Genomic DNA, 57671 nt, shown 5'->3' on the forward strand with positions numbered 1-57671 from the left:
ACATTTACTGTTTTGACAATAACTGTCTATAATGATTTAAAAGTGATTAGCAAATGGATTGACATGATTGATATGCAATACCTCCTATTAGCCCTGGCCAATAAACCAAAACGTGTTAAAAAAGGCTAAAAAATAAACGCGAATGGAAGTAAAGTACCCTAACTGAGAAGTCACAGGAGATAAAGATGTTTGCTGAACTGCCCAAAATTCAAGAACAATTTCATAACATTTTTGAATATTCCCAATCCATGACTTCTCTTTGGTTGCAATCAATTGATAAAAGCCTTGAACAAACAAATAAGGTAACACAATCTTTAATCAACTTAAATCCGCAACAGGTTTACCCTTATCCCAATATACTAAATGATGCCATTGAATATACCGTCGACTTCATGCAGAGAAGCATTCTGTTTTGGGACATCATGCGTAAACGTGGCAATCAATATCTCAAGCATGAACAAGAGGGACAACCTCCTGTTCTCATTTTTTCTTATAATATGCTCATGGATGGTAGACATTTTGAGAGACCAGTCAATTATGCATTGGTTGAAATAATTCCCTCTGAAGGCATTCAGATTGATCCTGCAAAAAGACCTTATGTAATTGTAGATCCTCGGGCTGGTCATGGTGCAGGAATCAGTGGTTTTAAAGATGAATCGCAAGTAGGACTTGCCTTAAGAGCAGGACACCCTGTTTACGTTATTATCTTTTTTCCCACTCCTGAACCCAATCAAACTCTGGTTGATGTCACGGCTGCCCACGAAAAATTTTTAAGCGAAGTAGCCTTGCGTCACCCTCAAAGCCCTAAACCTTGCTTAATTGGTAATTGTCAGGGAGGATGGGCTATTTTAACGCTTATGGCTGCTAACCAAGATGTAGCAGGTGTTGCTGTAGTCAACGGCGCTCCTCTTTCCTATTGGGGTGGAAAAAATGGAAAAAATCCCATGCGTTACATTGGAGGAATTTTGGGTGGAAGCTGGATCGCCCAAATGGCTGGTGATTTAGGTAATGGCAAATTTGACGGAGCCAACCTGGTGATGAACTTTGAAACTGCCAATCCCAAAGTGACTTACTGGAGCAAATATTACAATCTCTTTGCCAATGTTGATAAAGAAGAAACCCGATTTTTAAATTTTGAACGATGGTGGGGAGGCTTTTCTCTTTTGAATGTAAACGAAATGAGGGGGATAGTTGATAATTTGTTTATTGGTAACAAACTGGTTCATGGCAAAATCCCCTTAGGTCAATCAGGTAATAACCTGGATTTAAGAAACATTAATGTGCCTGTTATTATTTTCTGCTCAGAAGGTGACAACATTACACCACCCCAACAAGCCCTAAATTGGATCTCTGATCTTTATTCAAATACTCTGGAAATCAAATTAGATGGGCAGGTCATTGTTTATCTCATTCATAAAAGTGTTGGCCATTTAGGAATTTTCGTCTCAAGTGAAGTAGCTAAAAAAGAACATAATCAGATTATTGATTTATTAAATTACATAGAGCATTTGGCTCCGGGCTTATATGAATTAAAATTGCAAGAAATAAAGGAAACCCCCAAATCTCCCCCTCATTACATTGCTTATATTGAAGAGCGTTCTATCAACGATATCAGGAAAGGGCAGGAGAACAATATAGCGATATTCAACCTTGTTCGTATGGTATCCGAATACAATGCTATGAGTTATGACTTGTTTATGGCTCCGATAATCCGCAATATGAGTAACGAATACACAGCAGAACTGATTCGAAAATTACACCCGCTAAGACAGAACCAGTATTTACTGAGTGATATAAACCCTTTAGTGCACCCAGTATCATGGATATCACCCTTTGTTCGTCAAAATCGCATTAAAATTTCTGAAAATAATCCCTTTTTAACTCAGCAATTAAATTTTTCAAAGCTCATAAACTCACTATGGGATTTCCTCAGCTCATCTCGCGATAGTTGTGTGGAGATAATGTTTTATGCTGTTTATGGCTACATTCAATTATTAGCTCCATTTGATCCCAGAAGGGATATGATTGTTCATTCTCCTGAAAAAGATAATCAAGAAAAAATAACTCAGTCGATTATTGCTCATATTAGTGATGGAGGCGTACCAGAAGCCATTTTGCGCATATTACTATTATTAGTGAAAGTTCAGGGCTATATTATTGGCGCTAACTTACCTGATATCATACAAAAACTACGCGAATGCAATGCGCTTAAACATTTGGATAGAAATGGATTCAAACAAATTATCCATTCACAAACCATAATGATAGAGCATGATCCCGAACTTGCTTTTAATACAATACCTCACTTACTAAAATCACAAGAAGAACGCTCAATGGTAATTCAATTCATTGAAGATATATTAAAATCTTTAAAAATATCTCCTTCCGAAGAATATAAAAAGAAATTTCAAAGAATTAAAGAACTTGTACAAAACCACGTTTGATATGCGATTTCAGATTGGGCCATATTGATTCTTAATCAAGCACAAACCTAAAGATATCCTATTGAAAAATTAATCCTTTATTTTTCAGGCAAATGAAATCACCTCATCCATATCAATTGTTTATTTTGTTGACATTCTGAATATATTGTTATAAAAGCCATTTTTTCTAATTGTAGGTCAATACAATATGTCTAAAGAAATTAATATTATTTGGGTAGGACCACAACGCCTTCCCTACAAATATTTACAGCATTTAAAAAAATGGCATAATTTAAACCCAGATTATCAAATCAATTTCATCACTGATGAACATTCTTCTTCTATCCAGCTTTCAGGAATAAATACTATTCACTGGAAACAATGTTTTGACCTGACAGATGTACGACAAAAGTTTTTGCTGAAAGAAGCGGAGCGTGCTCTCCAGGAAAAAGCCTATGCCACTTTATCGAATATCGTTCGCAAAGTTAAAATTTTTAATGATGGCGGGTATTATTTTGATACTGATATCGTTCCTATAGAAAAATTACCTACAGTCACTGAAAACACTCCTTTCTTATCACAACCTAAAGCAAGTTATGGCGAAGAATTTGCCAAGCACCGTTTTGTTGTTTCCGCACTTTATGGAAGCAAGCACTCTCCTGTATTCAATGAAGCATTGACAGTCATGCATGAAACTTACCAGGTGAAATCATTGCAAGATGCCATTAAAGAAAACCCGGAGGAAGCAGACTACCTTCGCTCCTATTATTCAGCCTCCCTTATGTTATCCCGTTCTGTTAAACGACTTTATACAAATGAACAGGATTATCAAAAAATGATAGAAGATTGCCAAAATGAGTTTGGAAACTCTACTGCGTTTCAAATTATACAAGATGGTTCATGGGGAGAGGGATTAAATGCTGTTTTGATGGAAAGTAAACACCTGGCAGCAACTGCCATCCAGAGATTTTTTCGGGCGGCGCAAGCTCTGGATCAAGTGAATGCCAATCAGTCAACAACCAACACTAAACCCTCTGAAAAACCAAGACTCTTTTGAAGATAAATTGAGTAACTGGATTTAATGTATAGTTACTTGAGTTTTAAAGGACGGATTTTCTGCATACCACTGCTTGTCAGTAGCATCTACAAAATGTGTTATGAATGCCTCATAGACAAGCTGAGGCACATAGGTTGTTTGACAAGTTATTTAGAACTACAACTTAAAAAGACGCAGGTTATGCCCGGCCTATTGTTACCAGCTATTCCGACTGGCGTATAAAGCGGATTATTTTAACAAAAGCCAACATTCCGTTAAAAGTTCCGTTTCAGCTACTTCATGATCAAAATTGTAATAACAGAAGATACAGGGTAAATCTCCTAATTGTTCTGAGGTATTAGGTAACCAATCTCGATAAAGATAATAAACCACATCACCAATATTATTACGAGAACCTTTGTGTACTGTTACTGCATAACGGCCTGATGGCAGAAACTTTTCAATCACACCATCCAGTTTCAAATTTTCGGGGATCTTGATGCCAAGATCGATACGAAATTCAGATGGTGGTGTTATTTTAGGGTCATCATAAGCCAGAGCAAACGCTTCTCCGGGTCGTGGTTTAAGATTAATCGATTGAGATTTTGCCCAGGACACTAACTTGTTAATGCTTTCACCTAACAATTTAGGATCACCTTTGTGCTCAATTACAGCTAATCGTATCTTATCAATACTTTTAATATCTACTTTCATATCAATTCTACCTTGTCTAGGCAAACAATACGGTGGCTGCTCCCAATATGACCTCCCAAAACCTTGCCTAAACTGACTTGGGCTAAATCCACAAGCTTTCTTAAAAGCCCTGGAAAACGCTTCATGGGATTCAAAACCCGCATTGATTGCAATGTTAATGACGGACTGGTCTTTCTCGACAACAAGCTGATGAGCAGCGCGTTTTAAGCGTAGCCATTTAATATACTGCTGCAAAGACAAACCGGTAAATGCAGTAAATAAGCGATGAAAGTGAAATTTTGATATACAAAAAATTTCACTTAAGCTTTCGAGAGAAAGCTCTTCATCGAGATGCTTTCCAATGAAATCAATCATATTCTCCAATTTTTGTTGATATTTCACTTTCTTGTTTCCGATTATTAACTTGATTTACAGAATAAGAATATTGCTTTCTTACTGAAAATATTTGACCATTTTTGCTGATTTAATTGAGAAAAATAAACTACACTTGATTGTGATGTATGCAATTCTTTTTGCTAAATTGAGGTGGCGATTGCCATAAAAAACAATCACCATCTTTTGATGTCATTATATCTTTAATAAAATCAATTTGTTACGCATGAAAAATGCAGTCACTTATTCCTGCGCTTGAAAGCATAATAAGTAACACCCAATATCAACCCATACACAAGATGCCCAACCAATGGGGGTATGTTTTGTCTAATTCCTTCCATAGTCCATTTGGCAAACAAAGGCACCCCTGAAGCGAAATAGGGTAACACGGTCATTGGGCCGCCGACCCACATTGCAAAACCGAACAATAATCCAAGGAGAATGGCTGAGAGCCAGGAGTGCATCAACCAGTCGAGAACCAGGGCAAATGCGATCCCACTGCCAATGCTCATTGCAGCATGCACCAAAAGACCCCCTCCTTTTGTTGGCATATTAATCATACTTCCCAATGTTTCAAGCATGCCCCCCATAACTAAAAAAAAGGTAAAAACAATCCCTGCTATAATTCCTGCAATAGCGCCATGCGAAATACATCTTGAAAGATACATACCAATCTCCTTATAAAATAGATCCCCAGTTTACCATTCAAAATCATCAGTTTACTTAATAATCAACAATTAAGGTAGAAAAAAATTGATGAAGATGCCTCAAAATATTTTTGCCAACCACATCATCAACATCCTATTGTTAATCAAGACTTTTATATAATATATCGATTCAAATGTTCTTTAAATATTAGCCATTTTGAGATTAAATAAAGAAATAGATCAACCTGTTTTGAGAGCCCATCTTGGTCAATAGAAAAAAAATAATAACTACCATTTTAGGAGTTTCATGCCTTTGCTCGATACAGTGGGCAAACTCTGCGCCTGACTTGTCAAATAAGCCACACGTGAGGGAAAAAAACAAAAATCTCCTTGGCGTTTTTGTGGGTGGAAATCATGCTCAAAACGATGAGGCTTTTACCTATGGCCTGGAGTACCACCGAGTCCTTTCCATGCCTTTTGGGTTTAGTGCGGTTATTGAGCATACCCCCGTCAATGTGGAACATAATAATCAAGTGGAATTGATAGGCCTTGGAACATTAAACGTATTCAGGAACCTAACTTTTGGCATAGGCCCTGGAATTAGATATGAAAAAGATGAACCCAGCCGAATGGTTGGTCGGTTGGGGATTGGATATATCATACATTTTCCTCCGGATATAGAAATCACCCCGAATATAGACCTTGATTTTATTGAAGGTGGCGAAAAAGAGCTGGTCTTTGGTATTACTTTTGGTAAACAATTTTAGAGTAGTTTTTTTCCCGAATACCAACTATCTCTTCCGCTTTCTCTCTCTTTAAAAATTTTCTACTTGATAATCACGACTAAATAATAGCTTTTTTTAAAAGACCGGTGTAAATTTATGACTCTTTTTTCTTAAATAATGATTGATATGATTTCAATAACAACTTATTGGCAACAATTTAAAGATTGCATTGATCACCTTAGTCCATCTGTAGACAACAAAGAATACTCCAGCCAAATAGCCATCGCGAACCTTATGATTGAGATTGGCTTGACAATTGAGCAAATGTGGATTAATCAAATCCAGCAGGTAGGAGATCGATTGCACGAAAAAGCCAAATTGTTTGGGTATCAAGTCCCATTTAATACTCCAGAAAAAAAATATCAGTTTTGCTTACCCAAAATAACAAATGGTGAAACCCTGATTTTTGCTATTGTCTACTATCAACATCTTAATAACTATGAAAATGTGGAGTATCAAGGATCTATTAGTTTTTTAAGATCAAAGGTAATCCATGGTGTTAATGAAAAGAAAATTTCAACCCGTGCTCAAGCCGAAGCAATGTTGAGAGAAATTAGACAATATTGCCAAAGTCAAAATATTGACTTTAATGAATCTGAATTCATAAAGAAAAATGACGAGTCAGCAAAAGAATATACAACAAGATTATTCAAGATGTTTCGTTCTGAGAAAACCGCAAAGAGTGAACCAATCGAGTTAAAACAGCTTAACGAATCAAAAGAATTCAAGCCGTCTGATGAGCTAGCAAAACTTGAAAAATCCCTTGAAGATTCAAGAAATAAAAGAAATCAATTAATTATCAAAATAGATGCTCTTTCAAAGAAACTTGCAGACTATCATCTCCTGTCGCAAAACCACCATAAATTAAACAATGAATGGAATAACAAATGGTTTTTTACAAAATTCTTCAACTGGATCATGTCCTGGTTTTCTAATGATTCGCTTATCAAAAATTTAAAAACCAGCTATGAACAGGTCATTAAAGCTGAAAGTGAGCTGAAGCAAGAATTTCATCCCTTCGACAACGCAGATGCTTATCGGGCAGAATTAAAAAAGCAACTGGAAGAAACACACATTGAATGCGATAAAAATCAAAAGCAAATTAACGAATACCAATTGAAACAGTTAGAACAAAAACTGGAACAGAGGTTAGAACAAAAACTGCAAGAAAAACTACAAAAGGACATTGCTGCTGAACAAAAAGAACCTTCCGTTACAAAAATGCTATCAGAAATCAAACATGAAACTAATGGCAGTGACTTCTCTTCAAATTTAAATCATTATTATGGTTTCTTTAAAGAATATTTACCAAATCGAGAAACATTGGGAGCAATTGCTGTCGGTGTCGCAGCCATTGCCATTCAAAATTTGATGTAAAACCATATAGAAAATACAAGGTTCTCTCATTCAGGGATAGAGAGAACTCCCCACCTAATGCGCATAAGAAGAGGTATTATCCGGGAAGAAAATAATATTTGATTCCCGGTATTACCTTTTACCTGTTCAAGCTGCCGCGCAAGAAACATCCTGTTGTCATCAGCCCGGGATATTATTTTGCTTTCGCCAATCATGAAGTAACACCGAGCGTCGCCTTGCATAGCAGACTCCCAGGTTTTGAACATCTACAATTCTATCGGCTCTAAAATGACGAAAATCCTTTTTTAATTCGCACCAGGCAATCAAAATTCTTACCTGATCAAAATACCCAAGTCCAATTGGCCAAATCGTACGCGTTGAAACATGTCCTTTTAAGTCATGGTATTGAATAAACAATTTCAGTTCTTTTCGTATTGCCTTTCTGACTAAGGCCAGGGATTCATCTTCTCCTGAAATCACTTCGCCAGGCCCTATCAATAGACTGGATAGCTCCAATTGCTGGCGCAAATCGGCAGGAAGCACAGAAGCAATTTTAGCCAAAGCATTATGGGCAGCCTTTTGCAAGTGAGTATCCGTTTTTTTAACTACCCATCTGGAGCCTAAAACAAGAGCCTCAATTTCCTCTTCATTAAACATCAAAGGCGGTAACATAAAGCCTGGCTTTAATACATAACCTAATCCTGGTTCCCCCTCAATGTCAGCACCTTGAGCCTGTAAAGCAGCAATATCTCGATAGATGGTACGAGTACTTACACCAAGTTCGTTAGCAAGAAATCGTCCACTAAGCGGATAACGATAACGCCGCAAAATTTGTAACAGATGAAAAAGTCTCTCAGTTTTGCTCATATTGGTATTGCTCTTCATAATAAAGATTTTTGAACAGTTCACGAAAACCAATCTTTTTATAAATATTCAAACCATCTGCGGATGCTTCTAAAAAACACCAGGAAATATTGGTGTCTTTCAAAATCTGAAGTACTGATAAAATCAATTGTGTTGCATACCCTTTTTTCTGATGTTTGGGAAAAGTAGCTACGTCATCAATCCGTGCGCTGTCTCCCATAACAGTCAGCGTTAATGAGCAGACAATTTGCTCTTGAACAAACCCGGAAAAATGATAAATATCAGAAGACTTCTCAATAGCCTCCTGATGTCTTACTCTGTAAATCTGTGCAATCTCTTCAGTTGATTCAAATGCAGGGACAGTAGGTAAAATCCAAGTCTGCATCTCATTATCCATGCGCTTTATTAACAAGTCAGATTCAAGCCCGGGCATTCCAAGATCAAGAATTGACAAGTACATGGCAACTCCTTGATCAATAGATAAAAATCCTGATTGAGCAAGTACATTATCTGTTTTTGTATCAGATAAATAGTCAGGAACCATCAGCGCCCAAGGTACTGAATGAGACTCATAAAAGCGTTTGCATTGATAAATCTCTGTCCCAAGTAAATGCGATTTACCTGAATAAAACACAGGATTTAAAGTAGAAGTTGGCACTCCACTGCTACAAGCTTGCAAACCCTCCAATGATAAAAGCGTCGTACTAATCAGTGAAAAAAAATGCCGTTCTATTTTATGGAAAGATTCAATACGGCTGTTCATAAAATAAACTCATCAAAATTTCTGAGCCCGGATAAACTAAATTTTGTTCTCATAATAACACCAAAACTTGGTTTAGTGTGTTTTTACTCTCAAGAAGGTCAATATTGGGTACTTAAAACACTACTGACACAATCTGTCATAAACCCTGTTTATACTTGCAATGATTAATAAAAAATAAGGAAAATAACATGTTCAGTGATCCTAATCTGGTTTTATTTTACGTGAAAAACCCGGCAAAAAGTGAAGAATTTTATAAGAATCTGTTAGACACTCAACCTACCGAATCTTCACCAACATTCTCTATGTTTGTCCTGAAAACAGGGCTTCGTCTTGGATTATGGGCTAAAGAAGATATTGAGCCTCAAGCCTACCAAACAGGAGGAGGTATGGAGCTGTCCTTTCAGGTTAACAGTAATGAAATGGTCGATGAGATACACAAGCAATGGTCTGATAAAGAAATTTCTATTATTCAACCTCCCACACAAATGGATTTTGGATACACATTTGTTGGTGTTGATCCCGATGAGCATCGTCTTCGTATTTTTTGTCTAAAACGAACGTAAGCAATTGGAGTAATAACCAATCATAGCTTGTAGTATGGCTTTTAAGTGAGTGATATCACACAACCCAAGCTGCTACAAGCTACAATTACTATTAGCAAATGAACAAACATCGGGACATCGACCCCTGATAGCTGTATTTTTTAAAAAGGAGATACAGAATGGTATGGGACGCAACGACAACAAACGCCATCTCTAATGCCGCCCATGCGCTTTTCCTGTTATTGTACTTAATTGGTGCCTGCATCCACTACTTAAAAAAAGATCATACTTTTTCACTTTTGATTGTGTTTTTTTTCTTAAATATCCTTGTTCTGAAGGTATTGGGAGTTTATGTCCATTACTACCCTTCTCATTCGCATTTACCGCCAGCCTGGATTGCGATTAGTTTGCTTGTTATCATGCTTAATTATTTGCTTGTCCAATCAATGCAAATGCCCGATATGTGCAGAGTTATAGTAGTATTTCTATCCATCGTATTTACTTATCTTTTCCTGACCCACGATGGAAATTACACCTACATTGCCTTTCCTGTCATCCTTGTATATTTGATTGCGGCTTATTATTCGCAAGCAAAAGTCAGGATTGGCTTTGTCATGGTCGTTATATCAAACGTGATATGGATAGTCACAAGGCATATTCAAAATTACATTGCTGGCCATGAAATTCCTGTGGAATATCGCTATGATAATGATGTCTATCATATCTTTTTAATTCTATCGACTTATGTAATCTATAGGGGTATTGCTGAGGGGCAATGGAGACATCCTCGTTAAAAATATCATTGAGAAACCTATAATTATCAAAAGCAATGTCAAGATATGAGTGAATAATTTAATCACTTTGAAATGAAACATTTCTTGAGCATGAATTCATACATTCATGGAATTCTTTTAGTTATTCCAGACAGCCTACCAAAATAGCTGATTAATTATGCGATTAACAACAATCACTCTATAAAACCACAGAACATTTTGATACCTTATCCAAATAATTAAGAAAATCTCTCGAGAATAAATATTCATGAGCACTGATAATTTATTACAGCCCAAGTTAATTGAGGCAACACTTGGTGACTATCCAGTTATTCAAAATATGGCGCGATTTTATGTTTATGATATGTCACGTTATTGCGGTTTTATTTCGGAAGAATGGGCATGCCCACCAGATGGACTTTATGAAAGTTATGATTTCAAAATTTATTTTACCGACCCCGAACGAAAAGCCTTCCTTATTCAAATCAACAATGAACTGGCCGGTTTTGCTTTATTAAATAAATTCGGAATCCAAGCTGTTGATTGGAGTATGGGGGAGTTTTTCATCCTGGCTAAATTCCAAGGGAAAGGCATTGGCCAATCAGTAGCTCATCAACTATGGCGCACTCATCCAGGTGAATGGGAAATATCGGTCATTCCGGAAAACATACCGGCTTTATCGTTTTGGCGCCAGGCAGTAATGACCTATACCCTTGAACGGTACAAAGAACAGATAAGGACAGTGAATTATGATATCCATCAAACCCAACGCATTATTTTAAGTTTTAATACACAAAAGCAGAACAAATCTGGTCATTCCATTCCAAAAAAACCTATTACAATAGATTTCGTGGATAATATCCCCAAATCTCTGGAAAAAAAGATGACAAAAGATCTGATAGCCTATGAAAGAACTCATGGTATTGATGTGAACTACAAGCGTTTTTCGATAGTACTATCTGAAGAAGGGGTGACTTGTGGCGTTATTAATGCCTTTACTGCTTTTGCGGAAATATACATCGATGACATATGGGTAGATAAAGCATATCGTGGTAAAGGATATGGCAAAAAATTACTGCAAACTCTTGAGAATCATTTTAAAGGGCAAGGATTTAATAATATCAATTTATGTACCAGCGCCTTTCAAGCACCGGAATTTTACAGAAAATGCGGATATACGGCTGAATTTACACGAATCAATCAAGCTAATCCCAAGCTTTCCAAAACCTTCTTTGTGAAATTTTTTGATGAAGAAAATCAAACACAAGGACTATTTTGAAAAACAGAACTTCTAAATAACTCCTCACATCTTATTGATATTCAGAGGTCCTGAAAAAGTAATTTTCAATTAAAGAGACTAATTAAAGTACCTGTAAACCGTCTTATTCCAACTGATTACATTAGTTTATTTTAAGAGAAAAATCCCGGGAAGTCAGAAACCAACGTCGAATATTTTTTTCGGAGTATTTATGATACTGGCACCAATCTCTAATAATAGAGGAATCGATATCTTCCGGGATGTCATGCATGCCCCGAGAAAAATTTCCCTGTAAAAGCAATAAACATCCCAGATTATGTAAATAAAACTCAGGGTCTATAAAAATCATTGAAGTAGGATCATATAAGCAAAAATTAATAGGTTTTTTATTGTATAATACATCCTGAGCGTTGAAATTGGGGCCAAACTCATCATGAAGCCCTAAATTCCCCAGGATTTTGCCATCAAACCAGGCTCTGGGATATTTGCTCATAATATTTTTACCACCAGTTGCAGTTAAAATAATATCTGCTTTAGCCACTGCTTTTTCAAGCTTATCATGATCCTCGGGTAGAATAGCGTCTATACCAAGCCTGGAAGCTAAATCACATTGGTGGGCCGAACTGTCCACTACAGTAACCGGTACTCGATGTTCTACACAAAAATAAGCGAGCCCTCGCCCTATTTTACCAAATCCAAAGATTAACCAATTCTTGTTTGTGGGATCGACGCCTGTGAGTTTTTGAATCGCTTGGTGAGAACTTTCAGCACAACCAAATACGGTCTCCAATTGTTTCGTCATTGTGTGATCAATGCTTATAACCGGAAAATCAAGTGTTTTCAGACTACGATAATACTGATCCCCTGAACCTGTTAACTCTATAGCTCCCGTCAAAGGTCTTCCGAGACGCTGATGAAGCTGCCCGCCACAATCCATATAAACATCGAACGTTTCATCTCTTAAAAGGTCAAGATTTTCAACATAAGCAATTCCAGAATTATGAAGACAAGTAATCGCATCAGGGTGTGCCTTACAAAAAGAGGCTGGATTGGTTACGGTCACTTCAGCTTTTGCAGCAACAAGAGCTGCAATTTTTAGCAGTGTATTGGGAACCAAAGGCACATGATGCAGTATTTTCACCCCTTGCAGGGGTCTGTCTTTGCCCCATTCATTAATCTGAAGATGCATAAATGGCGCAATTTGCGGGTGATACATTTCTAAATACTTTAATAACTCTTGGTGCATTGTTTACATCATATGAGAAAGAATGACATTACTATAATCGAACTCATTAGCAATAACACGAATTAATAAAACATATTTTAGTTTGTGAGGATTGGGCGATTAAAAATTGATTGGGCCGTATAGGATTCGAACCTATGACCCTGAGATTAAGAGTCTCCTGCTCTACCAACTGAGCTAACGGCCCACAATAAAAAACAACTTAAACATACAATTTAATAGCAACAAGTATTCTATCTGTCAACTAACCCAAAAGTCAGGATATCAAGTCCTTGCAATCAGAAACCTTATCAGAGAACATTTTTATATTTTTTACCCGGGTTTTAATGAACCAATCCTCCATACCAGAATAAAATCTTTGTATGATAGTATGATTTTAATCTCAAAATAAGTTAACTCAAAAATGCTGAAACTATTTGATGCTCATTTTCATATTATTGATTATCGTTTTCCTCTAATAACTAATCAATCCTATCTTCCTCCCGAATTTACTGTCGAAGATTACCTCCAACGGGCAAAGCCCCTGAATATTTGCGGAGGAGCCGTTGTTTCAGGCTCATTCCAAGCCTTTGACCAAAGTTATCTTCTAGCTGCTCTGTCTATTTTAGGCCCCGATTTTGTAGGAGTTACTCAATTACCTGCGACTGTAAGTGATGAAGAAATTATTCAATTAAATCAAAAAGGTATTCGTGCAGTCCGCTTCAATGTCCAGCGTGGCGGCTCAGAAAACATCCATCGGTTAAAATATTTTGCTCACCGCATTTATGAGATAGCTGGATGGCATATAGAGATTTATGTTGACTCAAAGGAGCTTGGCGATTTGACTAATCTGTTATTGGAATTACCTGCTGTCAGTATTGATCATTTAGGATTATCACAATCAGGGTTTTCTGAATTACTCCATCTGGTGGAACATGGCATCAAAATAAAAGCCTCAGGTTTTGGGAGAGTCGATTTTGATGTTAAAAATGCACTACGAACCATCGCTCAAATTAATCCAGACGCCTTGTTATTTGGTACTGATTTACCCTCCACGCGTGCCCCCCGCCCTTTTCTGGATAGTGACATTCAAATAATCCAGGATCTATTTGATAAGGAGCTGACAGAAAAAATTCTGTACAGGAATGCGCGTAATTTTTACAGTAAAAATAGTTCAGAGTAAGGTTTACACTTTATATTCCCCTGTTTTTCTATTTCTAAGTCCTTCATCTTCTTCTGCAGGCACATTTGTAAATATCCTCAAACTCCCTTTACTGGCAGAAGTGTAATCAAGACGGGCTTTTTGATATTGTTTACAAATTTCTCGCTGAAGCTCAATCGGCATCATACCAACAGCACCATACACTTTGACATTGCCGCTTGGTTTCTTTTCAGGGGGATAATTTTTAACATCAATCACCGCCTCTCTCAAATCATTGATAAATTGATTTTCGAAACCTTTTACCAAAGTGTGCACATGAGTCAGGCATAAATGAAAACCATCCGGATTTTGGAGCAAATTAAGCTTCCACCCCCTCTTCTCCAATTCATCGGCAATGAAATGAGCATTGCAAGTGTTACTTCTAAAACCCAGGATGGACCATTGAGGGTTACCATAAATATAAATGTCTTCACTGGTCAATCCCTTACCTTCCTCCAGTAATTCCGTCAATTCTTTTTGAATAGCATTGCGTAATGTAATAATGCTTTTGGCGATTTCCTGATATTTATTTTTCCCATAGTAAGACAAAGTAGCATAGACTTCCGCAACCCGAGCGCCACTGGTTGAACCATCGAGAATTCCTGGCGTAGCATACAATCCACCTGACCAGTTTAATGCGGCATAAACCGACAAAGCAGGCGAATCCTCACTAAAAAGACAAACAGAGGTGCCTTTAGGACAACACCCATATTTATGCAAATCGGCTGAAATGGAAGTCACTCCAGGTACTCTAAAATCCATAGGTTCTGATGAAGTATCTAAAAAAGCCGTTAAAAATCCACCCAAACAGGCATCCACATGAAAAGGAACATTTTTTTTCTTTGCCAATTGACCTAACTCAGAGACAGGATCATGAATTCCATTCATAAAAGAGGGAGCCGATCCAACGATTACAGCAGTGTTTCGGGAAATATAGGAACTCATGACATTGGGATTTACCGCACCCGTTTTTTTGTCAACAGGCACTGTAATTAATATTGCTCCCGTTAATTCGGCTGCTTTTTTAAATGCAGCATGCGCAGTTTCAGGTACGACAATTTCCGGATAGTCAATCCCTTTTGCTCTTGCATGAATGACATAAGCGGCCATCGCCTCAATAATGCTGGTCGTCCCCCCATGAGTTAATAATCCATAACCTTCTTTTGAACCATGAAACAGATTTTGACACCAACGAATCACCTCCGCTTGCATTGCGTTAATTCGAGGCCATTTATCGTGCAAAGGATTAGTGAGAGCGGTTGCCCCATAAACTTCTTTAAGAAGTTCAGTAAGTTCCTTGGGGTGAATAGCGTATAAAGCTCCTGAGTCTTTACCATCTCCTCTTCCAACAAGAAACGCCCTCTCAGGACTGTCATTGGTTATGGATAAGAAATCAAAATGACATTTTTTTACATCCACATCAAATGCGCTCAAAATATCTTCGGGAGAAAGCCCTTCCTCCGGTATTTCATCTCTGAGGGTCATACCGGAACGCTGAATTCTCAATTTTTCTCTTGTTGAAGCAAGTTCTTTATTGAGCTCTTTCTCAATGATCTGATTCACACCAGGTAAATTTTTTGCCAAGGCGTAAGCGCTATCAATAATGCGCTGCTTCATACTGGCGTTATTACGGCTACGATACCATCTGGAAATCCATGGGTCATGGTATTGATTATAAAGAAAATAAAGAGCGGCTGTACCTAATATGATTTGATGCGCTGGAGTATCTTGTAATAATTCATCTAAAGAACTAACCGCTGCAGTTAATAAATCTGAAACAAAACCAAGCATTGCACATATCCTTACGAACAAAATGATGGATAATAGTCACTTTGCGTAAAAAAATAAAGGCCGTTCGATACGTGTCAGTATAACAAAAACGCGTTGGTATTTTGCTTGGCCCGGATGATCTCCAAATGCAAGATATAATAATCACAGCATTACGCATAATCCGTCTTTATAAGCTAAACTAAGCTTATTCACTGGATCATAACTTACCAATGAATTGGATATCAGGGATAGATAACAATGAAAAAAATACTGGCATTGGTCATGCAATTATTGGCAATCATTCTTATTCCCGCCCTCATTTCCTGTAGTTCAGAATCCAGTAAGCCAGCAGGGCAAATTTTGGCGGAAGTTGATGTCGCGCTTCCAGTAAAAAAGAAAATTGTAGAATGGGATGAATACACTGGACGATTTCAAGCAGTAGAGGAAGTCGATGTTCGTGCCCGGGTCACTGGATATCTTGAGGCGATCAAGTTCAAAGATGGCCAAATGGTAAAAAAAGGAGACGTTTTATTCGTTATTGATCAACGCCCCTTCAAATATGCTCTGGCAAGAGCAGAAGCTCAATACGCATTAGCCAAAGCACAATATGAACGTGCCATAAAACTTCAAAAAGAGAAATTTATTTCAGCTGAAGTGATAGATCAACGATTTCAAGACGTACAAGTTGCTGAAACCAGAGTGCAGGAAGCAAAATTGAATCTGGAATTTACTGAAATCAAAGCCCCCATCAGTGGCAAAATAAGTCGCGATTTTGTGAGCGTAGGTAATTTAATCCGCATGAACGACACAGTCTTGACTAAAGTAGTTTCTGTTGATCCCATTTATTTTTATTTTGAAACCAGTCAAAATGATTTGCTTAAATATATCCGTCTTGAACGAGCAGGAAAAAGACTTAGTTCTGAGAAAGAACCCACTCCTGTCTTAATTAAATTACCTGATGAAAAGGATTATCTTCATCAAGGGGTAATAGATTTTTTAGATAATGTGATTGACTCAGGCACAGGAACCATTCTTGCCAGAGCACTTGTGCCTAATCCTGATAACGTCATTTATCCTGGCCTGTTTGCGCGCGTAAAATTAGTTGGAAGTGGGGAATATGAAGCAATTTTACTCCCCGATAAAGCAATCAATACGGACCAAGCCCGTAAATTTGTGTATGTGGTTGATAATGAAAATAAAGTGAAGCGAGTATATGTGGAATTAGGGCCACTGCGCGAAAGTGGGTTTTACATTATCCGAAGTGGATTGAAAGGGGATGAAAAAGTTGTCATTCATGGAATTCAACGTATTCATGGCCCAAACCAGGAAGTGAAGCCTGTGATGATTGAGGTGATGGAAAATTAAACCAGTTGTCTATTGGAATCATGTTCATTCGATAGAATTTTAATACTGCATAAAGCATACAAGGTTTTATAGTGTAGCCAATGCAAAAAGGATTTTCTGGATGAAAATTGCTCTTTTCTTTATTGATAGGCCAGTATTTGCAACAGTAATCTCCATTATCATCGTTATGGTGGGGGTATTGTCCTATTTCAACTTACCAATAGAACAATACCCGCAAGTGGTTCCGCCTACGATTCAGGTATACGCCTCTTATCCTGGAGCCAATGCAAAAACAGTAGCTGAAACTGTTGCAACACCAATTGAACAGGAAGTTAACGGGGTGGAAAACATGTTGTATATGGATTCCCAATCCACTGACGACGGACAAATGCGTCTGACTATTACCTTTAAGCTTGGAACAGATCTGGATCAGGCACAGGTACTGGTGCAAAACAGAGTAGCTGTTGTGGAACCCAAATTACCGGAAGAAGTCCGCCGCTTAGGGATCACTACTAATAAAAACTCGCCTGATTTGATGTTGGTAGTTAATCTGTACTCCCCTAACGGCCAATATGATCAAACCTATATCGGCAATTACGCTATTTTGCATATACGAGATAAAATCAGACGCATCGAAGGCGTAGGCAATGTACTTGTATTTGGAGCCAGTGAATACGCCATGCGCATTTGGCTCAATCCCGATTTAATGAATACTTTTAATTTAACCGCGAATGATGTTTTAGCGGCTGTTCGTGCTCAAAACGTGCAAGTCGCCAGCGGTAAGCTTAATTTGCAACCCCAGAAAAACCAATACGGCTTCGAGTACCATATTGAAACCAAAGGACGCCTGGTTAAAAAAGAGGAGTTTGAGAATATTATTGTCAAATCAGGCGAAGGCGGGCGTATTGTTCGCCTGAAAGACATTGGTCGCGTCGAGTTAGGTACACAAAATTATCTGACGAAAGGTTATTTAGACAAATACCCTGCTGTTGCATTACCTATTTATCAACGCCCGGGTACCAATGCATTAGCCACCGCGCAAGAAATCATTACAACCATGAAAACAATTGCCAAGGATTTTCCACCCGGGATTACCTATGACATTGTCTATAATCCTACTCTCTTTGTTAAACAATCGATTGATGCTGTATTTCATACCATTTATGAGGCGATTGCCCTTGTTGTACTTGTCATTTTGATTTTTCTACAGACCTGGAGAGCCTCTGTCATTCCAGTAGTAGCTATTCCTGTATCATTGATAGGAACTTTTGCTGTAATGCAGGCTATTGGATTTTCGTTGAATTACTTGACCTTGTTTGGGCTTGTTCTTGCTATAGGTATTGTGGTTGATGATGCTATTGTCGTTGTTGAAAATATGGAGCGCAATATCCAGGCGGGCATGAATCCCCGCGATGCCGCCAGAAAAACCATGACAGAAGTAGGATCAGCATTGGTCGCCATGGGTTTGGTATTGATTGCCGTGTTTTTACCTACTGTTTTTCTGGAAGGAATTTCCGGGCGTTTTTATCAACAATTCGGTACAACGCTTGCAGTCGCGACTGCCATTTCTGTTTTTGTCTCATTAACCCTGACCCCAACCATGGCGGTATTATTGCTTCGCGCTCATCGCGAAACTATGAAACAAGAAGGTTTAGCCTGGTGGAAAAAACCAATCTATGGATTTTTGCATGGATTTAACCGACTAATGGAAGGATTTTCCCGGCAATATGGGAAATTGGTTGCTACCCTCACACGTAAAACGGTTTTGATGATTATTGCTTATGGTATTTTTATTTCCATCACATTACTTCTTTTTGTTTACGTTCCGCGCGGCTTTATCCCAAGACAAGACCAAGGCTATTTTATCGTTGCGGTTCAATTACCACCCGGAGCCTCTCTGAGCCGTACTGATGCTGTCATCAACAAAGCGGTCAAAAAAATATTGGCAATTCCTGGTATTGCCCATACCGTTAGTTTTACAGGCTTTTCTGGTGCCACATTTACTAATTCATCGAATGCCGGGGCAATTTTTACTCCTCTACTGTCATTTGAAGAGAGACAACGTATGGGGATAAATTATAACGACATTCTTAAGCACCTAAGACAGGAGTTAAGCACAATCAAAGAAGCCCTCATCGTGGTTATTCCTCCTCCACCAGTCCGAGGTATTGGAAATGCGGGTGGTTTTAAAATGATGCTTCAAGACAGAGGCGGTCGAGGTCTTGATGTATTAATGGAAGCTGCAGCAACTATGGTTAATGCAGCGAATCAGGAAAAAGCCACCACATCAGTATTTACTTTTTTTGAAAATTCAACACCACGACTCCACTTGAAACTTGACAGAGAAAAGGTGGAACGGCTTAACGTGCCTTACGCCAATGTCGTAGAGGCACTGGAAGTTTACCTTGGCTCCGTTTTTATTAATGAATTCAATTATCTGGGACGTACTTTCCGTGTTATTGCGCAAGCTGATTCAGAATATCGCCACACTGAAGACGATATTTTGCGAATCAAAGTCAAAAGCAACAACGGAGACATGGTTCCTATAGGCTCGGTTGCGCAAATAGAAAATACTGTTGCTCCCTCGCGTATGCCTCGTTTCAATCTGTATCCCGCTATTGATTTGCAAGGAGATGTTTCTCCCGGGTACAGTTCTGACGAAGCGTTGGCGACTATGGAAAAACTAGCTCAGAACAATCTTCCAGATGGGATTGGTTATGAGTGGACGGAAATAGCCTATCAACAGAAAATGGTGGGTAATACTGCAGTGATGGCCTTTACTCTGGGTGTTATTTTCATTTTCCTTGTCCTTGCCGCTCAATATGAAAGCTGGTCTTTACCTTTAGCTGTCATATTAATTGTACCGATGTGTCTCTTTTCTTCCATGCTGGGAGTTAAAATTCTCGGAATGGAAAATAATATTATGACCCAGATTGGTTTTCTGGTGCTGATTGGGCTTGCTTCGAAAAATGCCATACTGATTGTGGAATTTGCAAGACAACTTGAAAACCGGGGTTATAATCTCTGGAAAGCTGCCATTCAGGCGGCAAAACTTCGTCTTCGCCCAATTTTGATGACGTCATTTGCATTTATTCTCGGTGTTTTTCCTTTGATTATCGCAACAGGGGCAGGCGCTGAAATGCGCCGCGCGCTCGGTGTCGCTGTATTCAGTGGCATGTTGGGAGTGACTTTTTTTGGTTTGGTGTTTACGCCTTTATTTTATGTTTTGATTAGTCGCTTGAGCAAGTATAAAAGGAAACTGACCAAGTCTTAACTAAATATTGGCTATGAGATACTTCATATATTTTACCGTCTACTCTTCTAGGCAATCTTTTATTTTTCAGATTTGGGCAAAATAACTGCAGCTCCTGAAAAAACATTGTTTTCTGATTTCCATAAATAAACTACAACATTCTTTTATATGATGTTCTGAGTAAAAATTTAGCCAAACTTGACTAAAAAAGATCATTTAAATTAAAATGTGGCTTTTATTAATCTATCCAGCCTGACAGCATGGAGCACTATGGTTAAAAGCAAGACATTTAGTTGCTATATTATCGGTGAGGCTAACATAACTCTTCAATGTGCAGATATCCTGTTAGCAGGAGGCCATAAATTACTTGGCATAATCTCTCCATCAGACACAATAAAAAAATGGTGTACTGCCAATTCCATTTCTTATCTCAAGAATATCAAGGAATTTGAAAAAAATCAGATGGACGAAGAATTTGATTTTCTGTTTAGCATAGTGAATAGTGAAATCATTCCTCAAAAAATTTTAAGACTCCCTCGTTATTACGCTATAAATTATCACAACTCCCCATTACCCAAGTATGCAGGATTATATGCCACTTCGTGGGCGATTCTTAATGGCGAGACCCAGCATGGTATTAGTTGGCACATTATGAATGAAGTGATCGATGCGGGTGATATTCTAAAACAACCAACTTTTCCAATAGATGATCAGGACACAGCGTTTAGTTTAAATCTAAAATGTTATGAACAAGGGATCTACTCCTTTCGCGAACTTATTGAAGAACTTTCAGCTCATACTACGACTCCGGTTAAACAAGATTTGTCATGCCGTTCTTACTATGGCCTAAAAAATAAGCCAGCAAATTTTGGATTTATTTCATGGGAAGAATCTTCAGAAAATATTGATCGGCTATGCAGGGCTTTAACATTTGGAAATTACACCAATCAATTAGAAGTACCCAAAATAATGATTAATAAGGAAATTTTTGTCGTAAAGTCTTATGAAAGATTAAATATATCCTCAGGAATACAACCGGGCACCGTTGTGAATAACTCGAATGGGTGCTTACAAATAGCTACCGGAACATCAGATATATTGATACTAGAACTTACTGATCTTGAGGGAAGAAAATGCCCAATAGAACACTTAGTCAGCTTATTTAAAATAACTCGCAACTCACAACTTGACACAATTGAACCTGCGTTTTTTGAAAAGCTATCCATTTGTTCCGCTAAAAAGCCTAAAACGGAGAAGTTTTGGGTCAATGAGTTTTTAAAATGCGCTCAAGAAAAGAATTCATTTTTATCTCCACTGTCCCAACTCGATGCACCAGCATGTCCCCTTCACGAGAGAAAAACAGCAACACAACTACCTGGTGAGTTACTCGCAAAATTGAAAAAGCTATCCACTGAGTATTGGCAAATAAAGAATATTTTATTAACTGCCCTCTTGATTTATCTATATAGATTAAATAATTACAGTAACATCTCAATTGAATTCATTAATTCACAATTGGATAGTAATGATCCTGATTTAAATAAGCTTTTATCAGACTATGCGCCTTTAACAACGCAATTTGATAGCACTATGACATTTATGGAGGCATTGATATTTGTCTCAAAAGAACAAGGCAAGTTATATGAAAATAACACTTACACTAGAGATATTTTCATACGTTACCCTGAACTACATAACGCTTTCAGTCATGTTGAAGTCAGTATCACCTTTACTGACTCAAAAGCAGTGACATCTTGTGTCAGCAATAAAAAGTTGAACTTCTGTATTGCAGAAGATTGTTCCTGGTTTTATGTTGATAATAAAACAAATTATAGATCCCATTCAGAATCTTATGCTTTTTTTGAAAATATGAATGAGCATTTGCTGACTTTATTGGAAGATATAGCAAGCAATCCTGATAAAAAGATATTCGAACTTTCAATAATCAGTAAAAAAGAAAAAAATGATTTATTGGTAGTCTGGAATAACACTCACTGTGATTATGATTATGAAAAACCGATTCACCAGTATTTTGAAGAGCAAGTTTGCAAAACACCCGACGAAATAGCTGCTGTCTTTGAAGACAAATCAATAACTTATGAAGAGCTTAACCGAAAAGCCAATCAATTAGCACACTATTTAAGATCTCAAGGTGTAAAACAAGATCACTTTGTAGGGATTTCTTTAAATCGCAGCTTGGAAATGGTTATATGTATTTTAGGCATTTTAAAGTCTGGAGGGGCTTACCTCCCATTAGATCCTAATTATCCTGATGAACGAATTTCATACATGTTAATGGATAGTAAAACTAACCTGCTGATAACGGATCAAGAATTCATAAAGAAGAAACCGCATGGATTCACTGGTCAAAGTATTGAGATAAATTCCTTTTTAAACTTAAAAAGTCTATCTTCTGAAAATCTTCAAACAATTAATAAACCATCAGACTTAGCCTACATTATTTATACTTCTGGGACTACAGGAAAACCTAAAGGTGTAGCAATATCTCATCGTTCTATTTGCAATCACATGCTGTGGATGAAGAAAGAATACGCTTTTAAAGGTAAGGATGTATTTTTGCAGAAAACCCCTTTCTCGTTCGATGCCTCTGTTTGGGAGTTTTTTATGCCGCTTTTGGTCGGTGGTAAATTGGTTGTCGCTCCAAATGATGCACATACCAGCCCCAATCAAATGATACGTCTAATCAGAGAAAATCAAGTCAGCGTATTGCAGATCGTCCCTTCTATGTTAAAAGAATTAGTATCTAACGAAGAATTTGGTTTCTGTAAATCACTCATGCATGTATTTTGTGGTGGTGAAGCCCTGTTATCAGAAACAATTAATGCTTTTTTTAAACACAACTTCTCAGATGCAAAACTACATAATCTTTATGGCCCAACCGAAGTAACCATTGATACAACTGCCTATACGTGTACCGCAGGAGATACAAAAGGAGATGTCAGCCGTATAGGCAAACCCATACTGAACACAAAGGTGTATGTATTAGACACAAAAATGCAGCCTGTTCCTGTCGGGATAATGGGGGAACTCTATATTTCTGGGGATGGTGTAGCGCGTGGTTATTTAAACAACCCTGAATTTACCACACAGAAATTTCTATCCAACCCATTCAGCAACAATAAAAATGATCGGTTATACAGAACAGGAGATCTCGTCAAATGGGATTCCAACGGAATTCTGGAATATCATGGCCGATGTGATAATCAGGTAAAAATTAGAGGATACAGGATAGAAATCAATGAAATTGAATCTTATTTGGAAAAAATCCCTTCAATCCATCAATGCATTGTAAAACCGGAAAAAAACCAGGACGACTCCATGTCCTTATCAGCTTATTTGGTTTTGGAAAAAAATTCTCAAATATCCGCTGTAGATATTCGGACTATATTAAAACAGGACCTTCCCGAATACATGATCCCGGCTCGATTTTATGTAGTTGACAAATTTTTTAGCACACCAAGCGGTAAAATAGATAGAAAAATGTTACCAATTCCATCCAAACGATTACGTTCAGGTACTAATTATGCTTCCCCCAATAATCCTACCGAACAAGTATTACAAAATATCTGGTGTTCTGTTTTAAAAACAGATAACTTGGGAATTTACGATGATTTTTTCGAACTTGGTGGTAATTCTCTATCAGCAATGAACATAATATCACACATCCAGGAACAATTTTCACTGACATTAAGCGTTAGAACATTATTTGATTTTCCCACAATATCTTTTTTAGCTAAAGAAATAGAGAGCAAAAGCCATAAGAAGACTGATTGTATAAAAAATCAGTCTTCTGAAAATAATATCATCCCTCTTAAAACAGAAGGAGAAAAAACACCTCTGTTTTTAGTACATCCAATTGGTGGAAGTGTTTTTTGGTACAAACTTCTTGGACAATATTTTGATAAAGAAAGACCATTGTATGGAATACAGGATCCTGGGCTTGATAGAAATGAATTGATATTTAGCAACTTGGAAGAAATGGCAAGTGCATATGTCAATTCAATTCAGGCTATTCAACCAAATGGCCCATACATACTTGGTGGCGCATCATTTGGTTGTACTGTCGCTATTGAAATGGCGAAACAATTAGAGGAAAAAGGAGAAGTAGTGATTTCTATTATCTCCCTTGATGGTTGGGCATTTTACCCCTCCCTACAAAACAATGAAGCTTATTTTCAAGAAGTTATGAAAGAACAAAACTCAAGAATTCTTAAGAAATATGTTGAAAATAACGTGAATAATTCCAAGTTTTTATTAGAACTGCAATGGCATAGAGAAAACATGTTGACTCAATATAAAATGCCAATTATTAAATCCAAATTTATTTTATTTAAGGCCAAAATACTGACAGAAATGTTTCAATATAATGCGACTTTAAATTGGTGGGAAAATTATACGAGTCAACCGATTGAACTTCACTTAATTCCTGGTGATCATGAAAGCATGTTTTATGAACCGAATATCAAGATCCTGGCCAGTAAGCTCAATGATAGCTTAAGTGAGAAGGATATTAAGTCTTACCAATTTAATGATACACTGAAGGATTCATTTATCGATCAGCTTTAAACCAGGAACATGAAAACTGTAGAGATAGTTGATTGATTTGTTTCTTCTCTCTCCTTGACCTATCATTTAAATGGAATAAATAAAATCCATATGAATGAAATTGAATTAGGTCACTCTCTATGCCTAAAAAAACGGATCTGACATTGCTCCTCATCAATACCGTTGAAGAACCAATATTTTATCTTTCCTCAGATTTTATTATTTTAGAACTCAACGCTTCCGCCAAGAAAATATTCAAAATTACAAAGAATTCAATTATTGGAAAACCTTTTTCAGTTTTATGTTCTGATCAGGATTTAAAATCACTTGAACATCCTTTTGACAGAAATTTAAAGACATGTATTAGAAAAAAAATAGTTTTATGGGATTCATTATGTTTAAAAAAGCCTATAAATGGAATTCAATATATTGCTATAGGGACTATTAAAAATCAAACCAATAAACCCGCATTGAATAGCAATCTCAAAACAAACACAGATGGCACCAACCCTATAGACATCACAAGTCAATTTCTAACGGAACAAATAAATAATAAAAATAAAAATACTTCAGATTATGTAAATGCTATTTATCGTTATATGGAAAATATTATTGCACAAATTCCAGTAAGTGTTTACTGGATGAATAAAGATCATGTGTACATGGGATGTAGCAATAATATGGTTAAATTATTAAATCTCAACTCAAGATACGATATTGTTGGTAAAACCTATGAGGATTTATACCACGAGAAATCAACATCTTACTATAAAAAAGCAGATAAAGCCGTTATGGATAAAGGTATCTCGTTAAGTCTTGAAGAACCATTCTATTACCCTGACGGAACCGAAGAGATTTATTTGTCAAATAAAGTGCCTCTTCGTGACCTGGAAGGGAAAATTATAGGTATGCTTGGGGTATCCGTCAACATTACCGATAGAAAAAAAATGGAGTTGGAACTAAATAAAGCCAAAGAAACTGCTGAGGCAGCAAATACGGTAAAAACTGAGTTCATAGCCAATATGAGTCATGATCTCAGAACTCCTCTGAGCGGTGTTGTCGGTATGGCTGAACTTATGAAAGAGCAAGCGAGTGATCCTGTACAAGTACAATATGCGGAGTGGATTTTTGATTGCAGCCAACAATTGTTGAGTTTACTAGATAGTATACTTGACATCGTATCCCTGGGTAATGTCAAAGAAGATGAATTAAAAATAACAAGCTTTGACATCAACGAATGCATTACAGAATTAGTTCATCTTGAAATGCCATCCATTAAACTGAAACAACTTGATTTGATCGTTAATATTGATAAAGCAATTCCTCGATTAATAAAAACCGACCGCATAAAACTTCATAGAATTATTCTCAATCTTTTAGGTAATGCCATTAAATTTACCGAGTCTGGTTATATCGCAGTTGATGTGAAATTACTTGAACTAAATAATCAGGCAGGATTAATTTATTTTGCAATATCTGATACTGGCATTGGTATCCCTGAAAATCAACAAACGAAAATATTTGACAGATTTCATCGGATTATCCCTTCCAGCATAGGAAAATATAAAGGTCATGGCGTTGGTTTACATATTGTTCAATCCTATGTAAACCTGCTAGGCGGAGAAATACAGGTAAACAGTGAACCAGGAGTAGGAACTACCTTTTATTTTGAACTTCCTATTCAAATTGGAAAAGAAAATGAAGTAGCAAAGAATCATTATAAACCTGAAAAAAAAAATATAACTCCTATATCTAAAAAAGAAAAAATTTTAGATAAACACTCAAAAAATGAGTTTTTGCATAGCTCACCTAATATTCTCATTCTGGAAGATAATCTGGTCGCCCGACGTACAATAGAAAGCTTGGCAACTCAGGAAAAATGCCGTTTTGTTTCTGTAGCAAAAGGTAAAGAAGCGATACGGCTTGCTAAAACCAATGAATTTGATCTGATAATCACAGATATTGGGCTCCCAGACATTGAAGGGCATGTGGTAGCAAAGTTAATTAGGGAATGGGAATTATCTAAATCAAAGCAACCGACACCAATAATAGGGTTAACCGCTCATGTCAAAGAAAAATCCAAAGAAATATGCTTGAAATCAGGTATGAATGACGTATTCAACAAACCAATCAGTCGGCAGCTTTTACAATATATACTGAATCGATTCATACCATCAAAAAATAAAAATCCAGCTTTATTTTCTTCTCAAAAAACAAAATCATCAGAGCAAATAATAGAGTCAGATTTGCCAGAAAGCGAAAGTAATTTTTTTAACTTGGATGCTTATCCTTTACTCGATATTCACAATGCTGTTTCCATCATGGGTAGTCTCAAATTGGTTCGTGAAATATTGCCACTTATGATAGGTGAAGAAACCCAAAAAGATGTTGAATCGATTGAAAAGGCATTTCATATAAAAGATTGGGAAACGGTTGAAAAGATCGCTCATAAAATGAAGGGAGGCGCAGCGAATTGCGGTGCTGTACGTATGAAATATGCCTGTCAATATTTAGAGCGCTATCAAAAAATGGGATACACCAAGCTTCTTGAACCTCTTTACCAACAATTTATAAAGGTTGTCGCAGATACCCAAAAAAATATTCATGAATGGCTAAAGCATTGCTCTTCATAAGAAGCATCAAGGTTAATCACTAATTAAAATCACCCCGAAAAAACCTCGGTACATTATTTTTGATCAATTTGAATATTAAAAATATATATTAATTAACTTTGCTATAATTAATCTAAATAACACTAAATCGGATTCGGTCTAACCTTCGGGAGGAAGCAGTAAATGGCTGAACAAATGAGTAAAGAATTCATTGAGGAAACTCTCAGTATCCATCAGGAATACATAGGTATACTAAATTGCGTTCCAGAAATAATCTATTGGGTAGATAAAGATTGTTTATTGAAGGGTTGTAATCAAAATTTCATCAAATTACTGGGTTTAAAAAAAATAAAAGATTTAAAAGGAACTCCTTATGAACAAATGGCCAAATACACTGGATGGCCGGAAAAAAACATCGAGGCATTCAAGCTGGATGACATGAAAGTGCTCTTTTCAGGAGAACCACAATGGGATGTAGAAGAAGGCCCTGTACCTAACAAAGATAAGGAAGTAAGTTATTACCGATGTCGTCGCGTACCATTATTTGATAAAAACAATAAAGTGTGTGGTTTGGTAGTTGTACTATCTGACATCACCAAGTATAAAAAAATGGAAGAGCAATTAAACAAAATAACTACAAAAAATAATACAAAACTTCCTCAAGCCAAACGAATAGAAGAACCCAAAATATTAATGGTGGAAGATAATTTCGTTGCTCAAAAAGTTGAAGAAGCATTGCTTAAGGAACTGCAATGCCAGGTTGATATCGCAGACACTGGAGATAAAGCGTTAAACCTTTTCGACCCAGGGAAATACGATATGGTCTTTATGGATATTGGTCTCGAAGACACCTCTGGTTATTTGGTAGCAAAAAAAATTCGCCAAAAGGAACAAAACACCAATTATCATGTACCAATTATTGCATTAACTTCATACCAGGCTGATGTGGTGAAATACGATGTTGAGGATTATTTTATGGATGGCGTATTAACTAAACCTTTAACAAGCGAGCAAGCAGAACAATTAATCAAACATTTTGTTCATAAAGAAGACATCATGGTTTCAGGCTTAAAATCAGCAAGGGAAAATTAAGAATTAAGATTAATTTGCTTACCAGACAATAGCTGTTTTTTTTTTGTTCGCGCAAAACCAAATAAAGGATTGTAAGCGCCTGATAAATAGAGAAACTGTTAAATTGATGCATCTGTGCATGATAGGATTACAGCATAATCTCGCCTGCGAGGGCAGTATCATCGTAAAAACAAGACACATCCTGCATAATATGTGAGAATAGATTTCAACCATAGCAAAGATATTTGTAATCGCTGGTTTATGGGGTATATCTTCCCTTACAATCATTATTGATACTGGAGAATGAAGTGATATGGGATCCTGAACGTTATGTGCTTGGAAACTATATTCAAAATGAAATCAACGAAGAATTTCTAAAAACAATTCACATCGATCTGTCTGGAAATATTTTAGATATTGGTTGTGGAGATGGGCACTATACCAGCTTGTTGGCGAGCAAGATAAAGCATGGACAAATTCTGGGAATTGATAGCTCTGCGCAAATGATAAAACACGCCAATCAACAATGGGCGAGAAAGGGGCTTATGTTTGAAGTTCATAACATTGAGGAATTTCACCAACCGCAATCTTTTGATTTGGCACTCTCATTTTGGTGCTTGCATTGGACCAATATCCATATTACTTTTCCAAATATTTTTCATCTGCTAAAAAAAGAAGGGAAATTGTATGTAGTCATGTCTTCTTTTTCCGACCACAGTATTTTGCAAACATGGAAAGAATTGGCCAAACAAAACCTGTATAGGGATTTAACAGAACAATACATCTCCCCAATCAATGAACAATATTTTTACGGCGTGATTAACCTTCTCAACAGATTACCTTTTAAGCGAGTTAAACTTGATTTGAAAACTTGCCGTGTGCATTTGCCACACATTGATTATTATAAAAATTTACTTCTAACCATGCCTTTTATAAAAAGGATTCCTTCTGAAAGGGCTGAAGCTCTTGTTGAAGACATGTTAAAAGCATTTCAAACTATTTGTGAAAGGAGATATGGTGGCCAATTATATTATGAAACTCGACCCATATTTTTAGAGGCTATCAAATAACCCAAAGCGTCAGGAGGCAAGACTGTGCATTTAAAATTTAATATGGCTCCCGGCATAAACATACCTATGGTCATTGCAACTCAGGATAATTTAAAAGCAAGTCCCAACCCTCTGTTACATTTTATTTCTGAGTATCATGAGGAGGTAATCAAAAAACTCAATCAGTATGGGGCAATAGTATTTAGAGGATTCTCCTGCCAAGATGAGGACTGCTTTTCAAAAGCAATAGACTTATGTGCTTTGGGCACACGATGTTCGACAAGCGATTATGATTTGCCAAGAACTGTACTGGCGAATGACATTTACACATCAAGTGACCTGCCGGCTCATATTCCCTTACCGCTGCATCACGAAAAACCCCGATCACCAAAACCACCCAATCACATCTATTTTTGCTGCATCATCCCGCCTCAGGAAGGCGGTGGAACACTCTTTGCCAACGCTGAAGAAATATGGATAGATATGCCCCAAGGCATTCAGAACAAGATCCTTGAATGTGGTGTCCAATACAAGCAATTTTTTCATGGGCAATCTGTAAAATATCGTGTATTAAGAAAAATTCTGGGAAACCATTGTGCTCGAAGTTGGGTTGATTATTTTGGCACAGAAGACAAAACTCAAATAGAACAAAATTTAACTCAAAAGCAGGTAGTATGGGATTGGATAAATCATGGGATTGATTTGATAATACTAAATTATTTGCCCGGAGCATTAAAGCATCCTTTAACTGATAAAATAGCCTGGTTTAATTCATCAGCTTATTTGAATTATTATTCCAATTTGAATTATGGTGAATTAAAAAACCTGCGTTCATTCAAATATTGGGCAAGCCGGTATCTTATCCTGAAAGATATGCTTCCCATGATCTGTCATTACGGCAATGGTCAGGCGTTTTCCGCAAAAGAAATAGCAGAAATTAACCAGATTATTCAGCGTCAAACTCGTGTTTTTCATTGGCAAAAAGGAGATTTCATGATTGTTGATAATTTTACTTACATGCATGGCAAACAAGCTCATGTCGGAGAGAGATTATTATATTCATGCATGACGGCTTTTTAATTCTGGTTTATTTTTATCCGCTCCCTGACGGTCGCGGCTCAGTTTTTGAACCATAGTCCGAGCCGCGACTGTGAGGGAGCGGATATGGTATCCCCATACAAAATCTTGGCAAAATCTGACTATACTTAAGGTAAATAGACCTTCCAGGTTAATTTGTTTATACTCAAATTCTCTCTCTGTTATGGTTGTTTTTATTATAACTCTTTGCCAGACAAATAATTTTTGTGCGTAGCCAGGCACTTTCAGGAGCATTGTAAGTGGTAAACGTAACTATGAAAAACAAAACCAAAAACCTTTTGAATGAACCCATTGCCATCATTGGGATGAATTGTCAATTTCCTGGGATTGATTCTGATATAGAAGATGTTAGTGCCTTTTATGACATGCTGATGAAAGGGCAAACACCAATCAAAGATGTGCCTGAAAATCGCTGGAATATTGAAGAATACTATAGTGCTGACAGAAAAAAAGCAGATAAAATTATTAGCAAAAAAGGCGGTTTTTTAGATAACACCCATTTATTCGATGCTGCTTATTTTAAAATATCTTCTGCCGAAGCGAAGCAAATAGATCCCCAACAACGCCTTTTTCTCGAAGTGGCCATTCGAGCTTTAAATGATGCCAATATCCCGCTAGACTCTTTAAAAGACTCTAACAGCGGAGTTTATTGCGGCATTTCCACACACGAATACAGCCAACTAAACTATAAAGACCATATCAAATTTAATGCCTACACACCCATTGGAATAGCGAACAGTGCTGCTGCTGGCAGGCTCTGCCATTTTTTGAATTTAAAAGGACCCAGCATGGCTGTTGATACAGCATGCTCTTCTTCGTTCACTGCACTCTATCTAGCGGCCACCGCATTGAGAAACCAGCAATGTGATATGGCAATTGTAGGAGGCGTCCATTTGAGTCTCTGTCCTGAAAGTTTTGTCGGATTAACCAAAGCCAATATGCTGTCAGCGACAGGCCAATGCAGCAGCTTTGACAGCAAAGCGGACGGCTTTGTTCGTAGCGAAGGTTGCGGAGTGGTTATTGTTAAACGCTTAAGTGACGCCATACGAGACAATAACAAAATCTATGCACTCATCAAAAGCATGGTTATTAATCAAAATGGCGATGGAACAGGCCTTGCAGCCCCCAGTACTAATGCCCAAATTGCCATGCACCAAGCCGCATTGGAACATGCCCATTTAACTGCAGGTGACATTGATTATATTGAAACCCACGGAACAGGCACGACAGTAGGTGATCCCGTCGAATTTAATGCGATCCAAAGCATTCACCAGGGGCATCACTCTCCTCAAAAACCCTTGATAGTAGGGGCACTGAAAAGTAATATAGGCCATACTATTTCATCATCAGGCATTGCTTCTTTAATTAAAGTACTTTGCTCTTTGCAAAATGAAGCGATTCCCCCCAATTTACATTATTCAAACCCGAACAGCTTGATTGATCCCGAAAGTATCCCTGCGCTTCTACCCGTTGAAACAGTTCCTTTTCTCAAACTCAAAAATAAAAAAAGATATGTCCAGGTATCTAATTTCAGCTTTACAGGCACGAATGTAAGTGTCATTTTGGAAGAAGCGCCTGAGTTGGAATCACACGAGTCAAAGCAAGACGACAATGAACCAAAATGTTTTGTTGCCTCAGCCAATAGTGAACTCTCATTGAAACAATTGATGTCACGCTACGAACACTATTTGAAAAATTCTTCCTCAACCTTGGGCGACATATGCCATACCTTGATCAATTGTAGAGACCATTACAAATTTCGCTGCGCCATCATTGTAAACGATAAAAAAGAACTCATTAAAAAAATGGAATCGAAAGACTATGAAATAACAAAAGTCACTCTACAAAATAACCCCAGAACGGTATTGAATGATGCCAAACTCATTTACGAAGCTTATTTATCCGGCATTAATATCAGCACTGATAACAAAAATACCGTTTACAATAAAGTGGATTTACCGCTCTACTGTTTTGACAGAAAACCCTACTGGCATGAAGTCAGAAAACAAGTCAAGAATGATCATTGGCTGGATTCTTTATATCAACAACCGATGGAACAACAAGTTGAAACCATCAAAGCAGAGCTCACCTCTCAAATCAAAGATCTTTTAAAGAAAGATAATATAGATCCGCATCAGGATTTGGAAACCCTTGGTCTAACTACACCCTTATTGGAATCCCTGGATCAAATTCTTCAGGATATGCTTTCCCCTCGATATCAAGTGCCTTCTCTCTTATCTTTACGCTACCTAACCGTAGATAAGCTGGCAAGACATTTACAAAAAATAATCATGCCGCCTGTCGTTTACCGGCAACCGTCAATTAATGTACTCAATGTTGAACCTATCGCAATTGTAGGCATGAGTTGCCGCTTCCCCAAGGCAGCCAATGTGGATGAATTCCTGTCTTTGCTGGAAAAAGGCGAAAGTGGCATGATCGATATCCCTTTAGAGCGTTGGGATAACGAGAAATTTTACGACCCGGATGTCGATGCCTTAGGGAAATTATACATCAAACAACTAGGCTTCATTGATCATGTCAACCATTTTGATGCGGAATTTTTCAATATCAGCCCGCGTGAGGCCAAGCTCATGTCGCCTCAATTGCGCGTTTTTATGGAAACCAGTTACCATGCGCTTGAAGATGCCAATTTGCCCCTTGATGCGGTCAAAGACACCAATACAGGAGTTTTTGTCGGAGTAGGCACTAATGAATATCCCAGAGTTTTAGCTTATCAAGGTGTTACCTTGGAAGATTTGAATATTTATTTTGCGACAGGGAATGTTTTAAATGCCCTGGCCGGTCGAGTAGCCTATTCTTTTGACTTTCATGGTCCAATACAAGCAATAGATACCGCATGCTCGTCCTCTATGACTGCCATACACAATGCCTGCCTTAGTCTGCAATCCGGTGACTGTAATATGGCTCTTGCTGGTGGAGTAAACGTTATACTAAGTCCTGATTCTAACATTACCCTTTCAAAAGCTAGAATGCTCTCGCCCGATAGTCGCTGCAAAACCTTCAGTGAAGACGCTGATGGCTACGGTCGCAGCGAAGGGTGTGGTGTGGTAGTTTTAAAACGCTTAAGTGACGCTGTGAAAGATAATGATAATATTCTGGCGGTAATCAAAGGCACTTCAATCAACAGCGACGGTAAAAGTGGTGGTTTCACTGTGCCTAACGGCGCGGCTCAAGAAGAAGTCATTCTAAGCGCGTTGGCAAAAGCCAAGCTGTCACCTGGTGATATTGATTTTATCGAAGCACATGGAACTGGCACGCCATTAGCTGATCCTATCGAAGTGAGTACGCTTACTAAGATTTTTAGTGAACATCACAACAAAGAAAACCCGCTTTATATTAGTTCAGTAAAAACCAATATAGGACACTCGGAAAGCGCATCCGGTGTAGCCAGCGTTATCAAAACCGTTTTAAGCCTGAAAACCAAAACAATATTTAAGCATCTGAACTTCAAAAAGCTTAACCCCGCCATTCAATTAATTAATACAGTCATCCCTCTGGAAAAAACCGATTGGGACAAGAAACAAGGGCTAAGGTGTGCCGGGGTTAGTTCTTTTGGTTTTAGTGGGGCTAATGCCCATGCCATCATCCAGGAAGCTCCTGAAGACCAAAAGGAAGCGCGCACCCTTCCCGAAGAATCTCTTCTTGTTTTATCAGCAAAAAGTAAAACCTCTCTGGAGTTATTACTGGCCAGTTACCAAAATTATTTATCCAATACCTGGGAAGAATTTGCCGATATCTGCTACACCGCCGCAACCTGCCGCACTCATTTTATGTATCGTGTGGCAATGAGAGCGAAAAATGCTGCTCAAGCGGCCAAAATTATAAAAAACAATGAATACACTATTTGCCATATTACGAAAGAAAAGGAATGGACTCAACAACCAGACACACTTGCCGAATTACAAACGGCCTACCAGGATGGATTTCCTGTCAATTGGTCTGAGTTTTATCATTCCCTTGGTCATCATTTTGCAAAAGTAAAATTGCCTTTATACGAATTTGAACGCATAGAACATTGGTTTGGTGACAAAAACAAGTTGAAAGACGCGCCTCTACCCAAGAACTGGTGTTTCCAAATCCAGTGGCAAAGCGAACCATGTGATAAAAATAATCGAAAGCTGCGAGGAAATAGATGGCTTTTAGTTGGTCCAAGGCATCTGGCTGATGGTTTCAAAAATCAAGGCCTGGAAATTATCCACGAAGAGGAAGAGCATTCTCAAGACAAACTGGAAGGCATCATTTTTGCTGAGGGTTTATACCCGGCAGCGTCTGATATAGATGCCAACATTGACTTTCAAAAAAACACATTAAAAAAGTTGCTGAACTTAATTAAAGAACTCAATCGCAAGTCTATTGATTTGCAATTGATTGTTCTTACCAGCAATGGAATTGCTGAACTGGCGAATGACAAACACCCTGTCAATATAAGCAATAGCCCGCTCATCGGTTTCTGCAAGACTCTCGTTTTAGAGTTGCCACAATTCAAAACCATTCTCATCGATCTGGATAAAGTCGAAGAAGACAATTACCCGGAACAAGTGATAGCAGAAATCAATTATAATCATGGAACTCGCTATGAGCACATAGTAGCTTACCGTGATGGGGAAAGGCTGGCTTCCCGTTTAAAAAAGACCCCGCTGGAAGATAGACGGCGATTATTGCATGGAGTGAAAGGACGCTACCTCATTACTGGTGGTTGCGGTGGTTTGGGATTGGTAACTGCCCAATCCCTGCTTTCCTCTGGAGCAAGAGAATTAATTCTCACCTCAAGAAATATCGATAAACCAAGGATAAAGGAAGCCATTTATAAAATTAAATCCCATTACCCTGGCGCTAACATCCGAACTGTCAGTCTGGATGTTACCGATCAAGATAAGTTAAAAGAATTATTATCAGAGCTTAATACCGATGGTTTGTTAAAAGGCATCATCCATGCCGCTGGTGCTGCTATTAAAGCCCCTTTGCTTGAACATCAGGATGAAGATGTTGATTATTTATTTTCAGCCAAAGTGAAAGGCGGATGGTATTTGCATGAACTAAGTCTGGATTGCAACCTGGATTTCTTTGTTGTCTATTCTTCGGTTTCCTCTGTATTTGGAAGCAACAAAGAATCCGTTTATAGTGGAACGAACAGTTTCCTCGATGCCTTAATCGCCGAGCGACAACGTATGGGGTTACCTGGCACTGCTGTTCAATGGGGGCCTTGGGGTGAAGTAGGAATGGCCCAAAAACGCTCGCGTGATGAAGGACTAAAACAAGCGCTAATCAGCAATGCACAAGGCCATGTAATCATTAAAAGCCTCATCAACGATGAATTCAAACATGCCACTATCATATCGCCAGAATATCTCAAGTTCATGTTGGATTTTGCACCCAAGCCCCTACCAGCCTTTTATGAACACCTTGATGAGGAACTTGAAAAAATACCACAACAGCATCAAAACCCGGCAAAAAATCTGTCTCCCTGGCTTAATCAATATCTGGAAATCAGTGAAGATGAGCGATTTAAAGCCTGTAAAGCAATGGTTTCTGATATTTGCACAGGAATCCTTGAACTGACAGAAAATGAAGACTTAAACGAAGACGAAGGCTTTTTCGAGTTGGGTTTTGACTCACTCATGATTACTGAGTTGGCAAGTGAGCTAAAGAAAAAGCTGGAACCATTCCTGAAAGTGACAGTGACCATTGGTTTTAACTACCCATCCATCAGTAAGCTGGCTAAATACATTGAGTCAGAACTTGATAAGAACCTGGTCAAGATACAAAGTCCAAAATCAACCCCCAAAACGATTGATGACGGCGTAGCGATTATAGGCATGAGTTGTTCATTGCCTAATGCCCCCGATATCGCTGCCTTTGAAAAACTGTTGGAAGAAGGATTAAGCGGTATCAAAGACATTCCGAATGAACGCTGGGATAATAGCCAGTATTACGACCCAAATATGGATGCGCCAGGTAAATCCTACGTCAACAAACTGGGATTAATCGAAAATATTAAATATTTTGACGCCGCATTTTTTGGCATTAGTCCCCGAGAAGCCAAATTAATGGAACCTCAACAAAGAGTATTCCTCGAGTGTTGTTACAAAGCATTGGAAAATGCCAACTACCCTTCGGAATCCTTGCGTGGCAGCTTAACAGGCGTATTTGCGGGTGTAGGTCCCAATGAATATTATGCACAACTGGAAAAATCGGGATTTTCCAACGCAGAGCTCAGCGCTTACTCCATCACAGGTAATGTGCTCAATCTCATCCCCGGCCGAGTAGCCTACACTTTTGATTTTAAAGGCCCATCAATCAGTGTTGACACGGCATGCTCTTCATCGTTGGTTGCAGTCCATTACGCCTGCCAAAGTTTAAAAAACAAGGAAATTGACTACGCTCTTGCAGGCGGTGTAAATATTCTACTCATGCCGGAATCCAATGTAACTTTATGCAAGGCAAAGGCATTATCGCCTGATGGTCAATGCAAAACCTTTGATGAAAAGGCTGATGGATACGTCAGGGGCGAAGGTTGCGGCGTAATATTCCTTAAAAGACTCTCTGATGCCTTACGGGACAACGATCACATCCTCGCCGTTATTAAAGGCTCAGCCGTTAATAACGATGGTAAAACGGCTGGATTAACCGTGCCTAATGGTAAAAGCCAGGAAGAAGTCATGAAAAAAGCGCTTGGTCAGACTGAATTATCGAGCACTGACATCAGCTATATCGAAGCTCATGGCACAGGAACTCCGTTAGGAGATCCCATTGAGGTGGATGCCATCAATAAAGTCTATGGGCATCAACGCAACAAAGAGAATCCCCTTTACCTGGGTACCGTTAAAACAAATATTGGACATCTTGAAAGCGCATCAGGTGTGGCTGGCGTTATAAAAACCGTTATCAGCCTGCAACGGAAAACTATTTATAAGAACTTGAATTTTAAAAAATTAAATCCCAATATCAAACTGGATGGGACTCAACTTGCTTTAGAAAAAACAAACTGGAATACGAATACAAAACTCAAATACGCAGCGGTCAATGCGTTTGGTTTTAGCGGTACGAATGCACATGTTATCCTTGCGGAGTTTCCTAAAGAAGAAAAGCCAAAAACGTCAAAACCTTCTCAAAAACATTTGCTAGTTATTTCAGCCCATTCCAAAACGGCTTTAGATAATTTAACTCAGCGATACCAACAGTATTTAGAGGCGACTGAACATCATTTTGGTGACATATGCTTTACCGCGGCAACTTGCCGAGAACATTATCATTACCGTTTGGCGTTAATCGCTGAGAATGCGGTTGAAGCCAGCCGTTTACTCAGTACAGGGCAATTTGCCTTATCTTACAATGAAAATATTACAATGGACTTACAAAATGACAGAGCGCTTAATTCTCTGTTAATGGATTATCTGCAAGGGAAACCAGTTGATTGGAAATCCTATTATCAATCCCTCAAAGGAGAATTTACAAAAGTCCTGTTACCTAATTATACCTTTGACCGCAGCGAGTATTGGCTAGATAAAAAAAACAAAGACAGCATGGCCACCCATAAAGGCGAGCAACACCCGCTTTTAGGACAAATGCTTGCCATGCCAGGAAATGAATATCTGTTTCATCAGAAACTGGATTTGGAGAATTTGGCTTATATCAAACAGCACCGTGTTTTTGAAAAAGTGATTTTTCCAGCAACAGCCTACATTGAGTCGGGTTTGGCAGCAGCAAAATCCATATTTCAATGCAGCGCTTTTCAAATTGAAAAATTCAATATCGAACGTCCTTTATATCCTAAACAAGGCCAGGAATTTCAATTACAAGTTAAACCTAAAATGGACGGACAATACAAAATCAATCTGTTCGCAAAACAAGAGAACGACTGGCAAACTTTCTGCGAAATGGAAATTCATGCCAAGCCCACAGCAGCCAGGGAATCAATCTCTATTGATATGCTAAAATCATCTTTTGGCAATAAAGTGGAGCTCACAGACATATATGAGCAATTTCAGAAAAGCTCATTATTTTACGGCGATGAATTTCATGTCCTGCAAGAAGGCTATGTTCAGGCGAACAGTGTTCTGGCTAAAGTCACATTGACTAAGGCAAGCCAAGGCCAGGACTATTATTATCATCCTGTTTTGCTTGATGGCGCCATGCAAAGTATCTTGTTATTCAGTGTTAAAAATGACGAAAATAAAAATTTTAATGCCGACAATGTGACCTACATACCCTATGCTTTCATCCGTATGACCGTTTTTCAAGAAGCACCACGAAGCCTATGGGTGCACTTAACTAAACAAGATACTCAAGATAACAGCGATCTTTGCGTTAATATGAATTTATATGAACAATCTGGTTTATTAGTTGCCCAAATTACAGGCCTTAAATTAAGAAAAGTGGCACGAAGTCATTTTGTTTCTTATGACTCCGCTTTAAATCATCTTTATTACACAGAATGGTGTCCTATCTCTTTAAAAACCATACCTAAACAAGAAATCCCCGAACTCCTGGTCATTACAAAAAACCCTGGAAAAGCTAAAAAAATATTGGATGGCCTTAATTATCATCAGGTTGAAAGCATTAGTGACTGCGGAAATATTGAGAACAGCAATATCTTATTTCTCTATGAACAAGAACAATTTAATGATCTTTTTCATTGCTGCCAAACTTTATTCCGATTGCGTCCCAAGCGCTTTATACTGGTTACGGAGCATGCTTATGCCATTCAAGACCATGATCAGGTCAATCCTTACCATACCATGGCCTGTTCTTTTTGGAAAAGCTTTAGAAATGAATATGAGCTCAATAAGAATTATGCCATTGATTTAGGCTCCAAGAGTCACTTGGCCACAGCGTTAATGTATTTATTTAATACAGATACCCATGACACCCAAATAGCAGTCAGAGATTTGCTTTACCTACCCAGGTTAAAGAAAAAGCAATTGGCCAGTAGCGATGACCCAGAGAGATTAATCGACGGCAATGCCACTTATCTTATCACAGGCGGTACTGGAGGATTAGCCAAACCCTTGATGGAATACCTCATGAAGCGAGGTGCTAAACACATTGCCATTACCAGCCGCACCCACTGTCCGGATGACATTAAGGCATTAATAGAAAACGCCAGACAAAATCAGATTGAAATCAAACATTACATGGTTGATGCCGGAAATTATCAGAAAATGGAGCAGGTGATTGGAGAAATACAGCAGAGCCCAAACCCATTGAAGGGTTTATTTCATTTGGCCGGTTTGATACAAGATGGGCTCATCGTCAATTTGAATGATGAAGCAATGCAAAAAGTAATCAGCGCGAAGATGGATGGCGCTTTAATTTTACATCAATTAACCCAAAATATCCCATTAGAATGGTTTGTCCTGTTTTCTTCATCCGCTTCCTTGTTAGGTGCCAGAGGGCAGGCAAACTATGCTGCAGCTAATGGGTTTTTAGATGGTTTAGCCCATTTAAGGCACCAGCAGAGTTTACCAGCAATTTCTATCAACTGGGGACCTTTCCATACCACAGGAATGGCAGCCAATTTGACTCATACTCTACAGCACTATGGTTTTTTACCATTAGATAAGGACAACATTGATATTCTTGATGTGCTTCTGAATAGCCAATTGCCTCAAATTTCACCCTGCCCTATGAATTGGGATGTATATTTCAAACATACACCGAAACAAACGGAATTATCTGAGCTGGTTAAGGCGAAACCACTACCTGATCAGTCCTTTTTAAATACTCTTCGACAACATTCCAAAGAAGAATGCATCTCAATACTGTCACAAGCTTTACGTGAAATTGCGGCAGATGTCCTGGCTTTGGATGACAGCGAACACATTTCGATCCACCATGATTTGTTTTCAATGGGCATGGACTCCCTGATGTCCATGGATATCAGAAATCGTATTTATGACAAATTACAATGCCAAACGCTAAGCTTACCGATTGAGTATTTTATTAATACTCCTACCATTAATAAAATCGCCAGACATATTTCTGATGAATTAGATCATGTTTTTGATAATCACTCTGACTACCACCCTACTGAAAATCCACCAGAAAGAGAAATTGCATTATGTGATTTTCAATATGTATTCTGGGTGCTTAACAAACTGGATTATCATTTTAATATCGGCACACAAATACAATTACACGGCAAACTCAACAAAGATTATGTCCAACGGGCTTTTGAATTTGTTGTGAATCAAAACAGTGTTTTCTGGATTCATTTTAATAAGGATAAACCAACCCAAAAATTGCATAAAGTTGGACGATTTGAATTAATTTACCAGGATATTTCTCTGAATCATGAAACAAAGGCTCTGAACAAGGAATTCCAAAACAATATATTGCGCGCTATCCCACTCACCAAACAACCCTTGATTAGAGTGTATTTGTATAAGATTAATAATGACTTGCATGAATTACACATCGTAATTCCCCATATTATTGTCGATGACGCATCATGTGAAATGGTTTTTTGCCAATTTAGAAACAATTATGAAAAACTCACTCTTGGGAAAGAGTTAGTATCTACTCCAGAAAAAGGCTCTTATTTTAATTATGTGAAACAAAATAATAACCACTATCAAAAAAACCTGAAAAATAAAATTGACTTTTGGCAGCACTATAATAAAGGCTTTAAAATGCTGAGTTTCAGTAATAGATATCATTTATCCGATACCTCAAAACAAACAAAGCACTTATTTCACTACCCTATTGATCCTCAACATGCCGAACAATTTATAAATTGGCACAAAGCCAAAAATATCAATGTCAGTACTGGATTGATTGCAGCATGCCAAATAGTTTTTTACAAACTAAGCCTGCAAAATAAAATACCGATCATATTAATTCATAGTGGTAGAGAGGGTGGAGAATATAAATCAACCCTGGGCTTGTTCTCGGAATACAAAAGGATAAATCTTACTTTAAATGAGAATGGCCAATTTATTGATTGTATTCATGCGATTGAAGAGCAACTCTTAAAAACAGCTCCCTATCAAAAATGTTCTCATCTCATCAAAGACAGTGGCTTGAAAGGTTCAAGCTTATCCTTTGGTCAATATTTGACTTTAGCGTTAAATAAGATGTTTATGCTGAAACACTTTAAAGAAAGTAAGCTCCATTCCATTATCATTGACTATTACCTGAAATATTTAAGTCGTCTGGTGTCCTTCAAAAAAAACATTTCAATGAAACAACGACTAAATCAACTATTTAAATTGGATATGTCATTGCAAAAACCGGAAAGATTAAGAGTTCTTGTTAGCGTGACCCCCAGCTTTTTTACCAAAGAACGCCCTGATATGAGTTTTGCTAATATTGATTACAGCTATCCCAATCATTTTGCATGTATGGATAGGCCGATAGGAAATCGAACGCTTTGGATTTATTTCTCCAAAAATCAGGATGGTGAATATCAAATTTCCATTAATGCGCCATTAACAATAGAATGTAAAAATAAAATCGGAAGCAGTCTTAGCCAGTTTATTACAACTTTTGTAGAGAATAATAATTGCAATATAGCTGAATTAATTCAAGCAATGGAAGAAGATCATATTAGAACCAGTTGAGAAGAAAAATTATAGAAAAAATGTCGGGTCTTGGCCCATAGCCGTCAGGCTAAGGGCCCCCCCTACACTACTGAGCTTGATTAATCGTAGTGTTGTTATTTTTTATTTGTTTAGGGTTTGATGATGAAGGCTGTGTTGAAACTTTGGGTACCACAATATCCATTCCAAATTTGCCTTTTATCTTGACCTCACCTGGCTGCAATACAGCGGATTGGCCATTGGCTCTACGACAACGCTGGGTATGGCATTTCATCTTGCAAACTCCCTGGACACATCCATAGCATCCCCAGTTATCCCAACAGCAAGCCCAATTGCCTTCGATTGTTGAGGTAAAAGTTCCCCCTGCCAACTGACAAACATCTTTCATTTCAGCATTCGTTGCGCCCGTATTCGGCGCAGCATAAACATGAATTGATATAAGGCTAAATAGAAAGAGGAAAAGCGCCCCTGCCATCCTTAAAGATTTCATGATTCACCTCCTTGGAATCGTACTATCAGGACTTACGAAAAACCCCCATCTCTTTGTTAAAAACATTTTTTGCCTTGACCTTGAGATTTTTCATAAGCCCTGACTATTTAATTATGGCAAAATCCAGCAGTTGTTCAAGTTTCATACATAAAAAGCCTTGAAACACTGAAAAGCATCCACATCAGCTTACTTCATTTTTTCTATGCCAAATACTGAATAGGATACAAAAAACCAGGGTTGCGATAACAATGCCTAAAGCAATGAAAATCGGTATCTTGAACCAAGGTGCGATAAGCATCTTAAAGCCCACAAATACTAAAATAAAGGCAAGCCCATATTTGAGAAAATAAAAGCGTTTGTGCATATTCACAAGCAGAAAATATAAAGCGCGTAACCCTAAGATTGCAAATATATTAGAAGTAAATACGATAAAAGGATCATTGGTTATGGCAAAGATTGCTGGAATGCTATCCACAGCAAAAATCAGATCACTGACTTCAATAAGAACCAGTACCATAAAAAGAGGGGTTACATAGACAAGTTGATTTTTCTTGAGAAAAAATCGCTCACCATGTAATTCCTCTGTAATTCGCAAATGGTTTCGCATCCATTGCAGTATAGGATTTTTTGCAAGCTCCGGTTTATTATCAGCAAAAATAAACATCTTGATTCCCGTTATCATCAGGAAAAAACCAAAAATATAAAGAATCCAATGAAATTGATTCACTATCCATATTCCTAACAAAATAAGAATCAGGCGCATAACGATAGCACCAATTACACCATAGATTAGAACACGATGTTGATATTTAGCTGGTATTGCAAAATACTCAAAGAGAATAAGAAAAACAAAAATATTATCAAACGATAAAGATTTCTCTATTAGATAACCCGTAAAAAATTCAAGGGCTTTTTCATTGGCTATTGAGAAAGTGAAATTCTCAACAAGATACCACCAGAGAAGAAAGTTAAAAATAATAGCCAGAGTGAACCATAATATGGTCCAGGATAAAGCCTCTTGTGTGGAAACACGATGTGCTTTTCTCCCTCCAAATACAAACAAATCAACAAACAGCATAATGAGCACAAATGCTAAAAAACCTAACCACATCCACCATTCACTGATTGAAGTCATTAATCCCTACCATGTCTTTTCTATGGTTTTATATTACATCAATATGTTTTCATTATAGTCATAGTATTAGAAATTATGTGTTCAAAAAATATTTATATTCATTTGAAACAAACCTAAGGAGGAGAAGAAGCAGGATCCAGAGTAGCGATCAATTGAATAACCCCCAACTCACCATTGATTTTCTTGCCCACAGTTAATTGAATATTCAGCAATTGGGAAACGCGCGTGGTATCGTTTTTATAAGTGACTTTTAAGGGCAATGCTATAATCCATTGGTTCTCTCTGCTTTCAAGGAACTCTGCTACCCCATTGATTTCACTAGTCATAGTGAGTCTTTGCATCTTAATTGCCTCGATATTCCCTGATTTCATCATGGCGGAATTAAACTCAACCCATCCGTTTTCTGTATAACATGATTGCAGTTTGCTCATTTGAGATTCAATGGCAGTAAAATCAAAAGCAAAAGATTGTGTTGCAGCATACTCAGCCCATTGTAAAATAACATTTTTATCCGTTTTTATAGTTTCTTCAGGGATTTTATAGCGACAAGAAACACTTTCTTTTGACTTTGATTGCTCAGGTTGTTTGAGTTGAATGTTTTGAGAATCGAGGAACAATTGAGGCGATAGCTGAAGATAGGAAGAGGCCAGAATCGATTTTAAAGATTGTAACACCCTATTAGAATCAACGCTCCTATTCTTAACCATCAAGTTATTTATCATCTCTTGATCTAAAGCTAAATTCACATCAAGGCGTTGAGCTATTCTCTCATTGTCTTTTTGATAAACAACTTTTATAGGTAATTTAATACCCCATTGATTTTCTTTCACTTCTATAAACTGGGGTTCTCCTTCTATCTGAGCACTTAAAATTGGCTTTTGGTTGTTAATTGCCTCAATATTAAATGATTTATCTCTTATGGATTGCTGATATTGATAAAAAGCACGCCAGAAAGGCAAACGGTTAATTTGAGAAATCAATGAATTCAGTGATAATTTAGAGGAATGCAAACCGATCTGGTTTAACCAGTTTAGATAGGGTTTTCGACTTTTGTCACTAAAATCATTCAGTGTGATTTTGTTAGAGTCAGCATCATTAACAAGTTGTCTCCCTTGAGATAAAGCAAGATATGGAATTTTTGCAGATTCAGGTATATCAAATGATTGCCTTCTCACAAGATTTTGGGCAGGATTTAACAACATCAGGTTTGGCATTGGCTGAATAATAGTCATTCTTTGTGCAGCCCTGTTACTCAAGGTAAGATTTCTTTGAGAACGCTCTCCATAATTTGAAAATAAAGGCACAAAAAAAGAAGCTGTTATTTTTCTTGCAGTATCTAAACTGGCTTTTTTTCTCTCAGCCAAGATTATGCCCATACTTTTAATTACCTCATCCGCTGGCGTCACCTTTTCAGCTAATGGTGCCAGACGTGGGATAGCTATCATTTGCATAATTCCTAAACTATCTTTATTTTTCCAGCCTATGGTCAGATAGACATTAAGAAAATGAGTCACTCTTTTTTTATCATTTTCATAAACAACTTTTAAGGGCAATATAATTTTCCATCGATTATCCAAGGCTTCTATTATTTGAGCATACCCATCTCTATGGCCCATTACTTTTAATTTTTCTGTTTTAATAGTTTCTATGTTATTTGACTTGCGTAAAGCATTTTGCAATTGCATCCATCCCTTTTCAGTATAGCAAGAGTGCAATTGAGTTAATTGGGCTTCAATAGACTCAAAATTCAGATTAAAAGACAGAATAGTCGCATATTCAGCCCAATTTAAAATGATATCTGAATCAATATGAGAAATTTCAGGTGAGATTTTATAATCACAATCAATAACATTGTGGTAGGCAATGCCTTTTTTTTTAATGGTTTCAGTTCGTATTGCAGTATTGCTGCTAACAGCATCCTGAGAATAGGCTTTCATACCCAATAAAATAAGAAATACACCATAGAATAGATGCTTTGACATAAAAAAGATTCCTTATTCTGTATCTACAAATCCCTTGCGAACATGAAAATTTGTCGAATATTTTAATTTATTCTACTGTTTAATAGTTTGGAGGTAACTAGTTAATTTTTCAAATACTTTACTATTCTAATTTCGACCCATGGAAAGAATTGCTATTAGGCACAAGTTTTCTTTTTAGACTATAAAAATCTGTCATTTTTCTACTTGAAATTTTATCAATCGACCCTATTTAAACATACAACTAAACAAGGTTTTACACTTCAATTGTGGGACGTGGAGCAGCCAGTAAGGTGCTCGGTTAATATTAATCTTGGCCTCAAAGTTAAGGAGATATATTATGAACACTACCTCATTATCACTAACCCCATTACTACGGCATTCCGTTGGTTTTGAACGATTCAATGATTTGTTTGAATCGATGCGAAATGCAGATGATTCAACCTATGCCTATCCGGCCTATGACATTGAGAAACATGGAGAAGACAGTTATACAATCACAATGGCTGTTCCAGGATTTCAGGAAAGTGATCTGAACATCATGGTACAAAATGATCAGTTAACGGTTAGTGGCCGCATTCAAGAAAAAGAAACCAAGGAATCTGAATACTTACACCGCGGCATTGTGACGCGTGCCTTTGAACAAACCTTTCGACTTGCAGATCATATGAAAGTAACAGGAGCCGAAATAAAAAATGGACTATTGTCTATTGGTTTGATTCGTGAAATACCTGAGGAAGCAAAACCACGTATCATTCCAATTAAGAGTATTTCTGATCAAGAAAGCAATAAAAAAGGTAAAACCCTCGAATCGGAAAGCAAGAAAAAAATTTCCAATTAAAAAAATGTGCCGGCGTATATGGGAAACCCGGCACAGATTTTAGATATAATGGCAAGATTTCTCCTGTACCTGTTCTATTTAATAACTTTGTTACAATAATAAACTATACTTTCAATTTAGAAAGCACATTAGTATTACAGGAGCTTAAGCAAATAACTGAATATGAGGCCATTATGAAGCACGGTTTATTTGTTCATCTCAAACATGACTTACCAGCATCGATTGTTGTTTTCTTTGTGGCTTTACCTTTATGTCTGGGCATAGCATTAGCTTCACATGTTCCTCTTTTTTCAGGAATTATTGCTGGTGTTATTGGTGGAGTAGTCGTAGGATTTATCAGCGGCTCAGCACTTGGAGTGAGCGGGCCAGCAGCAGGACTTGTAGCAATTGTCATTACTTCTGTAGAAACATTAGGCAGCTGGGAGGCTTTTTTGTTAGCCGGGGTGATTGCTGGAATATTGCAATTAATTGCAGGTTTTCTTCGAGGTGGAATTATTGCTTACTATTTTCCCTCTTCCGTAATCAAAGGCATGCTTACCGGAATCGGTATAATTATCATTTTAAAGCAAATTCCTCATTTATTAGGACACGACGTCACGCCACTCCTAATGAGTATGGAGGATGGTGAGTTGGATATCAATGACATTAAAGATGCTCTGGATGATATTAACCCTGAGGTTGTTCTTATCAGTATTGTTTCTCTTTTAACCCTGATTTTTTGGGATAAGGTGCTGATAAAAAAGCACAAACTATTTGAAATGATACAAGGCCCCCTTGTCGTGGTCATCCTGGGAATTGCTTTGAACTTGTTTTATGAACACCGACTAACAAGTTTTTCCCTTGATCCATCGGAACTGGTTCAACTGCCGAAATTTAACAAAGCATCCGAATTATTTAATTATTTAACACTGCCTGATTTTTCGCTAATTACTCATTTGAAAATATACAAAATAGCAATCCTCATTGCCCTAATCGCCAGTTTGGAAACACTGCTCTGCGTAGAAGCTGTTGATAAACTGGATCCCTACAAGAGAGTAACGTCTACAGACCGTGAATTAAAAGCCCAGGGGGTAGGAAATATACTCTCTTGCTTGATTGGCGGACTACCGATTACACAGGTTATTGTGCGTAGTAGTGCCAATGTCGCTTTTGGAGCAAAATCCAAGCTGTCCGCCATTTTACATGGCTTATTACTTTTTATTTGTGTCATCAGCATACCAGAAATACTCAATGAAATTCCACTTGCATCATTAGCCAGTATTCTGATTATTATAGGCTATAAGTTAGCCAAGCCGGCTTTATTCAAACAAATGTATAAAATGGGATGGGAACAGTTTGTACCATTTCTTATTACAATTATTGGAATTATTTTTAGTGACTTGCTTTTCGGGATTACTTTAGGCTTTTCAGTAGCTATTTTTATTATCTTGCGCCATCACTTTCTTAATTCACATGATATTATTAAAATCCGTGGCAAAAACAAAACTCAATACTGTCTGAAACTGGCGGAAGAGGTAACTTTTTTAAATAAAGGAAGTATAATCAACGAATTAAAGAATATACCAGAAGGTGCAGAGGTAATTATTGATGGGTCTCGATCCAAAATTATTGATCATGATATTAAAGAAGTCTTTCAAAATTTCATTTTGAATTCAAAAACTAAAAATATTCAAGTTAAATTAATAGGAATTTAAATCATGTGGACTTTAACCAAAGAACAACAACAAGCAATTACTCCAGAGAAAGCTATTGAGCTCTTAAAAGAAGGCAATAAGCGTTTCGTTAGTAACCTTAAGTTAAATCGCAACTTGATCCAGCAAGTCAATGAAACATCTCAAGGGCAATTTCCATTTGCTGTTATTTTAAGTTGTATGGATTCACGCACTCCAGCAGAGCTGATTTTTGACCAAGGCCTTGGCGATATTTTCAGTATTCGCGTTGCAGGTAATATTTTAAATGATGATATCTTGGGCAGCATTGAATTTGCATGCCAGGTAGTAGGTGTCAAGCTGATTGCAGTTGTCGGCCATACTCAGTGTGGGGCAATTAAAGGAGCCTGTGATGGTGTAAAATTGGGCAACCTGACGAACTTACTGAATAAAATCAACCCAGTGATTCAGGAAGCCAAAAAGCTGGATGCAAAGCACGATGTTCATAGCCCAGAGTTTTTGAATTGCGTTACCAGCCTGAATGTAAAACATACCATGAATGAAATTACACAACGCAGTAATATCGTACATCAATTGCTTGATGAAAAAAGAATTGCAATTGTTGGTGGTTTATATCAGCTTGAGACAGGAGAAGTTCAATTTTTTGATGAGTGATATCAAGGCATCAATAATTTTCAATGATCAGTTCTTTTTAGCTGTACAACAGTATTGCCGTGGAATGCTTTCATCAAAGAATTGCTGCGGACTTGAGGCTTGGAGTCCGCATCCATGAATCAACGATATTTTTTATTCAGATAATAAAACCAAAATAAAACTCCTAAATAGAGAAAAAATGGCTTGATAATAAAATTAACAACTAATATAAAACGTAAAAAAAAATCATTGGATAACCACAAAACACGGCACAAAGACAAAAGTGGAAGCGTTGAATAATCAGAAGGAAGATACAATATTGCTGTTACTCTCTTAATTAAATAAATACCTACTGACATAACCAGTAGAGCAATCAGATGACGTAAGGAATATAAAATTGAAAAAAATATTTTCTTTTTCAAAGGATGACTCATTTATACCCACTCTCATAAGTGTTGCCCTTACTAACTAATAGAAAAGAGCTCACCAAGATTATTTTTCAATGCATTTTGATAAACTGCTTCAGCAACACTTAAATCCTGTATTGCCAAACCAACGGATTTAAACACCGTAAGCTTATCTTTATAGTTAGTATTCTTTTGTAATAGCCATTTGCCAATTTCAATAATGGATTCCTTTTTTAAATGATTTTGCTCTACAGCGCTAATGATTTCACCTGATTCAGACAAAACAGCGTCTAACTGATCAGCAATTACCACTGCTTGGCTTAAAACATCATGGCTAATTTCCTTCATTGAAGGATGATGAGAACCTATGGCATTAATATGGACATGTGGCGAAATGTCTGGAAAATGAATTAGTGGTTCTGTACTATTGGTTGCTGTACAAATAATATCAGCATCTTTCACTGCCAAGGCGACAGAAGAGCAAATTGTCATATCAAATTGATCTTCAAATTCTCTAGCAAATTTCTCGGCATTTTTAATATTGCGCGACCAAACAAAAACCTGTTGTATATCTCGCACAGCAGCAACCGCCTCAAGTTGTGTTTTCGCTTGAACTCCTGACCCAATGATCGCGACCTGAGTCGCATTATCGCGAGCAAAATATTGTGTTGCCAACCCTGAAACAGCGCCCGTTCTTAAGGAAGTGAGGTAAGCAGCATCCATTAATACTTTCGCTTCACCTGTCGTTACGTCAAGCAGCATAATAAAACCAGTGATAGTAGGTTTATTTTTAGCCAAATTTTCAGGAAAAATGGATACTACTTTTAAGCCTAAGCTTTCCTCCTGGGCAAGATAACCCGGCATAGTCAACATTAATCCGTTTTCTTCTTCAATGGTAACACCCGTTCTCAAGGGCAACTTCACCGTGTTATTTGCCAATTGAATAAATGCGCTTTCCAAAGCACTGATTGCCTGATGCATGGTGATGCTCTGCTTTACATCGCTTAAAGACAATATCCTGAGACTCATATCAATAAACCCTATACTTTAGTTAACTACGTAGTGACTGAATAGAATCACATCTTATGGTTTTAAATCAAATAAGGTATTTCCTGTTTTCATATCAAAGGGAACAGAATAATGCTCATGCATGATTTTCCATTCCCCATTCATTTTGCAGTGTACCATTGTACCTCGCATCCACCCTCCTTGCGTTTCACCTTTTTCGTTCGTTCCACCACAATAAGTCAAATAATAGGAAACCGCCAGATTATTATCAACCAAAGTTTCCAACTCATGTACTTCAAATACTGAAGGTCCCGGACAGAATGAAAGACAGGTTTGCCAATGTTTTCTATAATCATCAGCTCCTTTAAACTGAAGCTGTGAAACTGCATCAAAAGAACGAATATCTGGTGCATAGTAGGACATGATTTTATCAATGTCTTTATCACGTGCTGCATTGGCATACTCTTCGATAAGCTTACGAATTTTTGCCACCTCATTTTCCTTATAAGCATTAGAGTTCATGGGTATCTCCTGTAATATTGGCTTCTTCCTGAATCTTAATTGTAGCAAATTCTGCAAAAAACCAGTGAATTGTTGACCTATAACAAAATCTGTTGATTTTTCAAGTCAAGCCAGTAAAAAGATCAAAAGATCCTGGCACAGCCTAAATTCTCTACTGTGGTTAATTATAATAACAGCAGGTTACATTCTTGAAGACAAATGATTAATGATGGTAAAGTCAATTCTTATAAAATCAGCCTAAAAGTTTCATGATTAAAATAATTCGGGAAATGCCAGGCGGAGTTGCTGCACTTTGCTTAATCCAGGCATTTTCGACTTTTTCATACGCTGTTCAATATTCTTCGCTCGCACTTTTTATTACCAAACAACTTGGAATTGCCAATTCATCAGCCAATAGCATAGTGGGCCTGTTTTTAAGTTTTAGTTATATTTTTCAACTAATCGGCGGTGTCATCGGGAGTCGTTTTATAAGTAACAGACTGCTATTTATTACAACTATTCTTATTCAAAACATGGGGTTATTCTTTTTAGCCCAAGCACACCCCTCCACGCTTAATATAGGCTTAAGTTTGTTTATGGTAGGTTCAGGTTTGAATGTTACTTCCAGCAACAGCATGCTTACTCAATGTTTTTTACCGCAGGATGATCGCAGAGAAAGCGCATTTTTTCTCAGTTATGCTGGAATGAATATCGGTTATTGCGTAGGCTATATAGCCTGCGGTTTTTTTGATTACTCCAACCAGTATCAATATTTGTTCTATGCAAGCATCCTGACCAATTCCATTGCTTTATTGATTATTATAAAAAATTGGGCTTGCCTTGACGATAAACACCCACCAACATCCAATCTCAATCAACAAAACCGGTTTTTCATAAAAAATATTCTGACAATGGCATTCATTACGCTTCTTATTCCCTTTATGTCGGTATGTTTTGAATTTGCAAACTTTAGTAATGGATTGGTAATAATTACCTGTTTATTCATGTTTTTTATCATCTTTATCCTGGGACTAAAACAAAAATCCTCCTCCGACAGGAAAAAAATGATGGCTTATTTGATTTTGGCAATCAGTTCGGTTTTATTTTGGATGATTTATCTAACTGGCCCAATGGGCGTGACTCTTTTTGTCAAAAATAATGTGGATAAACATCTTTTTACATTTGAATTGGCTACTCAATGGATAAAAAACATCAATCCCGTGGTCATTATTTTAGGAGCGCCAATGATAGCCATGCTTATTAATAAATTAAAAGCAAAAGGTTTTCACGTTTCTGTCCCTGTGCAATTTTCTTGTTCCTTCGTGTTTTTAGCCTTGTCCTTTTTATGTCTTATCTTTGGAATTATTTTTTCAAATTCTCAGGGGTACATCAGCGTATACTGGATCATAGGCCATCATATCCTGCAAGGAATGTCTGAGCTGCTTCTTGGCCCTGTTGGCTATGCATTAATTGGAAGAATAGCCCCTCCGAAACTGCAAGGGATTTTAATGGGTACCTGGATGTTGGTTACAGGGGTCGCAGCCTCTTTTTCCCAGTATTTCTCCAATGCCATGGTGCAATCAGAATCTGTAGACCCCCTAATTACAAATCAGGATTTTCTAACTGTATTTAAGCAATTGGGACTTTGGTCTTTACTCTGTGCTATCTTGTTATATTTTATTTCAGGCAAATTAACCCGGATAATAAATGGTACACAAGACAATAAGCTTGTTAATGAGAGCAAGGTTCTTCCAATACCTCACTCCAACTAATCATTTAATAATCCAAAGTATGGCTTTGCTCATCAGTTTCTTCCAAACGAGCAGAAACATCCATGTAAATTTTTGGATTGTACTGATACAAACGTAAGAATATACTTTGGGAAAATTTTTCCTTTGCCTGTTTCCGCCTGCCATCCTCTTGAATAGAACATACTTCATCAAGCAGCGACCAAAACTCGGCGTAATCCAAATGCTTTACTTCACTTGCTGACAAACTTTTTATATGCTCGTCTACCTTACTCGCATAGTCGCTAATTCGCTTGAGCAAAAGCACATGGCTATTCATAAGCTGCGTATCAAGTGGCGTTAATACATTGTACGATGGGGCTAAAAGCTTATAAAGTTCATTATAAAAAACAGCCAAACCCAGGGTATTCTTATCAATCTCAAAGGATAAAATAGTATCTCGAATCTCACATAATCCATTTAAAAAATCGGGAGGAATCTCTGGCTGATGCGTAATTTCTTTTAACCAGAGTGGAGTTTTTTTCCATTGTGCAATTCGATTGCAAACTAATTGCTTCTCTTTTAACTGGTTTTTAATTTCCTCAAATTTTTCTCTATTAATAGTAATAGTTAGCATGTTTTTTCTCTTATGAACAATGCAAGCCATACCCAAGAAATTTGGGTATGGCTTCCAGAATTGGGAATATTTGATAAAACTTAAGTTTTTTTCAGGCCAAATGATATATTATTTAACAACTAACATCAAAAAAAGATATCATGATTTTTATTTGACATAAGAGAATAAACAATCATAAAAAGATTATCGGCACTAAATCCGATTTAAATCAAAGCAGATTAATGTTGCATACCCATTTTAGGCTCTTCTCTTTCAGGCATTTTAAAGCTGGTGAAATCCTCTTTTGACGCCTTGAAGTCACCGCCTTGATAAACACTACCATTCCCATTGTATAGTTTTCCATCGCCATTAGAGTAAGCGAGCACTTTATTGGTTGCCCCATCAATAACAATAAAAGATCTGTTTTTTCCAGCCTGATCTTTAAAGAAGTTACCTGCTGCTTCCTGAGAGGGGAAAGTTAAATGAGTTTTTCCGTCTTTCGTTTCGGGTTCTTTATACCAACTTTCCTTACTATAAAGTTTTTTATAGTCGTCAATAATAGGATCAATATCCTTACCCTTTACATCAACTTCTTTTACAGGACCTCTTTTCTTTAATTCTTCTTCCATTTGCTGGCTGGTCATCTGCAAAAATTCCATATATTTTCTCTCAAGTTTTATTCTTTCTTGCATATCTTTCTCATTTAAAACTTGCAAGTCTTCCTGCTTTTTCTTTAATTCAAGTAATCTCTCAAGATCTTTTTGTTTTGCACTCATTCTGGATATCTCCTCGTACTTATTGGGCTAATTTTAGTCTAAAAATTTATCAAAAATAGTTTTGAGTTCATTTTTTTTACGAATTCCTTACAATTACACGCTGTTCCATTCACCTCAATGGAAATGGATTTTTAACCTTTAACACAAATGATGGGAATTAATTTAGCAACTTTTTTTGCCAAACCCGACCTTTCAGCGGCATCAACAATAGAATGAACATCTTTATAAGCTCCGGGAGCTTCCTCAGCAACCCCACGGTATGACCCACTACGAATTAAAATCCCTTGTTGAGCCAATTGATCTACTATATCCTTCCCATTCCATTTCTTCATAGCCTGATGACGACTCATAGCGCGACCTGCTCCATGACATGCCGAGCTAAAAGATTTTTGCTCAGAACCTTTGACGCCTGCTAATACATAGGAACTTGTTCCCATACTCCCCCCAATAATCACAGGTTGGCCTATATGAGAGACGGATTTAGGTAAGTGTGGATGACCTGGTCCCAAGGCACGAGTTGCACCTTTTCGATGAACAAACAAGCGCTTTTTCTTACCATCTACCTCATGAAATTCTTCTTTACAAGTATTGTGAGAAACATCATAGATAAGATCAATCTGAGTTCCAGGTAAAATATCCTGAAACACATTGCGCATAAAATGAGTGATGATTTCTCTGTTGGCCAAAGCACAATTAATTCCAGCTTTCATCGCGCCTAAATAATTTTCCCCTAGTTTTGAATGAATAGGAGCACAAGCCAACTCTCTATCTACCAGCTTGATACCATAATGTTGTGACTCAATAACCATGGAACGGAGGTAATCTGTACCAATTTGATGACCTAATCCTCTGGAACCACAATGGATACTCACTACAATATCCCCTTCATTCAAATTTAAAGCAGTCGCTGTATCGGAACAGTAGATTTGTTTAACTTCCTGCACCTCCAGATAATGATTACCTGAACCCAAGGTGCCCATTTCATTTTTCTGGCGCTTTTTAGCTTGCTCAGAAACAAAATCAGGGATAGCTCCTTCTACACAACCACGATCCTCGATACGCTCTAAATCAGCAGCTTCACCATATCCTTGTTTTACTGCCCATTGCGCGCCCCCTCGCATCATATCATCGAGCTGTTTTATCGTTAAATGAATGCCGCTTCTACTGCCTACTCCCGCTGGAATATGTGCAAATAAAGCATCTGCAAGGCTGGCTTTGACGGACTCCAATTCATCTCGCTTCAATCCGGTCGATAAGAGCCTTACCCCGCATGAAATGTCAAAACCCACACCTCCTGCTGAAATGACACCCCCTTCATCCGGATCAAAAGCAGCGACACCGCCAATCGGAAAACCATAACCCCAATGAGCATCGGGCATCGCATAAGCAGCAGAAACAATTCCTGGCAAGGTAGCAACATTAGATAACTGTTCGTAAACCTTCATATCCATATCAAGGATCAGTTGTTCTGAAGCAAAAATAACTCCTGGAACGCACATCGTTCCATGTTGAGGTATTTGCCATTCAAAATCGTTTATTTTTTTCAAGAGGCTTAAATCCATCACTGTACACCACATCAATTCCTGTTAAGGAGTTTATACATCAACAACACACTGAGCTATCCAAATATCATTATTTTGGTATACTTTTAATTCAGTATAGGTGGCACCTTTGACCTCGACAACTGGTTGATGTTTTTTTTGATCAACCTTTTCACCCTTAATGACAGCATCCAAAGCGAATCGATTGAGTTTTACATGAAACTCACGAAACAGCATATTATGAATTTGCATATTATAGACCACGGCATTTAGCCAATCGGTAAATAAAATTTCTTCATTGGGTGCTTCACAATGAATTTTTATTGATAGAGAAGGTTTGATTAGGGTTGCATCAGCAACTACATTCGTTAATGCCAAAGCCGCCATTTCAAAGGCATCTGGGAGAGTAGGTCCGATGCCACGAACTCCAATATCTGCCTCGTGAATGAAATGTTCCCAATATTTATTTAATGGTAACGGGTTTTGTCTTTTGCTAATAATCGCAACTCCTTTTTAGCTTCCATTAAAATTTCTTTTTGCCCGGCAGCTAATTTGCTTCCAGCTCGATTAATGTAAAAATTCAACATAGACATCGCTGATTGGTAAGGTGTACCTTTCCGTCTATTGCTGTTTAATGCTGAGTTAAGCAAAGAAGCAGCTATTTTTTGGGGATCACTCCAGGTAAATACCCCTTTTTCGAGATCAAGTGCATTGCTTGTATTCGTCACTCTTTGTGACCAAAATTTTCCCATTGATTCTACCAACTGACTCTCATACATTAATATTATAGCGATTTAATATAAACTCTGTTGTTTTGAATCAGAACCAGTACAAATGCCATCTAACTTAAAGTATAAGTGCCTGGAAGCTCAGTTTCGCCCATCACCTCGCCGTTTACGACAATGAGTGATACTTTATATAGGCCAGAAGGCAAACCCTTACGCGAGATAGTTCCATTAAATCCTGACAAATCAAGGTGCTTACCATCCTGTTTAAAAGCAAGATTAACACTTTGTTTTTGCATTTTATTCATACTGTATAAATAAGTTTGAGTTCCCATCGACAACTTTAAAAACACTTCCCCATTTCCAGCATCCAAATCGGGAATATAAGCCCAGCCATTGACTGAGATTGTATCTGGGCCAATCTTGAATTTATCGAGTTCTCCCCTGACAGCTAAAACCTGTTTAGGAAGCTCAAGACTCACTTGATTTGCTGTCGTTTGAAAATTAACGAGAGGATAGAGCAAATCACGCTCGACTTTTTCATACACAATCAAATCAGGATGATATTTGTGAATTAAATCAGACAAATTCCAGGCAGTATTCCCGGAGTGAATACGCACTGTATTATAAAAATCATTATGAAAATAAAAGCTTAGAGACTCCGAGAAGCTGTCCCCTATTAACAAACAGGTTTGTTTGTTTTGTAAGGCTTTATTAATATTCTCGTAAGGCGCAACAAGGATTACACCATTTGGGTTGCCTTGGAAAGCATCCAATTTAATCTCTTTTCCATAAATGTCTCTGCCAAACAAATCAATTTTTAAATGCGAAACATCGGGAAGAGGATTATTGGATTTGATATGCGTCAACTGAAGAAAATTGGTAAGATCAGAATAGGTGGTTTCTCGAGGTATGAAATGAAATTGTAATTCTCTGCTCTGTAATCCTTTTTGCCGCATGTAATCTGATATCGCCTGGTAAGCAACATAAGCGCCAACATAATTCCAGTGACTATCTCCCTTTAAATAAAGATCGCCATGCTGTTTGCCAAGAGTATTTTTGGCTTCTATTTCCTTTTGTCTCAAATCGATAAAATCAATACCTCGAGCGAGCATGCCCTCTTGTAAAAGCTCAAGCCTGTTCTTGTTGGAACTTTTATGAATATTAGCCGGCAAATATTCCGGATAAATCTCATGTTTATCTGGAGCAATGACCACCAGAAAAGGAATGTTATTTTGGTTAGCCAGGTGATTCATCTGTTTTAAAACAGATAATTTCAAAAGAATTTCTTCCTCGGCAGGTTTATTTCTCCCTGTGTATTGATCGATAGAAGCCGCATAAT

General features: G+C 37.6%; 38 protein-coding genes and 1 tRNA gene (1 of these 39 running past the window's edge). 20 read left to right on the forward strand and 19 right to left on the reverse strand.

What is annotated here, in order from left to right:
• Nucleotides 1-185: 185 nt before the first annotated feature.
• Nucleotides 186-2444 carry a DUF3141 domain-containing protein gene (locus tag OQJ02_RS10780; protein ID WP_265719041.1) on the forward strand — a complete coding sequence of 753 codons (2259 nt, stop codon included), beginning with the start codon at nt 186-188 and terminating at the stop codon, nt 2442-2444.
• A gap of 187 nt (nt 2445-2631) precedes the next feature.
• The gene (locus tag OQJ02_RS10785) at nt 2632-3480 is read left to right on the forward strand and encodes a glycosyltransferase (RefSeq protein WP_265719042.1); all 849 of its coding nucleotides are present in this window, start codon (nt 2632-2634) and stop codon (nt 3478-3480) included.
• 228 nt (nt 3481-3708) lie between these two features.
• On the opposite strand, the gene OQJ02_RS10790 is transcribed toward OQJ02_RS10785, so the two are convergent.
• Nucleotides 3709-4554 carry an AraC family transcriptional regulator gene (locus tag OQJ02_RS10790; RefSeq protein WP_322783388.1) on the reverse strand — a complete coding sequence of 282 codons (846 nt, stop codon included), beginning with the start codon at nt 4552-4554 and terminating at the stop codon, nt 3709-3711.
• Nucleotides 4555-4784: 230 nt separating this feature from the next.
• Complete coding sequence (locus tag OQJ02_RS10795) at nt 4785-5213, reverse strand: hypothetical protein (protein WP_011947024.1); 429 nt, start codon at nt 5211-5213, stop codon at nt 4785-4787.
• A gap of 380 nt (nt 5214-5593) precedes the next feature.
• On the opposite strand from OQJ02_RS10795, the gene OQJ02_RS10800 reads away from it, so the two are divergent.
• Both OQJ02_RS10800 and OQJ02_RS10805 read left to right on the forward strand, forming a co-directional pair.
• Entirely contained in the window at nt 5594-5959 is a 366-nt protein-coding gene (locus tag OQJ02_RS10800) for a hypothetical protein (protein ID WP_265719044.1), read from the forward strand.
• A 135-nt stretch (nt 5960-6094) separates the two neighbouring features.
• The gene (locus OQJ02_RS10805) at nt 6095-7354 is read left to right on the forward strand and encodes a hypothetical protein (RefSeq protein WP_265719045.1); all 1260 of its coding nucleotides are present in this window, start codon (nt 6095-6097) and stop codon (nt 7352-7354) included.
• Nucleotides 7355-7513: 159 nt separating this feature from the next.
• Here OQJ02_RS10805 and OQJ02_RS10810 read toward each other — a convergent pair whose 3' ends face one another.
• Together OQJ02_RS10810 and OQJ02_RS10815 are read right to left on the reverse strand one after the other, a co-directional pair.
• Complete coding sequence (locus tag OQJ02_RS10810) at nt 7514-8200, reverse strand: helix-turn-helix transcriptional regulator (RefSeq protein WP_265719046.1); 687 nt, start codon at nt 8198-8200, stop codon at nt 7514-7516.
• On the reverse strand, nt 8187-8960 hold the full coding sequence (locus tag OQJ02_RS10815) for a GNAT family N-acetyltransferase (RefSeq protein WP_265719047.1): 774 nt from the start codon (nt 8958-8960) through the stop codon (nt 8187-8189). Before OQJ02_RS10815 ends, OQJ02_RS10810 begins: the two co-directional genes overlap by 14 nt.
• A 188-nt stretch (nt 8961-9148) precedes the next feature.
• Between OQJ02_RS10815 and OQJ02_RS10820 the strand changes: the two genes are divergently transcribed.
• From OQJ02_RS10820 to OQJ02_RS10830, 3 genes are all read left to right on the forward strand, one after another.
• Nucleotides 9149-9523 carry a VOC family protein gene (locus OQJ02_RS10820; protein WP_265719048.1) on the forward strand — a complete coding sequence of 125 codons (375 nt, stop codon included), beginning with the start codon at nt 9149-9151 and terminating at the stop codon, nt 9521-9523.
• Between the two features lie 158 nt (nt 9524-9681).
• The gene (locus OQJ02_RS10825; RefSeq protein ID WP_265719049.1) at nt 9682-10296 is read left to right on the forward strand and encodes a hypothetical protein; all 615 of its coding nucleotides are present in this window, start codon (nt 9682-9684) and stop codon (nt 10294-10296) included.
• Nucleotides 10297-10543: 247 nt separating this feature from the next.
• Entirely contained in the window at nt 10544-11554 is a 1011-nt protein-coding gene (locus OQJ02_RS10830; protein ID WP_265719050.1) for a GNAT family N-acetyltransferase, read from the forward strand.
• 121 nt (nt 11555-11675) lie between these two features.
• Here OQJ02_RS10830 and OQJ02_RS10835 read toward each other — a convergent pair whose 3' ends face one another.
• Both OQJ02_RS10835 and OQJ02_RS10840 read right to left on the reverse strand, forming a co-directional pair.
• Nucleotides 11676-12779: an adenosylhomocysteinase gene (locus OQJ02_RS10835; protein WP_265719051.1), complete on the reverse strand. Its 1104-nt coding sequence runs from the start codon at nt 12777-12779 to the stop codon at nt 11676-11678.
• A 111-nt stretch (nt 12780-12890) separates the two neighbouring features.
• Nucleotides 12891-12963: transfer RNA gene (locus OQJ02_RS10840), tRNA-Lys, on the reverse strand.
• A 216-nt stretch (nt 12964-13179) separates the two neighbouring features.
• Between OQJ02_RS10840 and OQJ02_RS10845 the strand changes: the two genes are divergently transcribed.
• The gene (locus tag OQJ02_RS10845) at nt 13180-13938 is read left to right on the forward strand and encodes an amidohydrolase family protein (protein ID WP_265719052.1); all 759 of its coding nucleotides are present in this window, start codon (nt 13180-13182) and stop codon (nt 13936-13938) included.
• Nucleotides 13939-13941: 3 nt separating this feature from the next.
• On the opposite strand, the gene legS2 is transcribed toward OQJ02_RS10845, so the two are convergent.
• Complete coding sequence (gene legS2, locus OQJ02_RS10850) at nt 13942-15768, reverse strand: Dot/Icm T4SS effector sphingosine 1-phosphate lyase LegS2 (RefSeq protein ID WP_265719053.1); 1827 nt, start codon at nt 15766-15768, stop codon at nt 13942-13944.
• A gap of 216 nt (nt 15769-15984) precedes the next feature.
• On the opposite strand from legS2, the gene OQJ02_RS10855 reads away from it, so the two are divergent.
• From OQJ02_RS10855 to OQJ02_RS10890, 8 genes are all read left to right on the forward strand, one after another.
• The gene (locus OQJ02_RS10855; RefSeq protein WP_265719054.1) at nt 15985-17091 is read left to right on the forward strand and encodes an efflux RND transporter periplasmic adaptor subunit; all 1107 of its coding nucleotides are present in this window, start codon (nt 15985-15987) and stop codon (nt 17089-17091) included.
• 100 nt (nt 17092-17191) lie between these two features.
• Entirely contained in the window at nt 17192-20344 is a 3153-nt protein-coding gene (locus OQJ02_RS10860) for an efflux RND transporter permease subunit (protein WP_265719055.1), read from the forward strand.
• A gap of 249 nt (nt 20345-20593) precedes the next feature.
• On the forward strand, nt 20594-24910 hold the full coding sequence (locus tag OQJ02_RS10865; RefSeq protein WP_265719056.1) for an amino acid adenylation domain-containing protein: 4317 nt from the start codon (nt 20594-20596) through the stop codon (nt 24908-24910).
• Between the two features lie 119 nt (nt 24911-25029).
• A complete protein-coding gene (locus OQJ02_RS10870) occupies nt 25030-27522 on the forward strand; it encodes an ATP-binding protein (protein WP_265719057.1) in 2493 nt (830 codons plus the stop codon).
• A gap of 162 nt (nt 27523-27684) precedes the next feature.
• Complete coding sequence (locus OQJ02_RS10875; protein WP_265719058.1) at nt 27685-28593, forward strand: response regulator; 909 nt, start codon at nt 27685-27687, stop codon at nt 28591-28593.
• Between the two features lie 287 nt (nt 28594-28880).
• Nucleotides 28881-29642 carry a class I SAM-dependent methyltransferase gene (locus OQJ02_RS10880; protein WP_265719059.1) on the forward strand — a complete coding sequence of 254 codons (762 nt, stop codon included), beginning with the start codon at nt 28881-28883 and terminating at the stop codon, nt 29640-29642.
• Between the two features lie 24 nt (nt 29643-29666).
• Nucleotides 29667-30701: a TauD/TfdA family dioxygenase gene (locus OQJ02_RS10885; protein WP_265719060.1), complete on the forward strand. Its 1035-nt coding sequence runs from the start codon at nt 29667-29669 to the stop codon at nt 30699-30701.
• Between the two features lie 257 nt (nt 30702-30958).
• Nucleotides 30959-42301 carry an SDR family NAD(P)-dependent oxidoreductase gene (locus OQJ02_RS10890; RefSeq protein ID WP_265719061.1) on the forward strand — a complete coding sequence of 3781 codons (11343 nt, stop codon included), beginning with the start codon at nt 30959-30961 and terminating at the stop codon, nt 42299-42301.
• A gap of 67 nt (nt 42302-42368) precedes the next feature.
• Here the strand turns inward: OQJ02_RS10890 and OQJ02_RS10895 are convergent, their stop codons facing one another.
• The 3 genes from OQJ02_RS10895 to OQJ02_RS10905 form a co-directional block, all read right to left on the reverse strand.
• On the reverse strand, nt 42369-42770 hold the full coding sequence (locus OQJ02_RS10895) for an acetyltransferase (RefSeq protein ID WP_265719062.1): 402 nt from the start codon (nt 42768-42770) through the stop codon (nt 42369-42371).
• Nucleotides 42771-42951: 181 nt separating this feature from the next.
• On the reverse strand, nt 42952-43905 hold the full coding sequence (locus OQJ02_RS10900) for a TerC family protein (protein WP_265719063.1): 954 nt from the start codon (nt 43903-43905) through the stop codon (nt 42952-42954).
• Between the two features lie 113 nt (nt 43906-44018).
• On the reverse strand, nt 44019-45887 hold the full coding sequence (locus OQJ02_RS10905; RefSeq protein WP_265719064.1) for a DotI/IcmL family type IV secretion protein: 1869 nt from the start codon (nt 45885-45887) through the stop codon (nt 44019-44021).
• Nucleotides 45888-46224: 337 nt separating this feature from the next.
• On the opposite strand from OQJ02_RS10905, the gene OQJ02_RS10910 reads away from it, so the two are divergent.
• The 3 genes from OQJ02_RS10910 to OQJ02_RS10920 all read left to right on the forward strand — a co-directional run bounded on the left by OQJ02_RS10910 (nt 46225) and on the right by OQJ02_RS10920 (nt 49049).
• Entirely contained in the window at nt 46225-46725 is a 501-nt protein-coding gene (locus OQJ02_RS10910) for an Hsp20 family protein (RefSeq protein ID WP_265719065.1), read from the forward strand.
• A gap of 173 nt (nt 46726-46898) precedes the next feature.
• Nucleotides 46899-48419: a SulP family inorganic anion transporter gene (locus OQJ02_RS10915; protein WP_265719066.1), complete on the forward strand. Its 1521-nt coding sequence runs from the start codon at nt 46899-46901 to the stop codon at nt 48417-48419.
• 3 nt (nt 48420-48422) lie between these two features.
• A complete protein-coding gene (locus OQJ02_RS10920) occupies nt 48423-49049 on the forward strand; it encodes a carbonic anhydrase family protein (protein WP_265719067.1) in 627 nt (208 codons plus the stop codon).
• 119 nt (nt 49050-49168) lie between these two features.
• Here OQJ02_RS10920 and OQJ02_RS10925 read toward each other — a convergent pair whose 3' ends face one another.
• Genes OQJ02_RS10925 through OQJ02_RS10935 form a run of 3 tightly spaced genes read right to left on the reverse strand, consistent with a single transcriptional unit; the run spans nt 49169 to nt 50965 of the window.
• On the reverse strand, nt 49169-49462 hold the full coding sequence (locus OQJ02_RS10925; RefSeq protein WP_265719068.1) for a hypothetical protein: 294 nt from the start codon (nt 49460-49462) through the stop codon (nt 49169-49171).
• Between the two features lie 30 nt (nt 49463-49492).
• Nucleotides 49493-50464, reverse strand: coding sequence for an ornithine cyclodeaminase family protein (locus OQJ02_RS10930; RefSeq protein ID WP_265719069.1), 972 nt, complete (start codon nt 50462-50464; stop codon nt 49493-49495).
• Nucleotides 50465-50518: 54 nt separating this feature from the next.
• A complete protein-coding gene (locus OQJ02_RS10935) occupies nt 50519-50965 on the reverse strand; it encodes a YybH family protein (protein WP_265719070.1) in 447 nt (148 codons plus the stop codon).
• Nucleotides 50966-51213: 248 nt separating this feature from the next.
• On the opposite strand from OQJ02_RS10935, the gene OQJ02_RS10940 reads away from it, so the two are divergent.
• Nucleotides 51214-52716, forward strand: coding sequence for a peptide MFS transporter (locus tag OQJ02_RS10940; RefSeq protein ID WP_265719071.1), 1503 nt, complete (start codon nt 51214-51216; stop codon nt 52714-52716).
• Between the two features lie 4 nt (nt 52717-52720).
• Here OQJ02_RS10940 and OQJ02_RS10945 read toward each other — a convergent pair whose 3' ends face one another.
• The 6 genes from OQJ02_RS10945 to OQJ02_RS10970 form a co-directional block, all read right to left on the reverse strand.
• The gene (locus OQJ02_RS10945) at nt 52721-53338 is read right to left on the reverse strand and encodes a hypothetical protein (protein ID WP_265719072.1); all 618 of its coding nucleotides are present in this window, start codon (nt 53336-53338) and stop codon (nt 52721-52723) included.
• 188 nt (nt 53339-53526) lie between these two features.
• Nucleotides 53527-54063 (reverse strand): type IV secretion protein Dot, encoded by a 537-nt coding sequence (locus OQJ02_RS10950; RefSeq protein WP_265719073.1) that lies wholly within the window; start codon nt 54061-54063, stop codon nt 53527-53529.
• Nucleotides 54064-54194: 131 nt separating this feature from the next.
• Nucleotides 54195-55625, reverse strand: coding sequence for an RtcB family protein (locus OQJ02_RS10955; RefSeq protein WP_265719074.1), 1431 nt, complete (start codon nt 55623-55625; stop codon nt 54195-54197).
• Between the two features lie 33 nt (nt 55626-55658).
• Nucleotides 55659-56105 carry an archease gene (locus OQJ02_RS10960; RefSeq protein WP_322783410.1) on the reverse strand — a complete coding sequence of 149 codons (447 nt, stop codon included), beginning with the start codon at nt 56103-56105 and terminating at the stop codon, nt 55659-55661.
• Complete coding sequence (locus tag OQJ02_RS10965; RefSeq protein WP_265719075.1) at nt 56072-56356, reverse strand: DUF3175 domain-containing protein; 285 nt, start codon at nt 56354-56356, stop codon at nt 56072-56074. Before OQJ02_RS10965 ends, OQJ02_RS10960 begins: the two co-directional genes overlap by 34 nt.
• 89 nt (nt 56357-56445) lie before the next feature.
• A protein-coding gene (locus tag OQJ02_RS10970; RefSeq protein WP_265719076.1) for an alginate O-acetyltransferase AlgX-related protein crosses the window boundary here: on the reverse strand, nt 56446-57671 show its 3' portion. It continues 328 nt past the right edge of the window; only the last 1226 of its 1554 coding nucleotides appear in the window; its start codon lies off the right edge, out of view; it ends in the stop codon at nt 56446-56448.

The organism is Legionella sp. PATHC032, assembly GCF_026191185.1.
Lineage (GTDB): Bacteria > Pseudomonadota > Gammaproteobacteria > Legionellales > Legionellaceae > Legionella.

What these genes read in the sequence shown, in the direction of transcription:
- OQJ02_RS10780 (WP_265719041.1), top strand. Translation starts at nt 186, where the DNA reads ATGTTTGCTGAACTGCCCAAAATTCAAGAACAATTTCATAACATTTTT.
- OQJ02_RS10785 (WP_265719042.1), top strand. Translation starts at nt 2,632, where the DNA reads ATGTCTAAAGAAATTAATATTATTTGGGTAGGACCACAACGCCTTCCC.
- OQJ02_RS10795 (WP_011947024.1), bottom strand. Translation starts at nt 5,213, where the DNA reads ATGTATCTTTCAAGATGTATTTCGCATGGCGCTATTGCAGGAATTATA.
- OQJ02_RS10805 (WP_265719045.1), top strand. Translation starts at nt 6,095, where the DNA reads ATGATTGATATGATTTCAATAACAACTTATTGGCAACAATTTAAAGAT.
- OQJ02_RS10810 (WP_265719046.1), bottom strand. Translation starts at nt 8,200, where the DNA reads ATGAGCAAAACTGAGAGACTTTTTCATCTGTTACAAATTTTGCGGCGT.
- OQJ02_RS10815 (WP_265719047.1), bottom strand. Translation starts at nt 8,960, where the DNA reads ATGAACAGCCGTATTGAATCTTTCCATAAAATAGAACGGCATTTTTTT.
- OQJ02_RS10820 (WP_265719048.1), top strand. Translation starts at nt 9,149, where the DNA reads ATGTTCAGTGATCCTAATCTGGTTTTATTTTACGTGAAAAACCCGGCA.
- OQJ02_RS10825 (WP_265719049.1), top strand. Translation starts at nt 9,682, where the DNA reads ATGGTATGGGACGCAACGACAACAAACGCCATCTCTAATGCCGCCCAT.
- OQJ02_RS10830 (WP_265719050.1), top strand. Translation starts at nt 10,544, where the DNA reads ATGAGCACTGATAATTTATTACAGCCCAAGTTAATTGAGGCAACACTT.
- OQJ02_RS10835 (WP_265719051.1), bottom strand. Translation starts at nt 12,779, where the DNA reads ATGCACCAAGAGTTATTAAAGTATTTAGAAATGTATCACCCGCAAATT.
- OQJ02_RS10845 (WP_265719052.1), top strand. Translation starts at nt 13,180, where the DNA reads ATGCTGAAACTATTTGATGCTCATTTTCATATTATTGATTATCGTTTT.
- OQJ02_RS10855 (WP_265719054.1), top strand. Translation starts at nt 15,985, where the DNA reads ATGAAAAAAATACTGGCATTGGTCATGCAATTATTGGCAATCATTCTT.
- OQJ02_RS10860 (WP_265719055.1), top strand. Translation starts at nt 17,192, where the DNA reads ATGAAAATTGCTCTTTTCTTTATTGATAGGCCAGTATTTGCAACAGTA.
- OQJ02_RS10865 (WP_265719056.1), top strand. Translation starts at nt 20,594, where the DNA reads ATGGTTAAAAGCAAGACATTTAGTTGCTATATTATCGGTGAGGCTAAC.
- OQJ02_RS10870 (WP_265719057.1), top strand. Translation starts at nt 25,030, where the DNA reads ATGCCTAAAAAAACGGATCTGACATTGCTCCTCATCAATACCGTTGAA.
- OQJ02_RS10875 (WP_265719058.1), top strand. Translation starts at nt 27,685, where the DNA reads ATGGCTGAACAAATGAGTAAAGAATTCATTGAGGAAACTCTCAGTATC.
- OQJ02_RS10895 (WP_265719062.1), bottom strand. Translation starts at nt 42,770, where the DNA reads ATGAAATCTTTAAGGATGGCAGGGGCGCTTTTCCTCTTTCTATTTAGC.
- OQJ02_RS10900 (WP_265719063.1), bottom strand. Translation starts at nt 43,905, where the DNA reads ATGACTTCAATCAGTGAATGGTGGATGTGGTTAGGTTTTTTAGCATTT.
- OQJ02_RS10905 (WP_265719064.1), bottom strand. Translation starts at nt 45,887, where the DNA reads ATGTCAAAGCATCTATTCTATGGTGTATTTCTTATTTTATTGGGTATG.
- OQJ02_RS10910 (WP_265719065.1), top strand. Translation starts at nt 46,225, where the DNA reads ATGAACACTACCTCATTATCACTAACCCCATTACTACGGCATTCCGTT.
- OQJ02_RS10915 (WP_265719066.1), top strand. Translation starts at nt 46,899, where the DNA reads ATGAAGCACGGTTTATTTGTTCATCTCAAACATGACTTACCAGCATCG.
- OQJ02_RS10920 (WP_265719067.1), top strand. Translation starts at nt 48,423, where the DNA reads ATGTGGACTTTAACCAAAGAACAACAACAAGCAATTACTCCAGAGAAA.
- OQJ02_RS10925 (WP_265719068.1), bottom strand. Translation starts at nt 49,462, where the DNA reads ATGAGTCATCCTTTGAAAAAGAAAATATTTTTTTCAATTTTATATTCC.
- OQJ02_RS10930 (WP_265719069.1), bottom strand. Translation starts at nt 50,464, where the DNA reads ATGAGTCTCAGGATATTGTCTTTAAGCGATGTAAAGCAGAGCATCACC.
- OQJ02_RS10935 (WP_265719070.1), bottom strand. Translation starts at nt 50,965, where the DNA reads ATGAACTCTAATGCTTATAAGGAAAATGAGGTGGCAAAAATTCGTAAG.
- OQJ02_RS10940 (WP_265719071.1), top strand. Translation starts at nt 51,214, where the DNA reads ATGATTAAAATAATTCGGGAAATGCCAGGCGGAGTTGCTGCACTTTGC.
- OQJ02_RS10945 (WP_265719072.1), bottom strand. Translation starts at nt 53,338, where the DNA reads ATGGCTTGCATTGTTCATAAGAGAAAAAACATGCTAACTATTACTATT.
- OQJ02_RS10950 (WP_265719073.1), bottom strand. Translation starts at nt 54,063, where the DNA reads ATGAGTGCAAAACAAAAAGATCTTGAGAGATTACTTGAATTAAAGAAA.
- OQJ02_RS10955 (WP_265719074.1), bottom strand. Translation starts at nt 55,625, where the DNA reads ATGGATTTAAGCCTCTTGAAAAAAATAAACGATTTTGAATGGCAAATA.
- OQJ02_RS10965 (WP_265719075.1), bottom strand. Translation starts at nt 56,356, where the DNA reads ATGGGAAAATTTTGGTCACAAAGAGTGACGAATACAAGCAATGCACTT.